Annotated in this window: 53 protein-coding genes (1 of these 53 running past the window's edge); 21 read left to right on the top strand and 32 right to left on the bottom strand. The window is 36.2% G+C overall.

Annotated features, from left to right (window positions below; all coding sequences use genetic code 11):
* The 4 genes in view from rlmKL to ACE1OF_RS07260 are tightly spaced (at most 58 nt apart) and all read left to right on the top strand, a layout consistent with a single transcriptional unit that may run on beyond the window.
* A protein-coding gene (gene rlmKL, locus ACE1OF_RS07275; RefSeq protein WP_448893611.1) for a bifunctional 23S rRNA (guanine(2069)-N(7))-methyltransferase RlmK/23S rRNA (guanine(2445)-N(2))-methyltransferase RlmL crosses the window boundary here: on the top strand, positions 1-846 show its final stretch. It extends 1,323 nt beyond the left edge of the window; 846 of the gene's 2,169 nt are visible here — the last part of the coding sequence; its start codon lies off the left edge, out of view; the stop codon is at positions 844-846.
* An 8-nt stretch (positions 847-854) separates the two neighbouring features.
* On the top strand, positions 855-1,151 hold the full coding sequence (locus ACE1OF_RS07270; protein ID WP_448893609.1) for a glutaredoxin family protein: 297 nt from the start codon (positions 855-857) through the stop codon (positions 1,149-1,151).
* A 58-nt stretch (positions 1,152-1,209) separates the two neighbouring features.
* The gene (gene uup / locus ACE1OF_RS07265; RefSeq protein ID WP_448893608.1) at positions 1,210-3,126 is read left to right on the top strand and encodes an ATP-binding cassette ATPase Uup; all 1,917 of its coding nucleotides are present in this window, start codon (positions 1,210-1,212) and stop codon (positions 3,124-3,126) included.
* Between the two features lie 50 nt (positions 3,127-3,176).
* A complete protein-coding gene (locus ACE1OF_RS07260) occupies positions 3,177-5,015 on the top strand; it encodes a DUF3466 family protein (protein WP_448893606.1) in 1,839 nt (612 codons plus the stop codon).
* A 110-nt stretch (positions 5,016-5,125) separates the two neighbouring features.
* On the opposite strand, the gene ACE1OF_RS07255 is transcribed toward ACE1OF_RS07260, so the two are convergent.
* The 3 genes from ACE1OF_RS07255 to ACE1OF_RS07245 all read right to left on the bottom strand — a co-directional run bounded on the left by ACE1OF_RS07255 (position 5,126) and on the right by ACE1OF_RS07245 (position 6,882).
* Entirely contained in the window at positions 5,126-5,485 is a 360-nt protein-coding gene (locus tag ACE1OF_RS07255; protein WP_448893605.1) for an RnfH family protein, read from the bottom strand.
* The gene (locus tag ACE1OF_RS07250; protein WP_448893603.1) at positions 5,486-5,926 is read right to left on the bottom strand and encodes an SRPBCC family protein; all 441 of its coding nucleotides are present in this window, start codon (positions 5,924-5,926) and stop codon (positions 5,486-5,488) included.
* Positions 5,927-6,072: 146 nt separating this feature from the next.
* Positions 6,073-6,882, bottom strand: a complete 810-nt coding sequence (locus ACE1OF_RS07245; RefSeq protein ID WP_448893602.1) for a crotonase/enoyl-CoA hydratase family protein — start codon at positions 6,880-6,882, stop codon at positions 6,073-6,075.
* 344 nt (positions 6,883-7,226) lie between these two features.
* Between ACE1OF_RS07245 and nagB the strand changes: the two genes are divergently transcribed.
* Positions 7,227-8,033, top strand: coding sequence for a glucosamine-6-phosphate deaminase (nagB, locus tag ACE1OF_RS07240; protein ID WP_448893601.1), 807 nt, complete (start codon positions 7,227-7,229; stop codon positions 8,031-8,033).
* Positions 8,034-8,206: 173 nt separating this feature from the next.
* Here the strand turns inward: nagB and ACE1OF_RS07235 are convergent, their stop codons facing one another.
* Positions 8,207-8,482 carry a YfcL family protein gene (locus tag ACE1OF_RS07235; RefSeq protein WP_448893600.1) on the bottom strand — a complete coding sequence of 92 codons (276 nt, stop codon included), beginning with the start codon at positions 8,480-8,482 and terminating at the stop codon, positions 8,207-8,209.
* Positions 8,483-8,623: 141 nt separating this feature from the next.
* Here ACE1OF_RS07235 and ACE1OF_RS07230 point away from each other — a divergent pair, with 141 nt between their 5' ends.
* Entirely contained in the window at positions 8,624-9,163 is a 540-nt protein-coding gene (locus ACE1OF_RS07230; RefSeq protein WP_448893599.1) for an isochorismatase family protein, read from the top strand.
* A gap of 45 nt (positions 9,164-9,208) precedes the next feature.
* Here ACE1OF_RS07230 and ACE1OF_RS07225 read toward each other — a convergent pair whose 3' ends face one another.
* On the bottom strand, positions 9,209-9,898 hold the full coding sequence (locus tag ACE1OF_RS07225) for a 2OG-Fe(II) oxygenase (protein ID WP_448893598.1): 690 nt from the start codon (positions 9,896-9,898) through the stop codon (positions 9,209-9,211).
* A 351-nt stretch (positions 9,899-10,249) separates the two neighbouring features.
* On the opposite strand from ACE1OF_RS07225, the gene ACE1OF_RS07220 reads away from it, so the two are divergent.
* A complete protein-coding gene (locus tag ACE1OF_RS07220; protein WP_448893596.1) occupies positions 10,250-10,912 on the top strand; it encodes a hypothetical protein in 663 nt (220 codons plus the stop codon).
* Between the two features lie 2 nt (positions 10,913-10,914).
* Here ACE1OF_RS07220 and ACE1OF_RS07215 read toward each other — a convergent pair whose 3' ends face one another.
* Genes ACE1OF_RS07215 through ACE1OF_RS07205 form a run of 3 tightly spaced genes read right to left on the bottom strand, consistent with a single transcriptional unit; the run spans position 10,915 to position 14,459 of the window.
* Entirely contained in the window at positions 10,915-12,279 is a 1,365-nt protein-coding gene (locus ACE1OF_RS07215) for a sigma 54-interacting transcriptional regulator (RefSeq protein WP_448893653.1), read from the bottom strand.
* Positions 12,280-12,324: 45 nt separating this feature from the next.
* The gene (locus tag ACE1OF_RS07210; RefSeq protein ID WP_448893595.1) at positions 12,325-12,942 is read right to left on the bottom strand and encodes a hypothetical protein; all 618 of its coding nucleotides are present in this window, start codon (positions 12,940-12,942) and stop codon (positions 12,325-12,327) included.
* Positions 12,942-14,459, bottom strand: a complete 1,518-nt coding sequence (locus tag ACE1OF_RS07205) for a sensor histidine kinase (protein WP_448893594.1) — start codon at positions 14,457-14,459, stop codon at positions 12,942-12,944. Before ACE1OF_RS07205 ends, ACE1OF_RS07210 begins: the two co-directional genes overlap by 1 nt.
* A gap of 434 nt (positions 14,460-14,893) precedes the next feature.
* On the opposite strand from ACE1OF_RS07205, the gene ACE1OF_RS07200 reads away from it, so the two are divergent.
* The 4 genes from ACE1OF_RS07200 (at position 14,894) to ACE1OF_RS07185 (ending at position 17,907) form a co-directional block, all read left to right on the top strand.
* Positions 14,894-15,244, top strand: coding sequence for a hypothetical protein (locus tag ACE1OF_RS07200; RefSeq protein WP_448893593.1), 351 nt, complete (start codon positions 14,894-14,896; stop codon positions 15,242-15,244).
* 165 nt (positions 15,245-15,409) lie between these two features.
* Positions 15,410-15,721, top strand: a complete 312-nt coding sequence (locus ACE1OF_RS07195) for a hypothetical protein (protein ID WP_448893592.1) — start codon at positions 15,410-15,412, stop codon at positions 15,719-15,721.
* Between the two features lie 223 nt (positions 15,722-15,944).
* On the top strand, positions 15,945-16,913 hold the full coding sequence (locus ACE1OF_RS07190) for a DUF438 domain-containing protein (RefSeq protein WP_448893591.1): 969 nt from the start codon (positions 15,945-15,947) through the stop codon (positions 16,911-16,913).
* 91 nt (positions 16,914-17,004) lie between these two features.
* The gene (locus ACE1OF_RS07185; RefSeq protein WP_448893590.1) at positions 17,005-17,907 is read left to right on the top strand and encodes a radical SAM protein; all 903 of its coding nucleotides are present in this window, start codon (positions 17,005-17,007) and stop codon (positions 17,905-17,907) included.
* 68 nt (positions 17,908-17,975) lie between these two features.
* On the opposite strand, the gene ACE1OF_RS07180 is transcribed toward ACE1OF_RS07185, so the two are convergent.
* Positions 17,976-18,446: an FKBP-type peptidyl-prolyl cis-trans isomerase gene (locus tag ACE1OF_RS07180; RefSeq protein ID WP_448893589.1), complete on the bottom strand. Its 471-nt coding sequence runs from the start codon at positions 18,444-18,446 to the stop codon at positions 17,976-17,978.
* A 242-nt stretch (positions 18,447-18,688) separates the two neighbouring features.
* On the opposite strand from ACE1OF_RS07180, the gene ACE1OF_RS07175 reads away from it, so the two are divergent.
* Positions 18,689-19,201, top strand: coding sequence for a MarR family winged helix-turn-helix transcriptional regulator (locus ACE1OF_RS07175; protein WP_448893588.1), 513 nt, complete (start codon positions 18,689-18,691; stop codon positions 19,199-19,201).
* A gap of 16 nt (positions 19,202-19,217) precedes the next feature.
* Here the strand turns inward: ACE1OF_RS07175 and ACE1OF_RS07170 are convergent, their stop codons facing one another.
* A complete protein-coding gene (locus tag ACE1OF_RS07170) occupies positions 19,218-21,176 on the bottom strand; it encodes a BCCT family transporter (RefSeq protein WP_448893587.1) in 1,959 nt (652 codons plus the stop codon).
* A gap of 235 nt (positions 21,177-21,411) precedes the next feature.
* On the opposite strand from ACE1OF_RS07170, the gene ACE1OF_RS07165 reads away from it, so the two are divergent.
* Together ACE1OF_RS07165 and ACE1OF_RS07160 are read left to right on the top strand one after the other, a co-directional pair.
* Positions 21,412-24,063, top strand: coding sequence for a TonB-dependent receptor (locus ACE1OF_RS07165; RefSeq protein ID WP_448893586.1), 2,652 nt, complete (start codon positions 21,412-21,414; stop codon positions 24,061-24,063).
* 139 nt (positions 24,064-24,202) lie between these two features.
* The gene (locus tag ACE1OF_RS07160) at positions 24,203-26,236 is read left to right on the top strand and encodes a sulfotransferase (protein ID WP_448893585.1); all 2,034 of its coding nucleotides are present in this window, start codon (positions 24,203-24,205) and stop codon (positions 26,234-26,236) included.
* A 175-nt stretch (positions 26,237-26,411) separates the two neighbouring features.
* On the opposite strand, the gene ACE1OF_RS07155 is transcribed toward ACE1OF_RS07160, so the two are convergent.
* The 7 genes from ACE1OF_RS07155 to ACE1OF_RS07125 form a co-directional block, all read right to left on the bottom strand.
* The gene (locus ACE1OF_RS07155; RefSeq protein ID WP_448893584.1) at positions 26,412-27,269 is read right to left on the bottom strand and encodes a PA4780 family RIO1-like protein kinase; all 858 of its coding nucleotides are present in this window, start codon (positions 27,267-27,269) and stop codon (positions 26,412-26,414) included.
* Positions 27,270-27,364: 95 nt separating this feature from the next.
* On the bottom strand, positions 27,365-28,969 hold the full coding sequence (locus ACE1OF_RS07150; RefSeq protein WP_448893582.1) for an ABC-F family ATPase: 1,605 nt from the start codon (positions 28,967-28,969) through the stop codon (positions 27,365-27,367).
* Between the two features lie 303 nt (positions 28,970-29,272).
* On the bottom strand, positions 29,273-29,722 hold the full coding sequence (locus ACE1OF_RS07145) for a GyrI-like domain-containing protein (RefSeq protein ID WP_448893581.1): 450 nt from the start codon (positions 29,720-29,722) through the stop codon (positions 29,273-29,275).
* Between the two features lie 43 nt (positions 29,723-29,765).
* Positions 29,766-30,386, bottom strand: a complete 621-nt coding sequence (locus ACE1OF_RS07140) for a DsbA family protein (protein ID WP_448893580.1) — start codon at positions 30,384-30,386, stop codon at positions 29,766-29,768.
* A 15-nt stretch (positions 30,387-30,401) separates the two neighbouring features.
* On the bottom strand, positions 30,402-32,357 hold the full coding sequence (locus ACE1OF_RS07135) for an AsmA family protein (RefSeq protein WP_448893579.1): 1,956 nt from the start codon (positions 32,355-32,357) through the stop codon (positions 30,402-30,404).
* Positions 32,358-32,582: 225 nt separating this feature from the next.
* Positions 32,583-33,407, bottom strand: coding sequence for a M90 family metallopeptidase (locus ACE1OF_RS07130; RefSeq protein ID WP_448893578.1), 825 nt, complete (start codon positions 33,405-33,407; stop codon positions 32,583-32,585).
* A gap of 204 nt (positions 33,408-33,611) precedes the next feature.
* The gene (locus ACE1OF_RS07125) at positions 33,612-34,376 is read right to left on the bottom strand and encodes a Crp/Fnr family transcriptional regulator (RefSeq protein WP_448893577.1); all 765 of its coding nucleotides are present in this window, start codon (positions 34,374-34,376) and stop codon (positions 33,612-33,614) included.
* Between the two features lie 277 nt (positions 34,377-34,653).
* Here ACE1OF_RS07125 and dnaK point away from each other — a divergent pair, with 277 nt between their 5' ends.
* Complete coding sequence (gene dnaK / locus ACE1OF_RS07120) at positions 34,654-36,564, top strand: molecular chaperone DnaK (protein ID WP_448893576.1); 1,911 nt, start codon at positions 34,654-34,656, stop codon at positions 36,562-36,564.
* A gap of 262 nt (positions 36,565-36,826) precedes the next feature.
* Entirely contained in the window at positions 36,827-37,207 is a 381-nt protein-coding gene (locus ACE1OF_RS07115; protein ID WP_448893575.1) for a VOC family protein, read from the top strand.
* Between the two features lie 156 nt (positions 37,208-37,363).
* On the opposite strand, the gene ACE1OF_RS07110 is transcribed toward ACE1OF_RS07115, so the two are convergent.
* Together ACE1OF_RS07110 and upp are read right to left on the bottom strand one after the other, a co-directional pair.
* Positions 37,364-38,578 (bottom strand): uracil-xanthine permease family protein, encoded by a 1,215-nt coding sequence (locus ACE1OF_RS07110; RefSeq protein WP_448893574.1) that lies wholly within the window; start codon positions 38,576-38,578, stop codon positions 37,364-37,366.
* A gap of 3 nt (positions 38,579-38,581) precedes the next feature.
* The gene (upp, locus tag ACE1OF_RS07105) at positions 38,582-39,211 is read right to left on the bottom strand and encodes a uracil phosphoribosyltransferase (protein WP_448893573.1); all 630 of its coding nucleotides are present in this window, start codon (positions 39,209-39,211) and stop codon (positions 38,582-38,584) included.
* Between the two features lie 329 nt (positions 39,212-39,540).
* On the opposite strand from upp, the gene argJ reads away from it, so the two are divergent.
* The 4 genes from argJ (at position 39,541) to ACE1OF_RS07085 (ending at position 43,389) form a co-directional block, all read left to right on the top strand.
* Complete coding sequence (gene argJ, locus ACE1OF_RS07100) at positions 39,541-40,800, top strand: bifunctional glutamate N-acetyltransferase/amino-acid acetyltransferase ArgJ (RefSeq protein WP_448893572.1); 1,260 nt, start codon at positions 39,541-39,543, stop codon at positions 40,798-40,800.
* A 559-nt stretch (positions 40,801-41,359) separates the two neighbouring features.
* The gene (hisF, locus tag ACE1OF_RS07095; protein ID WP_448893571.1) at positions 41,360-42,136 is read left to right on the top strand and encodes an imidazole glycerol phosphate synthase subunit HisF; all 777 of its coding nucleotides are present in this window, start codon (positions 41,360-41,362) and stop codon (positions 42,134-42,136) included.
* On the top strand, positions 42,130-42,750 hold the full coding sequence (hisIE, locus tag ACE1OF_RS07090) for a bifunctional phosphoribosyl-AMP cyclohydrolase/phosphoribosyl-ATP diphosphatase HisIE (protein WP_448893570.1): 621 nt from the start codon (positions 42,130-42,132) through the stop codon (positions 42,748-42,750). Before hisF ends, hisIE begins: the two co-directional genes overlap by 7 nt.
* Before the next feature lie 129 nt (positions 42,751-42,879).
* The gene (locus ACE1OF_RS07085; RefSeq protein ID WP_448893569.1) at positions 42,880-43,389 is read left to right on the top strand and encodes a GNAT family N-acetyltransferase; all 510 of its coding nucleotides are present in this window, start codon (positions 42,880-42,882) and stop codon (positions 43,387-43,389) included.
* A gap of 14 nt (positions 43,390-43,403) precedes the next feature.
* Here ACE1OF_RS07085 and ACE1OF_RS07080 read toward each other — a convergent pair whose 3' ends face one another.
* The 9 genes from ACE1OF_RS07080 to nhaA all read right to left on the bottom strand — a co-directional run bounded on the left by ACE1OF_RS07080 (position 43,404) and on the right by nhaA (position 52,911).
* Positions 43,404-43,799, bottom strand: a complete 396-nt coding sequence (locus ACE1OF_RS07080) for an MAPEG family protein (RefSeq protein WP_448893568.1) — start codon at positions 43,797-43,799, stop codon at positions 43,404-43,406.
* 114 nt (positions 43,800-43,913) lie between these two features.
* Positions 43,914-44,558 carry an adenylate kinase gene (gene adk, locus ACE1OF_RS07075; RefSeq protein WP_448893567.1) on the bottom strand — a complete coding sequence of 215 codons (645 nt, stop codon included), beginning with the start codon at positions 44,556-44,558 and terminating at the stop codon, positions 43,914-43,916.
* A 248-nt stretch (positions 44,559-44,806) separates the two neighbouring features.
* Positions 44,807-46,768, bottom strand: a complete 1,962-nt coding sequence (gene htpG, locus ACE1OF_RS07070) for a molecular chaperone HtpG (protein ID WP_448893566.1) — start codon at positions 46,766-46,768, stop codon at positions 44,807-44,809.
* Between the two features lie 758 nt (positions 46,769-47,526).
* On the bottom strand, positions 47,527-48,111 hold the full coding sequence (locus tag ACE1OF_RS07065) for a hypothetical protein (protein WP_448893565.1): 585 nt from the start codon (positions 48,109-48,111) through the stop codon (positions 47,527-47,529).
* On the bottom strand, positions 48,108-48,941 hold the full coding sequence (locus ACE1OF_RS07060) for a hypothetical protein (RefSeq protein ID WP_448893564.1): 834 nt from the start codon (positions 48,939-48,941) through the stop codon (positions 48,108-48,110). The genes ACE1OF_RS07065 and ACE1OF_RS07060 overlap by 4 nt, the downstream gene beginning before the upstream one ends.
* 292 nt (positions 48,942-49,233) lie before the next feature.
* On the bottom strand, positions 49,234-49,836 hold the full coding sequence (gene recR, locus ACE1OF_RS07055; protein ID WP_448893563.1) for a recombination mediator RecR: 603 nt from the start codon (positions 49,834-49,836) through the stop codon (positions 49,234-49,236).
* Between the two features lie 42 nt (positions 49,837-49,878).
* Positions 49,879-51,069 carry an ATP-NAD kinase family protein gene (locus ACE1OF_RS07050; RefSeq protein WP_448893652.1) on the bottom strand — a complete coding sequence of 397 codons (1,191 nt, stop codon included), beginning with the start codon at positions 51,067-51,069 and terminating at the stop codon, positions 49,879-49,881.
* Positions 51,054-51,608 carry an elongation factor P hydroxylase gene (locus ACE1OF_RS07045; RefSeq protein WP_448893562.1) on the bottom strand — a complete coding sequence of 185 codons (555 nt, stop codon included), beginning with the start codon at positions 51,606-51,608 and terminating at the stop codon, positions 51,054-51,056. The genes ACE1OF_RS07050 and ACE1OF_RS07045 overlap by 16 nt, the downstream gene beginning before the upstream one ends.
* Positions 51,609-51,744: 136 nt before the next feature.
* Positions 51,745-52,911: a Na+/H+ antiporter NhaA gene (gene nhaA / locus ACE1OF_RS07040; protein WP_448893561.1), complete on the bottom strand. Its 1,167-nt coding sequence runs from the start codon at positions 52,909-52,911 to the stop codon at positions 51,745-51,747.
* A 274-nt stretch (positions 52,912-53,185) separates the two neighbouring features.
* Between nhaA and ACE1OF_RS07035 the strand changes: the two genes are divergently transcribed.
* On the top strand, positions 53,186-53,656 hold the full coding sequence (locus ACE1OF_RS07035; protein WP_448893559.1) for an Lrp/AsnC family transcriptional regulator: 471 nt from the start codon (positions 53,186-53,188) through the stop codon (positions 53,654-53,656).
* Positions 53,657-53,678: 22 nt separating this feature from the next.
* Here the strand turns inward: ACE1OF_RS07035 and ACE1OF_RS07030 are convergent, their stop codons facing one another.
* The 4 genes from ACE1OF_RS07030 to ACE1OF_RS07015 all read right to left on the bottom strand — a co-directional run bounded on the left by ACE1OF_RS07030 (position 53,679) and on the right by ACE1OF_RS07015 (position 57,528).
* On the bottom strand, positions 53,679-54,887 hold the full coding sequence (locus ACE1OF_RS07030; RefSeq protein ID WP_448893557.1) for a DUF3300 domain-containing protein: 1,209 nt from the start codon (positions 54,885-54,887) through the stop codon (positions 53,679-53,681).
* Positions 54,888-55,145: 258 nt separating this feature from the next.
* Positions 55,146-56,459 carry an ATP-binding protein gene (locus ACE1OF_RS07025; protein ID WP_448893556.1) on the bottom strand — a complete coding sequence of 438 codons (1,314 nt, stop codon included), beginning with the start codon at positions 56,457-56,459 and terminating at the stop codon, positions 55,146-55,148.
* A gap of 41 nt (positions 56,460-56,500) precedes the next feature.
* Complete coding sequence (locus tag ACE1OF_RS07020; protein ID WP_448893555.1) at positions 56,501-57,178, bottom strand: response regulator transcription factor; 678 nt, start codon at positions 57,176-57,178, stop codon at positions 56,501-56,503.
* A 2-nt stretch (positions 57,179-57,180) separates the two neighbouring features.
* Complete coding sequence (locus ACE1OF_RS07015; protein WP_448893554.1) at positions 57,181-57,528, bottom strand: PepSY domain-containing protein; 348 nt, start codon at positions 57,526-57,528, stop codon at positions 57,181-57,183.
* Between the last annotated feature and the right edge of the window lie 143 nt (positions 57,529-57,671).

The raw sequence follows: 57,671 nt of genomic DNA, 5'->3' as shown, positions 1-57,671 counted from the left end.
GCCGATATACCAGAATTTAATGTAGCTATTGATGTCTATGGTGACTACTTAGTTATTCAAGAGTATGCACCACCTAAAACCATTGATAGTGATAAAGCGGCAAAACGTTTACAAGAAGTGATTTATTGGGCTCCCAAAGTCCTCAGTGTGCCAACTGATAAAGTCGTATTAAAAACCCGAGCAAAACAAAAAGGCAGCAATCAATATCAACGTGTTGATAAATCAAAGCAATCAATAACCATAAACGAACATGGCGCTTTATTTAAAATTAACTTGTGGGATTACCTTGATACTGGTTTATTTTTAGATCACCGTAAAACACGTCAAATAGTGGCAAAAAAAGCAAAAGACAAAACCTTATTAAACCTTTTCGCTTATACTGGTTCAGTGTCATTACAAGCAGCATTACATGGTGCTAGGTCTATTACCACGGTGGATATGTCAAACACTTACCTAAATTGGGCACAAGACAACTTTGCATTAAACAAATTGAGCAGCCATAAATTTCAGTTTGTACAAGCAGACTGCTTAGATTGGCTAAAAAAGAATACCGAGAAGTATGACCTTATTTTTATTGATCCCCCCACGTTTTCAAACTCAAAACGCATGGAAGACAGCTTTGATGTACAGCGGGATCATATTGCGTTGCTCGCTGATGCGTTAAAATCACTTAACCGTGGTGGCGAAATATTTTTTACCAACAATAAACGTAATTTCAAAATGGATTTTGAAGGACTAGACGCTTTAGGCTTACAAGCAAAAAACATGTCTGATGTCACTCGTGATCAAGACTTTTCTAGGAACAAACATATCCATAATAGTTGGTCAGTCTCTAGAAAGGGATAAAAGAAAAAATGATAACAGCACAAAAAGAAGAATTAACGATGACAATGTATAATTTATATGGCAGTGAAGGTTGTCATTTATGTGAACAAGCATTAGCTATATGCTTGCGAGTATTACCTGAAAATCAACTAAATCAGATAGATATTGTTGATCAGGAAAGGGTCAGCCATGAAAGCAAAACATTAGTTGAACTTTATGGCGTACATATTCCAGTAATAGAAAAATTAAACCCTGAGAATCCAGCATTAAACCAAAAATTATTTTGGCCGTTTACCCAAGAACAACTTACCCAGTTAACACTGTGATAATTAACATATACCTAGTTAACTTACTCATAGTTAACACATAAGAGTTTAAAAACTAATGGAATTATTAAGAATAGCTAACGGCGAACTCGCTTTTGGTGAAGAGAAAATTTTAGATAAAGCAAATTTAAGCGTGCAAACTGGCGAACGTATTTGTTTAGTCGGTCGCAATGGTGCTGGAAAATCAACATTAATGAAAGTATTAATGGGATTACAAAACTTAGATGACGGCCAAATATTAAAATCTAACACCATGCAATTAGCAATGTTAGAGCAAGATCCACCCGAATCATCTGATTTAAGTGTATTTGATTATGTTGCCCAAGGTGTAAGCGAAAATGCTGATTTACTCAGCAGATACCATAGTTTAATTCATTTAATTGGTGAAGATCCAAGCGAAAAAAACCTAAACAAATTAGCTAAAGTTCAAGATGAGCTTGAACAAGCAGGTGCATGGCAAGACGAACAACGCATTGAACAGGCAATGAGTACATTATCACTGAATCCTGACGCTAAAATTTGTGATTTGTCTGGGGGCTGGTTGCGCAAATTAGCACTCGCAAAAGCACTCGTTACAAACCCTGATATCCTATTACTTGATGAGCCAACCAACCATTTAGATATTGAGAGCGTGTTATGGCTTGAAAAGTTCTTAAAGGACTTTGCTGGCACCATCATTTTCATCAGCCATGATAGAGCCTTCATTCGCGGCTTGTCTACACGTATTTTAGATCTTGACCGTGGCCAACTAAAAAGTTACCCCGGCGATTATGATTTATATATCGAACAAAAACAGCATGACCTTCAAGTAGAAGAACAACAAAATGCACTATTTGATAAAAAACTAGCTGAAGAAGAGGTATGGATTCGCCAAGGGATCAAAGCACGCCGCACACGTAATGAAGGTAGAGTTCGCTCATTAGAAAAACTTCGTTTAGAACGTAAAGCACGCCGTGAAGTACGTAACCAAAGCACCATGAACATAAGCCAAGGCGATCGTTCAGGTAAGCTTGTATTTGAAGCGGAAGATGTTACTGTAGCCTTTGGTGATAAAGTAGTCATTAATAAACTAAATTTACTCATTAACCGCAACGACAGGCTCGCTTTAATTGGTGCTAACGGTACAGGTAAATCAACGTTAATTAAGCTTATTATGGAGAAATTAAAAGCGACTAGCGGTAAAATGCGTTCAGGTGTGAACTTAGAAATTGCCTACTTTGACCAACATCGAGAGGCACTCGACATAAACAAAACCGTACAAGAAATTGTTGGTGAAGGAAAACAGGAAGTCGTAGTTAACGGTAAACCTCGTCATGTGCTGGGTTATTTACAAGATTTCCTCTTCAGCCCAAAACGTGCACGTACCCCTGTTCGAGCATTATCAGGTGGTGAAAAAAATCGATTATTGCTAGCCAGACTATTTTTACGTCCAAGTAATTTACTAATTCTCGATGAACCAACCAATGATTTGGACATTGAAACCTTAGAGTTATTAGAAGAAGTTGTTGCAAATTATTCAGGAACCGTTATTTTAGTCAGCCATGATCGTGATTTTGTTAATAACTGTGTAAATACCTGTCTTTATTTTGATGGCACAGGCCACATTAATCAAATTGTGGGTGGTTATGATGACGTTGATGATTATTTAGCTTTAAAAGAAGAGCAACGCCTGCTTCATTTATCCGCAGTAAATCAAAAAGAAAAACAGCAAAAGTCAGTTTCTGCAACTAATAAAGAAGCGCCACAAGCAACAAAGAAAAAACTGTCATTTAAAGAAAGTAAAGAACTAGAAGAGCTACCAAAAATAATAGAGCACTTAGAAACTGAAATTTCTGAACTACAAGAACAAGTAAATCAAAGTGACTTTTTTAGTCAAGATGAAAAGCACACGAAAAAAATATTGAACCAGCTGAGTGAAAATGAGTCAAAACTCGACATTGCCTACACAAGATGGCAAGAGTTAGACGAAATTTAATTACAACAGCCTAACGTTTTCCCAACAATCAAAAAGAGTTAAGTAGTAGAATGAGCAAAACAGTCAAGAATATTATTGCCTTAAGCATTAGTAGCGCCCTAACCATTAGCGGCGTTTTAAGTGTCAGTAGCGCTAATGCCGCTACTTACCAATTAATAGATAATGGTGAAGTAGCGAATCAAAAATACACCTACTCTCAGCATCAAAATGACAATGGTGACATCGCTATATCTGCTACCGATAGTTATAATTTTCCAATTCAATTTGAATATCTTGATGATGATGACTTTGTTTCTATTCGAGTATTTGCTGCTAATAACTACCTAAAACTTCATGAATTAAATAACATTGAAGATGTTGATGCATTAATCGCAGGAAACCCAACACCGAATGATTTGAGTTGGGTTATCAAATGGTTAGAAAACACTAATACTAGACCCAGTATAGGCAAAGGACTGACTGTAGAATACCAAAAAGTTGGCGATACAATTGCCATGACAAACATTAGCGGTATTACCCAAACGCTAAATTTGTGGGATACACCGTTCGAAGGTACAGAAACACTAACCCGCTCTACGGTTGATATCATCAGTGGAATGACCAATAGTGGTATTGTTTATGGTACTGCTACAGCCCCTTATTTACCCACTGAAACATTTACAGATTCAAATGAAAACGATCATGTTTTTTGGCTTAGAGAACATGGCATAAGAGGTTTTTATTCTTATAATCAAGGTACTCAGGTTCATCAACTAGTTCCGTTAGAAACACAATATGGCGGTGGTACATCAGCTATAACAGATGTTAATGACGCAGGTATCGCTGTAGGGTTTAGCAGTTATAAACTCAACCAAACATTCCGTGATTATATTGAAAATGAATCAGACGGTTGTGCCGATTCTGATATAGTGCCTGCCACAATGTCATTAGAAGCTTGTATTGGCGAACAACAATTAAAATACAATAATTCTACTAGCGATCCTTACCATACCATGGCGATTAAGGCGACATTAAACCCTAACGGTAACCCTATCATTGAAGAGCTAGGTTTATTGGTAACCCCTCATGCAGATGATGAACGCACTTTTTCAAGCTACGCCCTCGCAATCAATTCTAACGGTACGGCTGTAGGTTATGCCGATGGTTTTTTTGATGAAACCGTCACTGAGCCAAGCGAAGACCAAAGCCGCGGCTATCAATATGCTGTTGTTTATAAAAGTGGCGATGTTATCGACCTTAGTGGTGACCATGACAATAATGGTACCTCAAGAGCTTATGATATCAACGATGCAGGTATTGCTGTTGGTTATATTACTAAAGCAATTGGGGGCAAGGCTGTTAAAAAGTTTTTCTATGTTAATACCAATGTGCCACAAGAAGAAATCAACATGATAACCCCTGATGATTTCTTTTCTGGCTCAGAAAGTACTGCCCATGCCATTAATAATAGTAATTTTATAGTGGGTAATGGAGAAATAGAAACCCACAATGAAGGTAATAATACCCCCCGTAGAACTGCGGCATTTGTTTACGATATGAATAACGATATTTTTACCAACCTCAACGAAACAATTCCGTGTGCAATACGTTTAACCTACAATATTATTGAAGCTAATAGTATAAACGATGCAGGTATAATCTCAGCAACAGCAATTTTAAAGGCAAGTCGCCGCGATGCAGAAGGTAATATTATGCTTGATAGGAATGGCAATCCATTAACTGAAGATGTTGTTAGGGCAATTAGCCTTGAGCCAACACCTGATGATAGTGAGGTTTGTAGTACTGAAGAAGAGGAAGACAAAGTTACTCGTCAAGGAGCAAGTATCAGCTTTAATGGACTTTTATTTATCATGGGGTTATTGGCTTTACGACGTAAGTTTTTTAGCTAAACTTGTTTTACCATTAACACATTCAATACGACTAAAAGCATCTAAATAATGCTTTTTTAATTTAGTTTTAAGAACTCTAAATTAACCAATAGGCCCAGTATTTGCTGGGCCTATTCTTTTTTGGCTAATGGATTAACTCTACCGCCAGTTGTTTTATCCGCACGACCTTCAAGCTTCGCTTTTTCTGCACGACGTTTTCTTACTTCTTTAGGGTCTGCAATTAAAGGACGATATATTTCAACTCGATCAAGATCATCCAAAACTGTTGATAACTTAACCGCTTTGTTCCAAACCCCTACTTTATTTTTAGTTAGATCAATTTCTGGAAACAGCGCTAATATGCCCGATTCTTTAATAGCCTGTTCAGCGGTTGTTCCTTCTGCAACAGGTAAAGACAATAGTTTTTGCTTATGGGCAAGCCCATAAACCACCTCAATTTGAATCATTTTATTAGTAGGTTGGGTTTCCATTTAAATTTTCACTCCGTAAACGTCTTTAGCTCTTTGTGTAAACGCTTGCACCATATTGTTAGTTAAATGATTAAATACTCGCCCAAAGGCAAGATCAAACATTTTGTTCGAAAACTCATACTCAAGTTCTAAACTAACCTTGCACGCTTCTTCTGACAAAGGGGTCAATAGCCAGCGTCCTTGCAGCTTATTAAAAGGGCCATCAACTAGCTCTAACTCTACTTGTTCATTAGAAACTAATGTGTTTTTTGTAGTGAACCATTTTTTTAATCCTGCTTTAGAAACCAGCAGTGCTGCTGTCATTGAACTATTATCTTCAGCAATAATTTTACTGTTGCTACAATCAGGCAAAAAAAGAGGATAAGCAAGTACGTCATTTATTAATTGAAACATTTGATCGACACTGTACATAACCAGTGCACTACGACTTATAGATGGCATTCTTATTATTAACCCTTATTTTACAATGACCGCATTATATCAAACCACACAAATAATGGCATTTTAATCTGCCATTATGGCAAATTAGAAAAGCATTAAATCACTTATTCTAAATAAAGCTTGCTTTGCATTACCGCAATTTTTCATTAAAAACTGCTTCGGTCAATAAAAGATTTTGGCTGTTTATTCTTTGCTAAACCATTTTTCATTGCAATACGTTGATTTTTTCTCCCCAACAACCGAAGTTGTGTCATTCGTTCCCAAAACAATGCCGCACGCGTATCTTTTTTCCAAGTTTTCTTGAATATGTATTTAGTTGCTGCAATAGCATCGGGGCTTTGCTGACATATTTTCGTTGCCAGAGCCTGTGCTTCAACTAAAGGCGTTTCACTCACCTTCGACACTAAGCCATATTCTTTCGCTTCAATACCATTAAAGAATCGTCCTGTCATCGTAAGCTCTTGAGCTATGTCAACACGCGTCAATCTAGAAAGGGTTGCCATACCACTCATATCAGGGATTAATCCCCACTTCATTTCAAGTATTGATAAGTTTGTATCTGGTTTGGCAATACGGTAATCACACGCTAAAATTATCTGCATTCCCGCGCCAAAACAATTACCATGCACCACAGCAATTACTGGCATAGGTAAATCTCGCCAAACATGTGCTACACGCTGAAACATATTGTCTTTACGCCAAGGCAGTTTTATGAAAAATTGCGCAATGATACTAGGGTTTTTAGACACATAACTAAAATCTAAGCCAGCACAAAATGACGAGCCTGCTCCTTGTAAAATAACACAACGAATTGATCGATCTCTTTTTATTTTTTTTGCTGCCTGTACCAAGTCAACAATCATTTGCTTGTCTAGTCCGTTATGCTTATCAGCTCGATTTAACGTGACATATGCAATACTTTGTTCAACCTTATAATTTACTCTAGAACTGCCCATAATATTTACCATATTTACTGAAATAGGATGATTAAGTGTGCCACAGTTAAACTGGTAGTACCACTTAACTTATTCACTGATTACAGAAATTTAGTGAGTTTAGTAATTTTTAGATCAAAAGTTGCGTTTATAATGCTATTTTTTATTATTTTAACGTAATTATGTGGTAAACTTTCCAAACGCACCTTGAATAATATCATTGCCATAATAAGCCGCCTTAAGCTGCTCTGTTAACATAAACAACAAGCAATGATTACTGAAACTATCGGTTGTCTAATACGTAAAAAGACTCCGTTGTATAAATCCCTTTTTGGGATGATAGTTTAATTTTTCTAAGGAATACCATGCAAATTATTATTTTTGAAGACGCACAACAAGTTGCTGAAAATGCTGCCGAGTGGGTAGCTGAGTTAATCAATAAAAAAAACAATCCAGTACTAGGTTTAGCAACAGGTAGTACGCCTATAAATCTATACCAACAACTTGTTAAGAAGCATCAAGCAGGTCAGTTAAGTTTTAAAAATACTACCAGTTTTAATTTAGATGAATACTTAGGTATTGATGCCAACAATGCACAAAGTTATCGACATTTTATGAATGAAAACTTATTTGATCATGTTGATATAGACAAAACTAAAACCTATTTACCTATCTGTAATCAAGGTGAAAATCCACGAGAACAAGGTTTGGCATATGAAGAAAAAATCAAACAAGCTAACGGTATTGATTTACAAATATTAGGTATTGGCGCTAATGGTCATATTGGTTTTAATGAACCCACATCAAGCTTAGCATCACGCACCCGTATAAAAACGTTAACACAACAAACACTCAAAGATAACTCACGTTTGTTTAACGATAATGAATTTCAGCCAACGCTAGCCATGACCATGGGAATAGCTACTATTTTAGATGCAAGATACGTTTTATTAATGGCAACAGGGAAAAATAAAGCGCACGCAGTAAAAAACATGATTACAGGTCCTCTTTCAGCTATGTGCCCTGCCTCAGCATTACAAATGCATGAAAATGCCATCATACTATTAGATAAGGCCGCGGCAAGTGAATTAGCAGAACAAGAATATTACCAATGGGCCAATAATCAAAATATTAAAATAAAGCAAGAATTTGGCTTATATCATAATTATTAGCCCTACTTAAATCATATCAGCAAGTAATACTTAGCCATAACGATACTTCTCTCTCAAAGGGAGTTTATTGCCCTTTTATCAGCTATGCTACACGGATGTAGCTTGTCAATAAGTACAGAAAAATTAGCCTTATTGTGCTAATGCAACGGGTATTAATCACTATCCGCTACTGGCTATTGTATTTTTTGCTGTAAACTTAACCAAAAATTTTGCACAATCACATTATCTTGTGGGCTAAGTTCTGTTTTTGCGCCAGCCAGTTTATTTGAAACACATTCAATTAAAGGAGCCGATATAACTTGTTGCTCATCATCGCCATCATTTGCCGCCAACGAAATAAAACCTCGAAGATAACCGCTTGCAAATAAGGTATCACTGTCAACATTCTGTTCAAACAAACTGTCTAAATAATGATAAACCTCATTTAAGGTACTTAATTTTTTTAGCATAGTAACCGTTTAGTTCTTTATTAGAAGGATTGTATTATACCAAAAGATTAATCATTTTTAATTACCCATTTATCTGCTAAATTACTCAATAGTCTGCCACTTAAAATTACAGAGCCCAACGCCTCTATTTAAGGAACATTTATGCTAAAGCAAGAAAATACAGGTCTTATTGTTGTTGATATACAAGGAAAGCTTGCACGTTTGGTACATGATAGTGACACATTAATATCAAATTGTGAAAAACTAATTCGCGGTATGAATGCACTTGGTTTACCCATTATATTTCTAGAGCAAAACCCTGAAAAACTCGGTGAAACTGTTACTGAACTAAGTACTGTATTGCCCACCCATAATCCAATCACTAAATATACATTTAATGCGGGTGCCACACCAGAGTTTATGAATGAAATTAGTGCGTCGAACGTAGATACATGGCTTATTTGTGGTATAGAAGCTCATATCTGTGTTTACCAAACGGCATTACATTTGTTTCAATCTGGCTTAAATATTCAAATCGTTTGTGACTGTATATCTTCACGCACATTCGCTAATAAAAATTTAGCCATGACTAAATTAACCAGTAGAGGTCTCGACACCACTAGCCTAGAAATGTGCCTTTATGAACTTGTTAAAGACTGTAGAGTGCCAGAGTTTAAGGAAATTTTAAGCTTGATTAAGTAACCATGAGTTGATGAAGTCAAGCCACTTATCCTCAGCTATATGCCATTAACTGGGTGGATCAATATTATTAGCCACGCTGTTGTTTAAGCGAAACCAGCCAGCAATAGAGTAACGATCTCTTTTGGCAGGCAAGACTTCATGAACAAATTCTTCACTTAAGAAAACAACTATTGTGCCAAAACCAGGTATAACAGTCACTTTTCTATTATCAACAACCAAAGAAGATGGTAAATTTTTATCATAAATCACCAACTCACCACCATCATCAACAGACCAGTTTTGATTAAGGTACACCACAATAGTCAGCACTCGGTTACCTTCTCCTACAAAAGCATCTTTGTGTTTTTTATAAAAATCACCTTTGGCATAATGAGCAAAATGACTCTCAAAAGAAAACAATCCAAGAAACAAACGCCTATTTAAAAAAGCTTGCAATGATTTTGTCCACGCTAACCAAGCACGACCTGCATCACTATTTCCTGTTATCCAACAAATCTCATCTGTACGAATAAAGTTATTAATATTATGATCTTGTGCTCTACCAATACCTGCGCGTTTAAAATTAGTTTCTGGCATGGTCGTAATATGTTGCAATAACAATAAGGTTAAACTTTCAGGTAATGCATAAGGTCGAATACTATAGCCTTTTTCAATAATATCCGTTGAAATTAATTCAAACAGCGGCTCAAATAGTAATGAATCATTATCTAAATAACATTCTTTATATAAGGTCATGTATAGTCACATCTATTAGGTACTTGAACAACAAGCAACTTAATGCAAGTAAAGAAAAAATTTTATTCATTGAGTTTCTCATAATTACTTGTTAAAAAACAAATAATTAAAATAGATTAATTAGGGTGTAATCTGCGCTTGGACGTGGTTCTTATAAATAGCGATAGTTGGTAAAGTAGATATGTATAAAATATGCCGCGGATATTAACAGCTATTTATATTAATGTCTTTCTACTTTCTTAGTTCAATATTAATACAACACTAGTACATCATTAATACAATAGAACAAATATAAACAGTAAAATGTCACTAAGTTAAACTAACAATACAGGTTTAAATCACAAACATATTATGTCAAAACAGCAAATTATAAAATTAACTAAATCATTACTAAGTCCCCATGTTTATTACCATGATAAAGAATTAGGTTTATACGTTGGTATTGGCAGTAGTTCTGACATTATAGAAACCTCACTACCTTGTGCTTACGATGAGTTTATCTCAATCATTGATGGTGGTATTAAAATTCAAAATGACCAAACACATAAAATGAAAACCGTTACTAAAGGGAATAGCTTTATAATTCCGCACAGTTACCCATATCAATGTCTGCCACAACACGACTTTAAAAAGTATTTTGTTATTTACAAACCTAGATTAACAACAGATAGTTCAGTACCACTTATGAAAAAACACGTTGTAGCAATTGATAAAGATAGCACCCCACCCTGGCAAGAAACATCAGATGGTTTTGCTAAAAAAATGCAATACCAAAGTCACAATCAAAAATTTACTGCAGGTGTATGGCAAGGAAATGACTTTAAAACAGGTATTATTAACTTCCCCTACAATGAATTTATTTTAATAAAGCAAGGTTGCCTTGTTTGTATAGATGAACAAGGAGAAAAAAACAAAATTAATGTAGGCGAGGCACTTTTTGTACCTCAAGGCGTTAGCTGTGCTTGGCAAGTGCAAGGAAAGGTCAGCTTACATTTTGTGCAAATAAAACCGTAATTTTAATCTTCTTCTCGAAATGATTCTGCTGTTAAATGATGACGGTTCAGTAATTTATAAAACTCTGTACGGTTGCGTTGGGCAATTCTTGCCGCTTGTGAAACGTTGCCTGCGGTAAGCTTTAGTAGCTTGGCTAAATAATCACGTTCAAATTCATCTTTTGCTTGTTGAAATGACGGTAACGCACTACTTTCATCTCGCAGAGCATGTTTAACTAAACTCGCAACAATAATATTTTCTCTAGACAAAGCAACACTTTGTTCTACAACATTTTGTAGTTGTCGAATATTTCCAGGCCAAGGGGCAGCAATAAGAATTTCCATTGCTTCTTGTGAAAAGCCATTGATTTCAAGGCTGGTTTGATGATTGCTATGATTTAAAAAATGTTGTGCAAGTAATGGAATATCTTCGCGGCGCTGAGCAAGAGGCGGTAATTCTAACTCTACAACATTTAATCGATAATAAAGATCTTCTCTGAACGTTTTTTCTTTTATCGCTTCTTGTAAGTTTTTATGTGTGGCAGAAATTATTCTTACATCAACTTTAATCGCTTGCGTACTACCAACTGGACGCACTTCTTTTTCTTGCAGTGACCGTAACAGCTTAACTTGAAAACTCATTGGCATATCACCAACTTCATCCAAAAATAGCGTGCCACCGTCACTTGCTTGAAATAACCCTTGATGATTTTTTTCAGCGCCAGTAAAAGCACCTTTTACATGACCAAATAACTCTGATTCTAATAATTGTTCAGGAATAGCGGCACAGTTAATAGCCGTAAAGGGTTTTTCTGCCCTGTGGCTTGCTTGATGAATGGCTTTAGCAAGCAACTCCTTGCCAGTACCACTTTCGCTATGAATTAATAAACTAAAATCACTCACAGCAACTTGTTTGGTTTGTTGTAAAAGCGATTCCATAATAGCACTGCGACTAATAATTTTAGTACGCCATAAATCTTGTTTACTCTCATTTTTAGTACTTAATGGCTGTAATTGAATAGCTTTCTCTACAGTTTCAAGTAATTGCTGACTTTCAAAAGGTTTAGTTAAAAAGCTAAATACCCCTTGTTTAGTCGCATTAATTGCATCAGGAATAGTGCCGTGAGCAGTCATAATGATCACGGGTAAATTAGGAGATTGTTGACGAATTTGTTCAAATAAAGCCATACCATCCATGCCTTCCATGCGCAAATCACTAATGACCAACTGTGGATGAAAGCTTTTTAACATACCAAGGGCTATTTTTGCATTGGCGGCAGACTCAACTAAATAACCTGCCGCAGATAAACGAATACCCAATAACCGTAATAAATTCGGGTCATCATCTACAATAAGAATTTTTTCTTGTGTTAGTGTTTTTTCACTCATACTGTCTTGCGCTTTGCTGTTAGCTAATTGTGCTGCTTTCATAATTTACTGCCCATGTTCACTAATGGTTTGTTCAATATTTTTTAGCTGAATTATTTTGTCGTCTAACTGTGCAACCGTTAACTCCAATGCGGCAATTGTATTAAGCAACTTTTTCTCTTTAATTCTGTTTTTTGACATTTGTTTATCATGTTCAAGCTGTTGATTAATCACTTGTTGAAATAAATATAATTGCTGATTCAGTTGATCTTTAAGCAAATAAATAAACGCTTTATCGTCTGAGCTTAAATAGTAATTTTGGTGTAGTTTCAGCTGTTCATTAAGTTTCGATTTAGCCGAATAAACATTATGGGTTGGTGAGTTAGGTAAGCTGTGTAACAGTATTAAATTAATTTCAGCCTCAATGCTGCCCTCTAGCTTTTTTAATTCTTGTTGCTGTATTTCATTTTCTAATTCGTTGTATGATAAGTTTTTTAGCGCTAAATAGTATTGCCCAAAATTCACGGTATTTAACGCGACAACTTTGCTGGGAGATTGTTGGGTTGTCTGACATGCCAATAGACAAAAACTCACAAGTATAACGAAAATACGCTGGAGTAAACCGACACAACATCTATCAACTAAACCAATCAACCTATTAAGTCTTGTTAACATTAAATTCATTATTTATCTCCACTGATAATGCGTTTTAAACAAATTTTCATTGTTGTACCACTTGGCTGTCCTGTTTTACTCTCAAGTGTAATACTACCATTTAGCCGCATTAGTAACTCTTTAACAATCGTTAAACCAAGACCACTGCTTTTTATATTATAATCTTTCGCTGGTGTACCTTGATAAAACGCATCAAACACCTTATCTTGCTGCTCAGGTTTTATGCCGTCACCTTGATCAGAAATTGAAAACACTAATTCGTGTTCATTCATTGAGGCAAACAAAGAAATCACACCAAATTCAGGAGAATATTTAATCGCATTAGATAATAAATTATCAATAATAACATTAAGTTGCTTGGCATTACTTTCTATGGTGATATGGGGGTAATGCTTCTCAATTGTTATATATTTACGCTTAATATCCAACGTTCTTTCATTTAATACTTGTTCAATAAGATCATAAAAATTAATAGTTTCTTTATCTTGCAAACTCGTTGAGTCTAAAACAATATTAAAGTTAAGTAATTCTTCTATTAACCGTTGTAAACGTGTTGTACTACTACGAATAATTTTAGTCACTTCTTGCTGATCACTGTTAAGTGCTCCAACACTGTTGTCATACATCAGCTCAGTGCCTTCTCTGATTGCTGCTAATGGTGTTTTTAATTCATGGGAAATATGCCTAATGAAACTAGACTTTTGTAACTCTAGGGCATGCAGTCTACTTTCCATACGATTTAACGCGTCATTAATTTCTAAAATTTCAACAAAACCAGCAACAGGTTCTTCTTTTAAATCAGAACCTTGTTGAAAGTTCCCTTGTTGTAATTGTTGAATTTTCAACGTGAGTTGTTTAAGCGGTTTGGTAATCAAAATAATAAAAAAACCTGCAATGAATAAAGAAATAGGAATGATAAATAAACTTTTTAACAGAGTATGACTCACTTGCGCTGTTGAATTTTTAATTTCTTCTGCTTGTTGATTAATTAACTCACTACTACGCGTATTAATTTCTTCATTAATATTTATCAATTGTTTAAACTGTTTTTGTAAACTTTCTAATGTTGTACTTCCCCCTTGGTTATCACCCTTGTCTAAAGGTTCTATTATTCCTTGATGTACGTGAAGAATAGCCTGAGAGAATTGCGCGGTCAGTTGCTTTATTTTTTCGTCGTTGTATTGAGATAATTCATCATTGGTGGTCAATAATACTTGCTGCTCAATGCTGTATTTATCAATTAATTCATAATCTTGTAAAACTAAAAATTGACTGGCATACCTTTCCATTTTTTTTAAGGTATTACTTATTTTTTGATTTGTATTAATTAACTCGGCTACAGCAAAAATAGCACCAGCCCCTTGTTTAGACAGCTGATTCACTTGGTTGGCACTATACAATAAACCAAAGACTAAAGGCAGTGCTACAAGCGTAAACCCTAAAAAAGTAAGTTTTTTAATAGATAGTGGTTTTACTTGGTTTATTGTATTTCCAAACTTTATCAACAATTGATTTAGCCAAAGCACGTCGAGCAACCCCTTAAAATTAATTAACGCCTTTTTAAGACATTTTAATAGTAAACACAATAATGTCTCTAATTAGAGACAAGAACATTTTTGGAATAATTATTTATTAGTTACTGATTTATAATGTTTTTATTTAAAAAAATAGCATTTTATGCTTTAAAAATTTATCTAATACATTTAACTGTTGCCAAATGGAGACAATAATAACGATTCACAAGTAAATAAAATAAAATAAAAACAACAAATACAATGAGTTATAATCTTGGCACAATGTGTGCTTTATACTGATTGGGCGCATAACAAAGCTAAATGGTTTAACGTTGAATCAATATTAAATACACGTAGGCCAAATTTATCCGCTTTGTTATGTATTAATAATACCAAGTTTATTAAGTTATTTCCCGCACAGCGAGAGTAACAAAAAAGGATCTCAAATGAAAAATGTTAGTTTATTTAAAGTCTCTGCAATGGTTTTCTCTGTTGCCCTTGCATCTAGTTTCGTTAACGCTGATGATAAAGTAAGCAAAACAATGGAAAATGCTCAAGCTAATGCTGCTGAAGTTGACAAACAGCAAACCTTTCCCGCCTTATTAGAATCACTTGATACTAACAATGATGCTATGTTAAGCGAAGCTGAAGTGTCAGTTGAACATAGCCAATTCCTTCAAGAAGAATTTGCTAAAATAGACACGAATCAAGATAAAAACATTGATGAAGAAGAATTCAATGCTTATTTTGTCGCTGTGAATGACAAAGCATTCAATGTAGCAAAAAGAAAAATTTAATTGTAAAAATTAAAAAATGGTTCTCCTATTTTTTGCCGGCTGCCTCCCAACTTTGCAGTCGGTTTTTTACTTCGACTTGTATTCGTTTTATTAAACAATACAAATAAATTAATAGGCAAAAAAGCCATAGTAAGCCTATATTTTTATAACAGTAAAGAGATGCCAATGAACAATATAGTTAATCAACATATTCAAATAGATAATTGGGTTTTTGAAGTAAAAATGGTTAGAGCTTTGCGTGTACAAAATTATGGAGAGCCGTATAGCGCAATCGCTAATATAAAATTAAATGGAAATAATGCGTACATTGATGGCATGATGCAAAAAGATCTACAGCAATTCAGTAATGAAGATCTGCAGATAATTAAAAAGTATTGTCGACGAATGTCTATCCACGACATAGTTATTGAGCCAACTAGTCAAGGTGTAATTCATCAACCAATTGTACAACAAAGTACACTATTTAGAAGTGCATAAAGGAGTTTCAGTCTAAATAAATTGCTTATAACTCTCAGCAAACCAGTTAAACATTAGAAACTAAGCACTACCTTTAGTAGTGCTCTACCACTTAACGCATTTTTCGATAAAAATAGTTAAAATATCCTTCCTTCATTTCCAAATTAATGATCTAACTCAATAGCAGTTAAGACCATTTAATTGATAATTTATTTCTTGTGTACTTAACGCCAATTTACAAAATATGAATGAAATTCCACAATATGCAAACAAACTTAGTGATGGTCACCCTGTAAAAGTTTATTTTGAAGAAAATGTTCTTATTCGTGCCTTACTGCAACAATTAGTCAACACAGATATCAACACTGACTTTGAAACTTTCTTTAATATTTTTAACCAATTGTCTGAAATTGAAAAACGTTTTGCCCGCAAAGAAAATCAACTTTTCCCTTATTTAGAAAAGCATGGTTGGACGGGACCAAGCCAAGGCATGTGGGCTTTTCATGATAAAATTCGCGATCATTTTAGAGCAATTAGAGCTGACATTGAAACAAAAGAATTTTCTACAATAGGGGATATTGTTTACGAAATTATTGATGATTTACAGGGACTAATGCATATTGAAGAAATACGGCTATTTCCTAATGCGCTTGAATTACTGTCAGAAGATGAATGGAAAGAAATGCGAGAAGGTGATATTGAAATTGGTTGGATGTTACCTGAAGAACCTACGCCTTATCCCCCTGTAGAATATATTCACCCTGGCGAAGATCGTAAAAAGAAACGCTTACCATTTTCTACTGAAGATCGTATTCGTTTAAATGAAGGTTACATGACTGGTGAGCAGCTTAATTTAATGTTGCAATTTATGCCTGTTGATCTTACCTATGTAGATGAAAATGATATTGTTATTTTTTACAATCGTGGCGAGAATCGTGTATTTCCACGCTCAGCTGGTGTGATTGGTAGAGAAGTTAAGTTTTGTCATCCTCCTAAATCTGTCGATACCGTATTACAAATACTCGAAGCGTTTAAAAAAGGTACACAGGACAAAGCTGAATTTTGGATTAATTTCAAAGATCGCAAAATTCATATTCGTTACTTTGCCATTAGAGATGAAGAAAATAATTACAAAGGGGTTATTGAAATGTCGCAAGACATTACTGATATACTTAAAATTGAAGGACAAAATCGTTTACTTGATTGGGGATAGTTGCCCTCAAAAAATATCGGTATGCTTAAATAAATCTTTATACGCAGTTATTCAAACCTAACTACTTATACTACTTTGATTCAGGAAAACCATGTACCCAATAAGTTATATAGAACCCGTATTTCGTCCACCAAGTGAATGGAAAAGCTTAATATTGCAAGTAACTAACGGTTGCTCATGGAATAAGTGTACTTTTTGCGATATGTATACGGCTGAAAATAAAAAATTTAGACCTAAAAAAATTGATCAAATTGAACAAGAAATCATTGCCGTAGCCAATTCTGGCATTACCACGAGGCGTGTGTTCCTTGCTGATGGTGATGCCATGATGTTGCCTTTTAACCGTTTAAAAGAAATTTTACTTTTAATAAAGCAATATTTACCGCAAGTTGGCAGAGTATCAAGTTATTGTTTACCTAGAAACCTCAGTAACAAAACAGTAGAACAATTAGCTGAATTAAAAACCTTAGGGCTAAAGTTGATGTATGTGGGCTGTGAAAGTGGTGATGACCAAATACTAACACTCATTGAAAAAGGCGAAACCTATCAAAGTTCACTCATTGCTTTAAATAAAATAAAGCAGGCAGGAATGAAAAGCTCTGTAATGATTTTAAACGGCCTTGGCGGCCCTGAATTATCTCGTCAGCATGCAATCAACTCAGCTAAATTAATGAACGAAGCTCAACCGAACTTTTTATCAACACTTGTAGTAAGTTTTCCGTTAGGTGAAGAGCGCTTTGCTAGTAAATTTACTCAAGCTTCACTGCAGCCTTTCAGGCAATTAAACCAGCATGAACTATTTACCGAAATGGAAATACTATTAACACAATTAACGTTAAAACAAACCATTTTCCGCTCAGATCATGCGTCAAATTACTTAGTGCTAAAAGGCGTATTGGGCGACGATAAAGCGGCGCTACTAAGTCAAGTAAGACTTGCCTTAAAACAACCCAATGAGGTTAATTTAAGACAAGAGTGGCAACGTGGTTTGTAATACGTTAGCGTAAGTAAATGCGTAATACTGCGTTAGTCAATTACACCTCATAGTAAAGTAAGATAAAGCTATTGAATTTCTAATAATTCTACTTCAAAAATAAGCACTGATCCTGGTGCTATTTTCCCTGCGGCTCTATTACCATAAGCTAAATCTGAAGGAATAAAGAACTTAAATTTATCCCCAACAACCATTAACTGAACCCCTTCAGTCCAGCCAGATATCACTTGATTTAAACCAAAACTAATGGGTTCACCTCGTTCTACAGAGCTATCAAATACAGTACCGTCTAATAATGAACCATGATAATGCACTTTCACTTTCGAGCTAGCGTTTGGGTGTTCAGTGCCGTCACCATGGTTTAAAATTTGGTATTGCAAACCAGAAGCCGTTTCAACAACATTTGCTATCTTTTTATTCTCTTCTAAAAACCGTTTACCTGCGGCAATATTTTCTATTGCAGCTTTCTTATTACCTGAGTTTCTCATAAAAAAGAAGACGACCAAGGCAATCACTATAATGATTAATATAGCTCTCATGTTAACTATTTCTCTCTAATTTTGGTTGTTCTAAGCTCATTAATATCTATCACACGCAAAGTGCTATTTTTTTGTCATGTACTTAGCTTTATGTTTGGCTTGAGTGTATCATGATATTCATTGCGATATAAACCTAGATAAAGCAGGTCACAAAGTTTGTCATACGGCTTTCAACATTTAGCTAGGCAGTGCTTTTAATTTTGATTACACTTAATGTTAGCCAAACATAACAGCATACCATTATGGAAAAACATCAAGAATTACTAATTGCGCTAAGAAAAGTCATTAGAGCAATAGACTTACATTCAAAACATCTCAGTAAAACATCAGGTTTAACAAGCCCACAATTATTAATTATGCTTGAAATAGATAAAGCTTCTGGTGTTAATTCTAGTCAAGTAGCAAAAAGTGTTAACTTGAGTGCTGCAACGGTGACCAATATTCTAGATAGATTAGAAAATAAAAACCTTGTTTCCAGAATACGAAATACCCAAGACAAACGAAAAGTAGGATTATTTTTAACTGAAAAGGGTCAGGCGCTTTTACTTAACGCACCACACCCCCTACAAGAGCATTTTATAGATAAATTTTCTAATCTAGCTCAATGGGAGCAATCACAGCTTCTATCATCAATGGAACGCCTTGCTGGCATGATGGATGCTAATGAGTTAGATGCAGCCCCTTTATTGGAGTTAGATGCCATGATTTCCAGTAGTATCACCTCCCCAAACAAAGAGAACCTTACAAAAAACTGATTTATACATACCCCTCTTAGCGCAATAAATGTAAAAAGTGCAGATGTTTATGGTATTGATCAATAATATTATTAATCACTGCCACTTTTGACCACCCCATAATGTCGTAATCTTGGCCACCTTCGACTAAATGAACTTCTGCTCGATAGTAACTTTGTTCATCTTCATCAATTTCTGTACTTTCATTATTAAAATCAGGTTGTGAATATTTTCTCGCAAGTACTCTATATACAAATTTCTGCGACTCACCATGGTCAACAACTAAGCTCAGTCCGTTTTTATCTGAAATATTCACCCTTACCTGGTTAGCCTGCAGTTCTTTTGCTACTGAATCAAAAGCTGGTACCACCGTTTGATTAATAAATTTATTAACATTCGCCTTATTTGGAAAATCTATAACATTCTTTAAACGCATTTGCCAACTATCATTATGGTCACTGCTTGAATGGGGTATAGCAGTGATCAGCTGACTTTCCTGTTTACACGCTTCAATTCGTAACGCTTTTATCAAACCAATAATGGCAAGTAATAGTACAATAGTAAAAGGTAACGCACTGGCAATCGTCATGGTTTGTAACGCATTAAGACCACCAACCAGCAAGAGTATTCCTGCCACGACACCAATACCAACAGCCCAATAAACACGCTGCCAAAGAGGAGTATCATTCCTACCGTGTGAGCAAAGCATATCAACCACCATTGCGCCAGAATCACAAGAGGTGACAAAAAATATGATAATCATCAAAACACTAAAAAATGACAATACCGAAGTAAAAGGAAAATTTTCAAGAAAAATAAATAACGCGACTGAACTATTTTTAGTGACCATTTCGCCTAAGCCTACAACGCCTTGGTTATACACCAAGTCAATTGCGCTATTACCAAAAATAGTCATCCAAAATAAAGTAAATAATGTAGGAATTAACATGACCCCTACAATAAATTCTCTTATTGTACGACCGCGAGAAATTCTGGCAATAAATAACCCCACAAAAGGTGCCCACGCAAGCCACCAGCCCCAATAAAATATAGTCCAACCGCCTATCCAATCTGTCTTCTTGTAAGCAAATAAATTAAACGTGTTATGCACTATATCTGCTAAGTAATCTCCTATATTTTGTAAATAAGCTTGTAATAAAAATACCGTTGGGCCAAGCACAAAAATAAGCATTAATAAAACAACCGCAAGAAGCATATTTGTTTCAGAAAGTATTTTTATGCCTTTATCTAGCCCCGTTGCAACAGAAATAACAGCAAGCCCCGTGATACAACACATAATAATTATTTGGTTAGTGCTTGATATATCTATATTAAATAAATAACCAAAACCAGCATTTACTTGAGAAGCGCCTAAACCAAGCGAAGTAGCAACACCAAAAACAGTACTGACCACTGCAAATATATCAACTAAATGCCCAGGCCATTGATAAATCCGTTCTCCAATTAAGGGGTACAAAGCAGAACGTAAAGTCAAAGGTAAATTGTGACGATAACTAAAGTACGCTAACACTAACGCAACAATGGCGTAAATAGCCCACGCATGAAGTCCCCAATGAAAGAAAGTCATTTTCATGGCTTCTTTAACAGCTGTTACCGTACCGGTTTCCGCTGTAGGGGGTGACAAAAAGTGCATTAATGGCTCTGCCACACCAAAAAACATGAGTCCAATTCCCATACCAGCAGCAAAGAGCATAGAAAGCCATGAAGTTAGAGAATAATCAGGTGTTGCATGGTCAGGACCTAAACGAATATCACCATAGCGTGACAAGCCAAGAAAAATCACAAAAAATAAAATGAAGGCTACGCTAAGCACATAAAACCAACTACCATTCTCAATAATGTTCGATTGAATCAGTGTGAATAGACTTTGCGCTTGCTTAGGTAACATAGCGGTATAAAGTAAAAGCGTTATGACAATCGATGAAGCACCAAAAAATACTTTCTTATTTATTTGACTTTTAACAGTTACAGACAATTTACTTCCTAAAATTTAATTTGAATTGATATTATTTGAATTGATATTATATATGCTAAGCTTTGTTATACACAAAAAATACCCCAGTATCATACCAAATAAACCCTAAACTACCATAATATTTGATCACTATTAACACACATTAATATTTGTTAAACTACCTAAAAAATAAAATATAGTTAGAACTCTAATCATCTTTATTTAAAACATGATAAAAAAACTAAGGGAAATAAATATGAAATTCACTAAGCTGCATATTGCTATGTTAACTGCCATAACCACATCAGGCTCTCTCTATGCTCAAGAAGCTGAAAAGCAAGAAACAGGAAAAGTAGAAGTCATTGAAGTCACAGCAACTAAACGCACTGAATCAATTCAAGATGTGCCCGTTACAGTAACTGCATTAACTGGTGACGACTTGGAGAAACTTGGTGTTGCTAATTTTGATCAATACGTAGAGTTTTTACCCAACGTTGTTTTTCAAGGCACAGGGCCAGGCCAGAATGAAATCTATATTCGTGGCGCAGCAACGACACAAACCAATATATCAGTTTCATCTGTTCAAGCATTACAACCCTCTGTTGCTTTTTATTTAGATGAACAACCGGTTTCCATGCAGGGGCGTAATTTAGATATTTACGCTACTGATGTTCAACGAATAGAAGTATTACCAGGGCCACAAGGTACGTTATTTGGCGCTAGCTCTCAATCTGGCACAGTACGCTTAATTACCAACAAGCCAACACATGACGGTTTTTCCGCGGGTTTTGATACCAGTACAAGTTCTACTCAAGGTGGCGATTTAAGTAACTCAGTTGAAGCGTATTTTAATATGTCATTAACTGACTCACTTGCTGTGCGCGTTGCTAGCTACAATGATCATCAAGGTGGATGGATAGATAATATTCTAAACACACCAGGTGAAGGCGGTTACATTGGTAGCGCCGAAGTTATTAGCCGAATTTCGGGTGATGCGCTCACCAACCCTGAAAATGTACCCGTTACCATTCCAAAAAACGATGCCTTAGTTGAAGATAATTTCAATACAGCAAATTATGCGGGTGCACGTTTTGGCTTATCGTATTTATTTAATGATGATTGGGAACTTTTAGTTCAACATACCCAGCAATCTTTAGATACCGAAGGTGTTTTTGCTTATGATCCTAACCTTGAGGGCGAAACATCAACTAATCGCTTCATTCCAGAGAATAACAATGACGACTTTGGTTTAACTACATGGACATTAGAAGGACGACTTGAGCATCTTGATTTAGTTTATACGGGGGGATATCTCGACAGAGATATCAATTCAACTATTGATTACACTGGTTATACAAATGGTGGCTCCTTTGCCGCCTATTATGTTTGTAACTATGCTGGTATACCTGAAACAGAGCAAGAGTGTCTTGATCCTACTAAGTTTTATAAAGAACAAACCAGTACATCACGTATCACCCATGAGTTTCGCGTAAATACCTCTTCACAAAACGCCTGGCGTGTTACCGCAGGCGTTTTTTATGACTCACAAGAACTATCAACAGTCGGTCAATTCAATATAGCTAATACTGAAAAATTTAATAATTTATCAACAACCCTTAAAGGCACAGAAGGTATCAACAGCAATGGGGGACCTTTTCCTGCAGAAGTGAGTTTTGTTAACGATATTACCCATACAATTGACCAAATCGCACTATTTGGCCAAATTGAGTTTGATATCTCTGATACCATTACCGCAAGTTTTGGCGCACGTTGGTATGAAATAGAAGACTCTTATAAAGGTTCTACTTCAACCGTTGATGTCAGTGGTAGATTACGAGCCTTTGGTGACGGTAGCGAAACGGCATTAACTGAATTTTTCGGTGCTGAAGAAGCGGCCGCCATTCAAGCTGCTGTTGCCAGTGGTCAACTAGACACTAGCTTACTCGATAATGATGGTTCATTAACCGTTGATGATACTATTATTAAAGCGTCACTTGATTGGAAAGTATCTGATGACATTATGTTATTTGCCTCATATTCTGAAGGTTTTAGACCGCCAGTTACTAACCGCGTTGGCGGTGGTTTAGCTAAAAACCAAGAAGGCGCTTTTGACGGCTTTCGTATACCCGTTTATTCCACAACAGATAGTTTAGACAATATTGAAATTGGCTTTAAATCTACCCTATTTGACCAAAGCTTACGCGTTAATGCCACCGCGTATTATTCAAAAATTTCAGATCTACAAACGTCACGATTTGATCCAACGAATATCAGTTTCTTAGTGTTTACGGATAATGTTGGTGATGCTGAAATAAAAGGTATTGATGGCGACTTTACTTGGGCAGCCACTGATAACTTAATTATTAGTGGTGCTTTTAGCTATATCGATTCTGAATTAACGTCAATTAATAGTGAGCTGGAAGGTATAGCCCCTTCTGTTGGAAGTCAATTACCTTATTCAGCTGAATTCTCTGGTAACTTACAAGCCCAATATTTCTATTCACTCAGTAAAGATTTAACAGGGTATGTAAATGGCTCAATCAGCTATACTGGCGATAGATTAGCCAGTATGACAATGGACGCATACGTACTTGAAGATACAACTAACCTAGTTTACGGAACAGGTACAGGCTTGAGTATTGAAAAAGAAGCGGATGTTTATTCAGGTGTTAATTACAAAGACAGTAATGGTGAAACCTTTGCGGGTGGTCGTTATGTGCAAGACAGCTACATCTTAGCAAACCTCAGTTTTGGGGTGACTAATGACACATGGGAAGCTGAAATTTTTATTGATAATTTAACGAATAAAAGTGCTGTGCTATATATAGATTCACAACAATTTACCCCTAAAATTGTAACCAATAGACCACGCACTATCGGCTTTAGATTTTCATATGACTTTTATTAAATAGTCGTTATTGATTAATCAACCATAAATATCAATACTCTATTGATATTGAAGCCGTTTGATATATGTATCAAACGGCTTTTTATTGATAGAGTAACGATAGGTAGCAATTATATACAAATTTTTCTGGAGTAAATCGTTGAACCAAGCCACATTTTCCACCATCGAAAGCCAATTAAAATCTATTCAACAATTAATTCAAATAGCAAAATTTGAGGATGCTATTACACAAGGCCAACGGTTACAGCAAAAAACAACAAATACACAACACAAAATTCAATTATGGTATTTAATTGCTGTCGCCCAACGCTACGGTAAAAAATATGATAACGCACTAAACAGCATTAACAATTTACTTAAGCTTGACGAAAAACACAGTAGAGCAAATCAAGAACAAGGCTACAATTTTCTCGCTTTGAATGTGCCAGAACAAGCCAAAAGTGCCTTTGAAAAAGCAGTACAGCTGAACCCAAGTTTAGTCGCAAGCTGGCAAGAGCTTATTGAACTTTATAGAAAGTCAGGGCAACAAGATTATGTACAAAAAACAGCGAATCAATTAGAAAAACTAAAAAAGTTACCCCCTGCTCTACTTGCGGTAACAGAATACATGCACGAGGGAAAATTCTTAAAAGCAGAAAAAATTTGTCGCCATTTTTTACAAAATAATAAACATCATATTGAAGGAATGTGTTTACTTGCTGAAATAGGCATTGAGTTAAAAATATACGATGACGCCGAGTTTTTACTTGCTAGCGCACTTGAGTTAGCCCCTACACATATTTATGCCCGCTCTCAGTACCTTAATTTACTTATTCAATTAGGTAAATACAAAGCAGCAGAGCAGCAAGTTAACCAGTTATTATTAGAGCAACCAAATAACCTCAGCTTTAACATAGCTAAAGCAAACACATTAACGGGCTTAGGTAAAACAGAACAAGCCATTGCGTTATATAAACAAACGATAGCGCAAGCGAAAAAGTACATGACACCATTAAGCATGGAAAAAAATATCCAACTCGCTCACTTTCAACTGCAACTTGGCCATGCTTTGAAAGCCAAAGGTGACATCACTAAAGCAATTACTTCTTACCAAAAAGCATATCAATTAAACCCAAGTTATGGTGATGCTTTTTGGAGTTTAGCGAATACCAAAACCTATCGATTTAGTGATGAAGAAATTAGCCAAATGCAAAGTCAACAAACCAATATAGACTTACCCGCAACAGATAAAATACAGTTATTCTTCGCAACAGGGAAAGCTTTTGAAGACAGACAAAATTACAAGCAAGCTTTTCAGTCTTACCAGCAAGGAAACAAGCTACAACATGATATTAGTGGCTTTGACATTACTAAAATAGAGCAACAAGTAGAAGAACAAATAAAATATTGTACCGCCGAATTATTTGCAACACGAGGAAGTTTAGGACATAAAGCAAACGATCCTATTTTTATTGTTGGCTTACCGCGTGCAGGGTCTACTTTACTTGAACAAATACTTGCCTCACACAGCCAAGTTGATGGCACCATGGAATTGCACAATATTTTAGGTTTAGCTTCTCGATTAAAAGGGCGACAACCATCAACAAAAGAAAGCCAATATCCTAAAAATTTAAGCGAGATTAAACCAGAGTACTTTCAGCGTTTTGGCCAACAATTTATCAATGAAACTCAAACGTACCGAGAACAAGCACCATTATTTATAGATAAAATGCCTAATAATTTTCTCCATATAGGTTTGATTAAACTGATACTTCCTAACGCTAAAATTATTGATGCTAGACGCTCCCCCATGGCATGTTGCTTTAGTGGCTTTAAACAGTTATTTGCACAAGGGCAAGACTTTAGTTACAACCTTGAAGACATTGGTCGTTATTATAACGCCTATTTAAAATTAATGGCGCATTGGGACAAGGTATTACCAAACTTTGTTTTAACAGTTCATCATGAAGATATTGTGGAAAATTTAGAAACACAAGTGCGCAGAATGCTTGATTTTTGTAATATTGATTTCGAACAATCTTGCCTTGATTTTCATAAAACCAAACGAACCATAAAAACACCAAGCTCAGAACAAGTTCGCCAACCTATTTATAAAAGTGCCACAGAACAATGGCAACACTTTGAGCAATATTTAACGCCCTTAAAAAAAATATTAAATACTAACAATATTTAATTTTCTGCGTAGAAAACAGCATGGTCAGTCTAGGTAGTATATGGACTGTGACCATCATTGTATTTCATACATACATTTTGACGGCACAAATGTCGATCTACACAGAGCATGTTTAATGTAGGTTAGCATTTATTCTGACAAGCGCAATGAATTACGCCCTACATAATTTGGCTTACTATTCTATCTCATTCGCTTCAGCTATTCGTTGCAAACGATCTTGCTCTTCAATAAAAGCGGCTTTTATTTCTTCAATGACGTTATCAACGTCAGCTGAAACATTACTTTCTTTAAACAAGCCAGTGAGTTTAGTTTCAAACGTTAATTCACCACGTTCATACAACGCCCACATTTCTTGAGCATATTTACTTAATAGCAACTCAGGTGCAAATTGACCATAATATTGAGTCATATTATCAACATCACGAATTAACATGGCTTTCGCATTATTGTTAGCTGAAGCGTCTATTGCTTGCGGTAAATCAATAATAACAGGACCATATTCATCAACAAGCACATTAAACTCTGACAAATCACCGTGAACAATACCCGCACATAGCATACGTAACACATACAACATCACCAATTGATGATCTTCAATGGCTTGTTCTTTTGACATCACCACGTCATTCAGCCGAGGCGCAACATCACCCGCTTCATCCGTAATTAGCTCCATTAACAAAACACCGTCAAAACAACCAAATGGATGAGGTACTCTAACACCAGCCTCTGCTAGCGTATAAAGCGCATCTACTTCTGCATTTTGCCATGCTTGTTCTTGTTGATTACGACCATATTTAGAGCCTTTTTCCATGGCTCTAGCACGCCGACTATTTTTACTTTTTCTGCCTTCTTGATATTGAGCTGCTTTTTTAAAACTACGTTTATTGGCTTCTTTATAGACTTTAGCACAACGAATTTCATCACCACAACGAACCATAAACACAGTCGCTTCTTTACCACTCATTAATTGGCTGATGACTTCGTCAACCAGCCCATCATCAACCAATGGCTGTATACGCTTAGGAATTTTCATCGTAAGATCAAACTGTAATTTATCAAAGGGTGAAACATTTAGGCTCTCTGTTTTTCAATTTATTAAAAAGGTTACTTAACAAGTAGCCTAGCAACTTAGGCAACTTTCTTTGTATTAACTTGACTGGCAAGATATTCGTCTAATGACCCTTGAAAATCAACTAATTTTTTCTCTTTAATATCAATGATACGCGTGGCTAAGCTTGAAACAAACTCACGATCATGACTCACAAAAATTAATGTACCTTCAAACCCTTTAAGCGCATTATTTAATGCGTCTATCGCTTCAATGTCCATATGGTTTGTTGGTTCATCCATAATCAATACATTTACATCAGCCATCATTAGCATACCAAATAACAAGCGATTTTTTTCACCACCAGAGCAGTTCCGAGCTTTTTTATTCGCGTCGTCATCAGTAAATAATAAACGTCCTAACATTGCACGAACACTTAAGTCGTTGTGACAAGGTCTGCGCCATTGTGACATCCAATCCATCAGTGTTAAATCATTATCAAAAAAAGCGCCACTGTCTTGTGGGCAGTAACCTAATGATGCATTTTCAGACCATTTTACCACGCCCTTAGTTTGCACCAACTCATTCATTAAACAACGTAACAAGGTGGTTTTTCCAACACCGTTTTCACCAATAATAGCTAACTTAGCGCCAGCTTCTAATAATAAATTACCCTTTTCAAATAACACTTCGCCATCAAAACCATGGCTTAAATTTTCAAGCTCTAATGCTTGTCTGTGCATTTTTTTACCTGGTGCAAAGGCAATCTTAGGCGTAATACGGCTTGATGATTTTACCTCATCTAATTTAATTTTATCCATTTTTTTAGCGCGAGAACTGGCTTGTTTTGCTTTGGAAGCATTGGCGCCAAAACGATTGACAAAATCTTGCAATTCTTCAATTTCGGCCGCCTTTTTCGCATTACCAGATAATAACTGTTCACGTATTAACGCAGACTGAGACAAATAAAACTCATAATTACCAGGATAAATACGTAATTCCCCGTAATCAATGTCGGCCATATGAGTACAAACAGAATTAAGAAAGTGTCTATCATGAGAAATAATAATCATGGTGCACTTACGTTTATTCAACTCACCTTCTAACCAAGTAATGGTATGAATATCCAAGTTGTTTGTTGGTTCATCTAATAACAAAATATCAGGGTTAGCGAACAATGCTTGAGCAAGTAAAACACGTAATTTCCAACCAGGAGCCACTTGTTGCATTGAGCCATAATGAAAAGACTCTTCAATACCTGCTTCTAATAGTATTTCACCTGCTCGACTTTCTGCTGTGTAACCGTCCATTTCAGCAAATTGACTTTCTAAATCACCCACACGCATACCATCAGCTTCACTCATTTCAGCTTGAGCGTAAATAGCATCGCGCTCTTGCTTTACTTGCCAAAGTGCCATGTCACCCATAATAACAGTGTCAACAACGTTATGCTGTTCAAAAGCAAACTGATCTTGTCCTAGTGTGCTAACTTTGTTACCTGTACTTACCGAAACATTACCAGAACTTGGCACTAATTCACCACTGAGTATTTTCATAAAAGTGGATTTACCACAACCATTTGCACCAATCAACCCATAACGGTTGCCGTTGCCAAACTTAGCAGATATGTTTTCAAATAAAGGCTCAGCGCCAAATTGCATGGTAATGTTCGATGTAGTGATCAAAGGGGATTCCTGAATTTTTCTAACAGATAGCGAATTTTCATCGTTAATTGCCTTATTTCTCCTTAAAAGGGATAAACGGCAAAGTAACAACAAATACTCAGAATAATAAGGTCGCGCATTATACAGGAATAAATGCCAAGCCTATACCTAATATTGAAAATTAGTGGTTATTTTTTCACCTAGCTAAAAAAATGAAACTGATAAACCTGAGCTAGACTTATTAAAAATATCTATAACCGAACTCGCGGTAAGCAGATTTTATCGATCTAAAAAAACAGTTAACCGTTAGAAATTATCATGTAACTACTTAACTGCTATATGCACTTCAATTGTATTAGCATCAGGATAATACTCAAAATCAGTTGTATAGGTTCTTTGATATTGGGCGTTAATGTCTGAAAAATAGTGCCAAACCTCGGTCCAAGCATCAATAGCTATTTGAGGCATTTCTCCGTGGTAAGTAAAGACAAGGTATTTAGCTTCAGGAATCGTCACTTGCTCTAAATTAGCCTCAGGCGGAAACACTTTTCCATCAAAACCAGCAAGTACAGTAAATTTTCCTGTGTGATCAGATTCATAGTTAAAATAAACACCATAAACCCGTTCGCCATTTTCATAATCTACGGGAACGGTGTTATCAAATGTTTGCCATAAAGCAGGTATTACCCCGTTATTTGAATCCATTTCTGTGGCGTTATCGGTTCTCACAGATAGCCCATTAAGTGCCTTTTCTTCGACTAACCTTAATTCCATTCTAATACTTTCCTAATATAATGTAACAAGATAGAACCACTTACTATCCATTTTTGTGAAGCAAGTGATTAATTTTGGCTAACGTTTCTTGGTAATTTTGATAATTAATAGCAATTGAATGCCTAACGCCATTATGCTCAAGTACCAAAGACGGAAAACCTTGTTGGGTTAGCTCTCTTGCAAAATTAATTTGCTGCATTAATACTTCTTCGGTTGTTTCTGAACTAAAATCTGTAACAAAGCGCGAAAGATCCAGCGACAACTCTTCTGCCAAATCGATAAGCACTTCTTTATCTGATGGGTTCAAAGCGCGTAAATAATAAGCCTGTTGAATAGCCTCAACCATTGCTACTTGATGCCCTTGATTATCTGCGGCAATTACTGCTCTACAAGCGTTATAAGTAGAGCGTCGTGGCGTATTATTATCCCAAAATTCATAATTAAATTGTGTGCCTAACTTTTCTTCAATAGTACGCCAATGAGCTTTTATCATTGCTTGCTGCTCAGCTGCCATTGGGTTATTTGAGTCTGCCGCTAAGCCACCTGCAACGTATTCTATTTGAACTGTGCTAGGCAAACTTAGTTTTAATGTATCCCAAACAGGCCTATATCCCCAGCACCAACTACACATAGGGTCGTGTATGTAATATAAAGTTGCGTTCATAAATATAATGGCACCCTAGCCAAATAACTTTTTAAGTTTGTCTTTAACTTTTTCTTTCACTTTCTCTTTTAGTTTGTCTTTTGCTTGGTCACTAACATCAGGTCGAATTTTGATTTGATGGAATGGACCTGAAATTTTAATTGGAATTTTAATACCTGAGCTAGCCTCTTGCGCGGCTTGTCCTTCAAGCGAAGCCACCATTTCCGTAACAATATGCATTTTCATTTTGGTTTGTGGTAAGTCAATATCCCCTGCTCCTGATACGCGAATAAAAGGATTATGCAAAGATATATTATTGGTATTTGCTAACCCTTTGCTGATATTAAAAGTTCCCGTTAAGGCGGCAAAGTCTGTTTTTTCTGCATGACTAAAATCACTGTCTAAACTGACCGCGGCCAAATTACCCGTCATAATATTATTAGCACTTTTGGCAATGGCCGCTAGGTTAACCCCTCGAATAGCCCCGTCAATAAAGCTAAAGTTCAACTCACCATTAAGTTGTGCAATAAAGTCTTTTTGGCTCACTCCACTCGTTGATATATTCCATGTTAATTGGCCTTTGCCCATCAGTTTGTCAAAACCTGCTGCATCAGTAAGTAAAGGCTCAGCATTGATTTTATTCAGATCAAATTTACTGCTGATTTGATAGGGCTTCTTATTTGCCAAAACCTCAATAGTGCCTGTACCTTGCCCCTGGTATGCTTGAAAATCAAGTAAATTGATTTTGGCTTTACCTTGGTGCAAATTAATGGCTAACTTGTTTTGACCTAATTTAATTTCTCGTACAAGCAGCTTACTTGATTTAATTGCTAAGTCTGCATTAATTAACCCTAAGGCAGATAAATCTATCTCAGTATCATCCCATACTAATGGCTCACTACTAGCTTCACTCTTAGCATCAGTGCTTGGCTTAGTCGGCTCTGTTATTGTGCTTGGTGGTAAATATGGGTTCAAATTAAGCGAACCCAAATCAATATCAGCATTAATGGTTAATGGTTCAGATAACGTTATTGTTGACGAACCGGTAAAAGCTAATTTATCTAACTCAACAGAAATGTCTTTCAATGTGAGTTTGTTATTAGCAAAGTGCATATCAGAAACCAATGAGAATTGATTAAAGGCTTCGTCTTTTGCCTCTAAAGGCATATTTTGCCATGCTAATATTTGTTTGACAGAATCACCTGAAATAGCAAGTTTTCCTTTGATATCCTGACCTTTATTTTTTATTTCACCTGCATAGTTAACGTTTGTTAAATCAGATAACATTGATAGTTTGACAGTAAATGGTTGACTATTTATTACATGAGCAGGTGTAGTAATGCTTGATTCAAGCTCAAACACTTTTGCCATATATCTAACGCTGCCTGACACCGTCAGCGTTTCTTTAAGCGAAGGTAATAAAACAGCTAAACTTAACTGGTCAACAACTTTAGTTGTTTGATTTTTATGATCTAAAATTGTCAACTTTCCACCCTGTATCTCAACTTGCCCAAGACGCACATCAAATCCATCGGGTAGCACAGCTGCAGTGTCTGTGTTTTTGCTACTAAGCTCCTCAGAAGGTTCTTCACCTGTATTAGTCACAACTGGAAACTGCCAATTCACCTGTCCATCAGCTGTGGTTTCCAATAAAATATCAGGATTAACAATAACAAACTTATCAATGGTCAACTCACCAGAAAAAATGGATAGCCAAGGAATGTGAATATTCAACGCTTCAACTGTTGCCATATTGGGTTTTGAGCCGAATGGAGCATTAGCGAAACGCACTTTATTTAGCTCGATTGACAAAGAAGGAAAAAAGCTCAATTGTTTATCGCCGTCAACCGATAAGGTTCGGCCAGTGGCTTGCTCGACTTTAGTACTTACTTGATTAACAATATCATCTGTTGAGATTAGTTGTGTTGCGGCCACAATAGCGATAATTATTAAGGCTAGAATGATCGCGGAAACTTTTAGGAATATTCGCATAATGGTCTTTTATTTCGCTTAACTTGGATTAAATTTCAAAAAATGATTACTACCTACGAGTAATACTATAGTAAACAACCCTGTTCAAGTCAGTTTTTATTACTAAAATGACCAAGTTAACGGCCAATCACAAATATAAACAACGTGGCAGTATTATCCTTCTACAATAAAGAAGTTACTTTATACTTAATTACGGTATTTAAGCATTAAAATTTATGTTTCAATTTATGACCAATGAACAGGGTCAACTTGATAATATTGTTTTAATTGATGATAGAGTTTTGGGTGTTCATGAAAAAAGGCATGTGATTTCTCAAAAAACACTTCGCTAGCAACAGCAAAAAATTCCGCTGGGTTTGTTGCACCATAATAATCAAACAAAGACGGAGAGCCTGTTTTGGCTTGCTTCTTCAGTAATTCAAATTGTGCTGAAAAAACATCAGACCAACATTGATAGCTTTGCCCTTTTTCAAGCAACGGAGCACCGTTTGCTCGACCGTTTTCTTGATCTAACTGATGAGCAAACTCATGTATTACCACATTATGCCCATCATCTGGAATTTGAGCGCCATCTAACGTATCTTGCCAAGACAAAACGACTTTACCAAAGTCCCATGACTCTCCTGCCAACACCATTTTTGTCGTAAAGTGTAGGCCATTAGCATCTTTATTTTGCTGTGATTTAACAAAAGCTCGAGGATAAACCAGTATTGTTTGTAACTTGGGATAATAATCTGTTTCACGGTTTAACAGTAATAGACAAGCTTGGGCTGCAACCGTCACTTTTATTTCATCCGTAACATTAACGCCATTACAACCAACGAAATTTTTCTCCGCTAAAAAAACTTGAATATGTTGTTTAAGCTGTAACTGTAAGTCAGCAGGCATCTGCCTAAAATAAGGCACTCTTTGTTGAAGAATTTTACGCCATTCTTTTTTAAAAGGCTGCTTTATAATTTTACCCCGTTGATATCTTCGCCAGTAAGGTTTACTTACAGAGTAGCCGATAAGAATAACAGCAATCAGTATAGGTAATAGATAAGACAACATAATAAACTTAAGTAGTTAGGGTTTATTATGAAGTAGGTACGATATCTTAAAATAACAACCTATAAGTGATATTAAACTTAACCCTTAGGAAATTTTTAGCCAACATAATCATTTATTCTGTAGCAACTGGCTGATATGCTAATTACGACAAAGTCGCTCGGTAATTAGACCGACAGTCTCCCTTGGTAATCACACTAATACAAATTACGATTTTGCTAAAGGCTCGTTAGATAAAGCCTGTGTAAATTTCGCTTCTTTTTCTAACGCCTCTAAATCTTTAATAATCAATTGATTACGTTTTTTATCAAGGGTGTTTTCTTTTTTCCAAAGCTGTAATTGTTTATTAATCACTTGTCTAACAGACCCTGTCATTCGCGCTAGAACCTCATCGGTTAATCCATTCACTAAATGATAGTGATGTTCTTGCTCTTTTACACCATTATAAAATTTAATTTTATTAATATGTTCTAAAATAATACGACTTAACCGTGTTGGTACATCATGTAAAATAAGGTTACTTGCTTGTTGCTCTTTTTCACGCATCTTTTTTGCTAAGTAAGGCATGAATTGTTGGTTGAATTCAGGGTACGTCCACAACCAATTCCGCATGGTAGACAGCTTAACAGAAAGTAATTTGACTGTTGTTAGTGGCGAAATAATAACGTCATGGGGTTGATCATCAAATAACACCATTAAATCAAAACAATCACCAGCGTAAAGCATATCTAAAGTTGCTTCTCTACCTGTTTCAGGGTTACTTTGCTTGATCTCTAATTGACCATCAATCACCACAAAAAAGCGTTTGGTTAATACATCAGAATTTATGTAATCACCTTTGTGCCATTCATTAAGTTGAAACTCTTGCTGAAAATCTTCAATAAGCTTTGTTGGTAAATCAGCAAACAAATTAGCTTGCTTCACTAATACTGGGTTTGCTTTTTGAGGTAAATTTGTTGATTTTTGTGGCATAAATATCAAGGTAATAAGTCGTGAATACTGGTCTTTTTATTCTACCTAGTTGTCGCTATATAGCAAAACTAATACAACAAATACAAACCACCATGAATGAAAAACTAAATCATCAGAACTGTCATATTTGTGACAGAGCGTTTATCTGATCTCCCTTATTATAGCGTCACTAACAAACAGCCAAGGTTGTTTATCTGGTCAAACTACTTAATTGGTAATAACAATGAAGCAGCAGACCTTTTTATTAAGCAAATTATTCAATTAACAGGTGATTATTATGACTAAGATTATTGGTATTGATTTAGGTACAACAAATTCATGTGTAGCGGTTATGGAAGGTGGTAAAGCCAAAATTATCGACAATGCAGAAGGTAGTCGCACTACCCCGTCTGTTGTTGCTTACGCTAACAACGAAACATTAGCGGGCCAGCCAGCTAAAAGACAAGCCGTTACTAACGCTAAAAATACATTATTTGCAATTAAACGCTTAATAGGCCGTAAATTTGACGACGAAGAAGTGCAAAAAGATATAAAACTAGCGCCATATAAAATTGTGAAAGCAAAAAATGGCGACGCTTGGGTTGAAGTCAATGGAAAAGCCTTGTCTCCACAAGAAGTGTCTGCGCAAGTATTACGTAAATTGAAAAAAGATGCTGAAGCTTATTTGGGTGAAGCGGTAACAGAGGCGGTGATTACTGTGCCAGCATACTTTAATGATTCGCAACGACAAGCAACAAAAGACGCAGGTAAAATTGCAGGCCTTGATGTAAAACGTATCATTAATGAACCTACTGCAGCCGCATTAGCGTATGGCGTTGATAAAAACAACAAAGCTGACCAGAAAGTTGTGGTATATGATTTAGGTGGCGGAACTTTTGATGTTTCTATTATTGAAATTTCAAATGTAGACGGTGAAAAACAGTTTGAAGTGTTGGCAACCAATGGTGATACCTTTTTAGGCGGTGAAGATTTTGATTTACGCCTAATTAATTACCTTGCTGACGAATTCAAGAAAGACAGCGGTATTGATATTCATAACGATACATTAGCTTTGCAGCGTATAAAAGAGGCGGCTGAAAAGGCGAAAATAGAGTTATCATCAGCATTGCAAACCGATGTGAATTTACCGTACGTTACTGCTGATGCAAATGGGCCAAAACACCTAAACGTGCAAATTACTCGTGCCAAATTAGAATCTTTGGTAGAAGATCTAGTTAAAAGCACTATAGCGCCCTGTGAACTCGCATTAAAAGATGCAGGTTTAAGTAAAGGTGAAATTAGTGAGGTAATTTTGGTGGGGGGTCAAACACGTATGCCAAAAGTTCAAGAAGCGGTTAAAGCATTCTTTGGTAAAGAACCACGAAAAGATGTTAACCCTGATGAAGCTGTTGCTTTAGGTGCGGCCATACAGTCGGGTGTATTATCAGGAGCGGTTAATGACGTATTACTACTTGATGTAACTCCGTTATCGCTAGGTATTGAAACATTAGGCGGCATTATGACCAAGCTAATAGATAAAAATACTACGATACCAACAAGGGCTTCAGAAACATTTTCAACCGCTGAAGATAATCAAGCCGCAGTAACGGTACATGTGTTACAAGGACAACGAGAAATGGCGACTGACAATAAGTCATTAGGCCAATTTAATTTAACTGATATTAACCCTGGCCCACGTGGCTCAGTGCAAATAGAAGTAACTTTTGATATTGATGCCAATGGTATTTTAAATGTGTCAGCTAAAGATAAAGCGACAGGCAAAGAGCAAAGCATTAAAATTACCGCATCAAGTGGCTTAACGGAAGATGAAATAAATAGCATGGTGCAAGATGCTGAGAAACATGCAACTGAAGATAAACAAAAGCGTGAATTAGTTGAGCAACGTAACCAAGCAGACCAATTAATTCATACCGTGCAAACGTCTATGACGAGTTTAAGTGATGATCAGCAAACAACACTAAAAACTCTCATTGAGCAGTTAAAAATGGCAGTTAATGGCGATGATAAAGCAGCAATTGAAATGCGACAAAAAGCACTACAAGAAGCCTACAGCAAAGTAATGGAAGCTACACAAGCAGAGCAGCATCAAGCACAGAGCAATCAAGGAAATACCAGCAATGCTGCAAATGATGCCAGAAGTGATGATGACATCATTGATGCTGACTTTGAAGAAGTAAGCAACGGCTAATGTGTCGTAACTAATACGGCTAATATGAACATAGTTAGCACGTAAAAATCTTCAGACTAAAACCCCCTACTATTATTTATTAGGGGGTTTTCCATTTTATAACCTAAATTACAGTTAAATTACCGCTTGTTACGCAACACTATGCACCTTATGATAGACCAAATTGAGATATGCTTGATTGACGCATTCAAAGAGCCAATAAAACTAATCAACCAACTCTCAATTAAACATTTACATTCATAAATAAGAAAGGAAAAATCTAATGTTTAGTCATATCATGATCGGGGCAAACGATATTAACGCGTCAAAAGTTTTTTATGATGCCATTTTAGGCGAATTAGGACATAAACCAGGAGTATTCGACGAAAAAGGCCGTTGTTTTTACTTCACCGACACGGGAATTTTTGCCCTTACAACCCCGATTAATGGTGAGCCTGCAAGTCATGGCAATGGTACAACCATAGGCTTCTCAGCAATTTCAGGTGAACAAGCTGACGCTTGGCATGCCGCAGGTATTGCAAATGGTGGCGTAAGTTGTGAAGACGCCCCCGGTCTTCGTGGCCTTGGTGACAAACAGCTTTACCTTGCCTATTTACGTGACCCTTCTGGTAATAAAGTATGTGCGTTATATCGCAAAAGCTAATAACAATACTATTGTCATATACATTGTATTGAGTTTATTCAATTCAGCTACCCCAGCTAGGTAATAATACCTTAACTGGGGTAAGCAGGGGATAAAATGTAATAAACGCATTAACCCCTCAACAACAGTATTCAGTTGCCTTATTCATTTTATCAATTAATGCTTTTCGTGTGGTAAAAACATATTCAGTAAAATAGCAGAAACCGCCGCTAAAGCGATTCCTTTTAACTGAAAACTACCAAAACTAAAGTTCATACCCCCCAAGCCAAACACTAATACCACAGCGACTATTGCTAAGTTTTTACTTTTTGACAAATCAACTTGTGCTGTTACTAACGTTTTTAAACCAATGACGGCAATTGTGCCAAACAACAACACCATAATTCCCCCCATAACGGGCACAGGAATTGTCGATAATGCTGCGCCTGTTTTTCCCATAAAAGATAAAGCAATGGCAAAAAAAGCAGCCCACGTCATAATAACGGGATTGAAAGATTTAGTTAACGCAACAGCGCCAGTAACTTCTGAGTAAGTAGTATTAGGTGGCCCGCCTAGCATTGCTGCAGCCGATGTTGCTAAGCCATCTCCCAACAAGGTTCGCTTTAAGCCAGGTTTTGATAAGAAGTCTTTACCCGTTATATTTGAAATAGCCGTAATATCACCAATATGTTCAACTGCTGGCGCAATAGCAATAGGCAAAATAAATAATACCGCTTCCCAATGAAAAACAGGGGTAACAAAGTTTGGAATAGCAAACCAAGGACTTTTACTAATAACAGAAAAATCAACAATACCAAAAGCTAAAGCTAACCCATAACCAACCACTAACCCTGCTAATATAGGTATTAACTTAAAGATACCTTTACCTAATAAAGAAACTAAAACAGTTGTTGTTAAAGCAGCCATAGAAATAATTAAAGCAATAGCTGGGTCAACAAGTTGCAAAGCCCCGTCACCTGATTTTCCTAAAGCCATATTAACGCCAACGGGGGCTAAGTTTAACCCAATAACCATAATAACTGGCGCGACTACCACAGGTGGCAGTAACCGGTTAATAACACCGTCACCACGCCATGCAACAACAAAACTTAATAAAACATAAAACAAACCCGCAGCAACCAAACCTGACATGGTAGCAGCTATTCCCCAACTTGCTACACCATATGAAATAGGCGCAATAAAAGCAAAGGAGGAAGCAAGAAATATAGGCACTTGTCTTTTTGTAACGAGTTGAAATAAAAGCGTTCCTATTCCTGCTGTAAATAAAGCCACATTAGGATCTAACCCTGTTAAAATTGGTACTAATACTAGGGCACCAAAAGCTACAAATAACATTTGTGCGCCTAGTAAAGGTGTTTTCATGTCTATCATCTTTTATTTAGTTCCAAATATTTTATCGCCAGCATCACCCAATCCAGGCACTATATACCCTTTATCGTTAAGGTGATCATCTACAGATGCTACATAAATATCAACATCATCATGTGCTTCCTTAAGTTTTTCTATTCCTTCTGGTGAAGCCACCAAAAACAAGCCCATAATATCCTTACACCCCTTTGATTTTAGTAAATCAATCGTTGCAATCAATGTTCCGCCTGTTGCCAACATAGGGTCAACAATTAATGCAGTTCTTTGCTCTATATCACTAACTACTTTGTCAAAATAAGGAACAGCTTCTAGCGTTTCTTCATCACGATATAACCCAACCACACTAATTTTTGCACTAGGAATCAAAGGAATTACTCCATCTAACATACCTAAACCTGCACGTAAAATAGGCACAATAGTAATTTTTTTACCTTTGATATTTTCAACTTCTATATCATTACCTTCCCAACCTTCAATCGTAATTTGTTCAGTGGCTAAGTTTCGGGTAGCTTCATAGGTTAGTAATGCACCGACTTCACCGCAAAGCTCTCTAAAATTTTTGGTACTAATACCATTAGCACGCATTAATCCAAGTTTGTGTTGTACTAAAGGGTGTTTTATTTCATGAACTTTCATAACTGATCTCATTTTTTATTAAACATTAGCTAAAATTGCCGTTAATATAACATTTCTCAAAAAAGAATGATGCTTTCAACAGCATAACAAAAATAATTTTAAATCAAGAAACCCTCAAAAAGTTTGACGGTTATCAACATAGAACACGCTAAGAAGAAAATAAGGCCTTTTATTGGCATCATTCACATGTAAGCATTCGCTGAGTAATTGCTAAGTTATTAAGGTAATTAATAACGTTATTTAATCGTACGTTACTCTTAATATTATTTTGCATAAAAAATCATAAAAGCGTAATATTTACCTAATTTTCTACATTCTAAATAACTCATATGCCCGTTAATTTACCTGAACTTATTCCCGCTTCACTTACGCCAATTCAAGGTATTCGCCTTGGTTGGGCTGAAGCAAATATTAAAAAACAAAACCGTAAAGACCTACTTGTTATTGAAATTGCCGAAGGCAGCACTGTGTCAGGGGTGTTTACTCAAAATCGTTTTTGCGCTGCCCCTGTTACTTTGTGTAAAAAGCACTTAGATGCAGTAAAAAGCAATAATGTAAATGGTATAAAAGCATTAGTAATCAATACAGGTAATGCCAATGCAGGTACTGGTGAGCAAGGTATGTTAGATGCACTAACCACCTGTGAACATTTAGCTGAAATTATGACCATCCCTGTAGAGTCTATATTGCCCTTTTCAACGGGGGTCATTTTAGAACTCCTACCAATGAGTAAAATTTTAGCTGGACTGCCAAGTGCCGTTGCTAACTTAGCTAGTGACAACTGGGCTGACGCAGCTTCAACGATTATGACGACAGACATAGTGCCTAAAGCTTACGCCACTCAAGTAAAAGTAGGTCAAGAAAACATCAATATCACAGGTATATCCAAAGGTTCAGGCATGATACATCCCAACATGGCGACCATGTTAGGATATGTAGCAACCGATGCCGCTATATCGCAACCATTATTAGATAGTATCACCAAAGAAATTGCAGACCTCTCGTTTAACTGTATTTCAGTTGATGGTGACACCTCAACAAATGACTCGTTTATTGTTATAGCCACAGGAAAAAGTAACGCTTCAGCTATTACGAGCCGTGACGATAAAGGTTTTAAGGCAATATTTAATGCATTACTTGAAACCGCACAGTATTTAGCAAAAGCGATTGTTCGTGACGGAGAAGGAGCAACCAAATTTATCACTGTCACTGTAAAAGGCGCATTAACCACAGATGAGGCTAAAACTATTGGTTATTCCATTGCTAAGAGCCCTCTTGTGAAAACAGCCATGTTTGCTTCTGACCCTAATTTAGGTCGAGTACTTGCGGCTATTGGCTATGCCTCTAGAGAATGTCACTCGTTGAATGATTTAGACACCACACAATTATCACTTTATTTTGGCAATTTATTAGTTGCTGAAAAAGGCGGACTTGCGGCAAGTTATATTGAAAAAAAAGCTCAAGCTATCATGAACGAAGCTGAAATTGACATCACAGTGCAACTGAACAGAGGCAATGAAAAAGCAACCATTTGGACCTGTGATTTTAGTTATGATTACGTCAAAATTAATGCTGAATATAGAACCTAAGCCCCTTCTAATATTTGTTTCATAAACTATTTAACTCCAACACTTGCAAATGAATAAGTATCTTACCTTTCATCATTTGTGAGTGTTCTATTTTATACGTAGACAAATTGCCAAAAACAAGGAATTCACTTCAATAACTAATTGTTATAATTATTAAATAATGATGTCGTTGAAGATTTTAATAAGTAGAAATGATCACATTGTTAGTGAGATTGTTACAATAGCATAATCACCACCACCTGTTATTAACTGAATTTCGTTACTCTATAAACCACAAATAAACGCAATATTTCTTCCTAATTTATCAATTAACAATAGAATTCTAGTTAATCAGCTAATAATCTAACACCGAGATTAACAACGCTTTAAAATTAATGTATATTTACACCCAAGAATTAAGTGCATAACAATGCATCAGTATTCACTCATTAAATAACTATTCTTTTATTAGAACAACAATATACCAAGTGTATCTTATGCGTCTCCTACGAAATAAAAAATACGAAGAAAAAAAACTTTTAAATATTAAAAATCAAACAATTAACCCTGTGGTGGCACCATGTTAGCAAAGCGCATAATTCCTTGTTTAGACGTACGTGATGGTAAAGTTGTCAAAGGTGTACAATTTAGAAATCATGAAATTATTGGTGACATAGTGCCATTGGCTCAAAAATATGCCGAAGCAGGCGCAGATGAACTGGTTTTTTATGATATTACCGCCAGCTCTGATGGTCGTGTTGTTGATAAAAGCTGGGTTAGCCGTATTGCCCAAGTCATTGATATTCCTTTTTGTGTCGCTGGTGGCATTAAAAGTGAAAATGACGCAAAAGAAATTCTCATGATGGGTGCAGACAAAATTAGTATTAACTCGCCTGCCCTGCGTGACCCTACACTTATTTCACGCCTTGCTGATCATTTTGGCCAACAGTGTGTTGTAGTTGGTATTGATAGTTTTTATGACAAAGAAACACAGCAATACCAAGTTTACCAATTTACAGGTGATGAAAACCGTACTCAAAAAACAAGCTGGACTACTTTTGACTGGATAAAAAAAGTCGTTAGTTTAGGCGCTGGCGAAATAGTGCTTAACTGTATGAACCAAGATGGTGTACGTCAAGGGTACGATATTGAACAATTAAAACAAGCAAGAGCTGTATGTAATGTGCCATTAATTGCTTCAGGTGGTGCGGGCACTATTGAACATTTTGCTCAAGTTTATCAACAAGCCGATGTTGATGGCGCACTTGCTGCTTCGGTATTTCATAAAGGCATCATTCCAATAGACGAACTAAAAACCTATTTAAGATCACAAAGCATTGAGGTAAGACCATGTTAGTAAACAAAGATAATATCAATGAATTAGCATGGGGAAAAATGGATAACCTTATTCCTGCTATTATTCAACATGCCGCTACTGGTGCAGTTTTAATGCAAGGTTATATGAACCAAGCATCATTAACAGAAACGTTAGCATCAGAAAAAGCAACCTTTTATAGCCGCTCAAAACAAGCGTTATGGGTAAAAGGCGAAACTTCTGGCAATTATTTACATGTAAAACAAGTCCTTACTGATTGCGACCAAGATAGTTTATTAATTGCTTGCATGCCTACAGGCCCTACATGCCATTTAGGCACTGAGTCTTGTTTCCCTGAACAAAAGCTAACCAATCAGAATTTTTTAAGCCAACTAGAGCAAGTGATTGCTAGCAGAAAAGACGATGATCCTAACGAAAGCTACACGGCTCATTTATTCTCACGTGGCACAACTAAAATGGCTCAAAAAGTAGGAGAAGAAGGCGTTGAAGTTGCCTTAGCTGCCGTTGCTGAAACGAAAGAAGACTTATTAGGGGAATGTGCAGATTTGTTCTATCACACGCTTGTTTTACTTGCAGATCAAAAAATTGACTTAAGTGAAGTGATGACAGTTCTTCAAGATCGCCATAAAAAATAACACCTGAAACACAATCACAATTGATTTGAATCTTTTTGATAACTGAATGCATCCTTGTTATAACTAACATCGATGCATTTTTGTCATTAATGCTTATATAAAACTAAACCTTACGCTTGAACTAGATACATGAACTTACATAACTTGAACAACTTAGAAAACATAAAAACAACTTGGCAAGTTAAACACTTTGATGAGTTATCACTTGATCAATTGTATGATTTATTAAAATTACGTATTGATGTATTTGTTGTTGAGCAAACGTGCTATTACCCTGATTTAGATAGTGAGCCAAATCAGTTAGACAGACACCCAGATACCCTGCACGTTTTAGGGTATCAAAACAATAAACTTATTGCCTATTTACGGATATTACCTAAAGGGCAAAGTTATGATAATTATATAAGCATAGGCCGTGTCGCTATTGCAAAACAGGCAAGAAGATCAGGCCTAGGCCATCAATTAATGTGTGAAGCACTAAATTTATGCCAGCAATATTTTTCTAATCAAAGCATTAAAATTTCAGCACAAGAGCATTTGATTAATTACTATCAACAACATGGTTTTGAGCAAGTATCTGATATGTATCTTGAAGATAATATTCCCCATGTTGCTATGATCAAAAATATCGCTATTTAAATGGCATACACAGTTTAAAAAATAAAGGCATAAATATTTGCTACAGCTAACAAAATTAAAACCAAAAACATAGAAAGCATACCGAAGGCTCTTGACTTTGAAGTACCAACAGATTGAGTTAAACCTATTGCATGCAGCACCCTACCAACAAATAAAACCGCACCAAATAAATGTACCCAAAAACTATCTGCGCCGCTGAGTTCAAAACCAACTAATAATATTAGCGCTAGCGGCATGTACTCAGAAAAATTTCCGTGTATTCTAATCGCTTTAATTAAAGGCTCTTTCCCACCATCTCCCAAACCTACTTTAAGCTTAAATCTTAGTCGAATAATGTTAATAGACAAGCCAATATAAAGCAGCGTAAGTAAACTGGCATAAAACGCCGTAATAGTAATATTAATATCCATAATTCGCCTTCCCCCAACAATAGCAGGGGTAATAAAATGAAGTGTGTTTTCCTTTATATAACAAAAAACTCGCCGCAGCGAGTTTTTATTCGTTATTTTGCTTAACGTAAAAAATTAAGCGAGTTGTGCAGATAATAAGGCATTAACCGCTTCAACCGCTTGAGTACCATCAATGGTTAAATATTGGCAGTTGCCTGATTCAGCTTCAGCTTGATAAAAATCTACTAGCGGCTTAGTTTGCTCATGATAAATAGCTAAACGTTTACGTACTGTTGATTCTTCATCATCTGGACGAATAGACAAATCATCGCCTGTCACATCATCTTTGCCTTCCACTTTTGGTGGATTATAAACAAGGTGATAAACACGACCAGAACCTGAATGTACGCGTCGACCAGCCATACGCTCAACAATAACTTCATCAGGCACATCAAATTCAAGCACATGATCAACATTGATACCATTTTCTTTCATCGCATTAGCTTGTGGGATAGTACGTGGAAAACCGTCAAGTAAGAAACCAGCTTTACAATCATCTTGGGTAATACGTTCTTTTACTAAACCAATAATAAGTTCATCAGAGACTAGTTGACCAGCATCCATCACAGCTTTTGCTTGTTTACCTAATTCAGTGCCCGCTGAAATGGCAGCGCGAAGCATGTCACCAGTTGAAATTTGAGGGATACCAAATTTGGCCATTAAAAACTGAGCTTGTGTGCCTTTGCCCGCACCAGGAGCACCAAGAAGTACAATACGCATATAAACTAACCCTTAAGTGATAATTGTGTTTAAATAAAAATAATTACATTAATACAACTACCTATCCTTCGCTAAAAAGGGTAAATTGATCACACTAATGTAATAATTCTTAGCTATTCTATTTGTTGGGGCAAACACTATACAAGTTAGCCCAGAATCAAACAAGCTTAGCATACAAAAAAGGAGCATTCATTGACAGAGAATTGCCCCTTTTTCAGACTAAAGTATACTGTTTTACCAGTACAAACTTACTTAGTTAAACTTAGCATTAATTTATTCAAACGAGACACAAAGCTAGCAGGGTCTTTCAAACTACCGCGCTCAGCTAACATGGCTTGTTCAAACAATACTTCAACCCACTGATTAAATTTATCATCGTCTTGTTCATCAGCCACATGCTTAACTAACTCATGCTCACCGTTTATTTCGAATATAGGCAGTGTTTCTGGCACTTCTTGACCAACAGATGCCATTAGTTTCGCCATTTGGCTACTCATGTCATGTTCGTCAGCTACAATACATGCAGGTGAATCGGTTAAACGTTGAGAAAGTTTAACATCTTTCACTTTACCTTTAAGCGCATCTTTAATTCGTACAACAACACTGTCGAACTCTTTCTCAAGTTTTTCTTGTGCTTCTTTTGTTTCCGCATCGTCCATATCACCTAGGTCTAAACCACCACGTGTAACAGATTGCAATTGCTTGCCATCAAATTCATTTAAGTGGCTAACTAACCATTCATCAATACGGTCAGACATGAGTAATACTTCAATACCTTTTTTACGGAAAACTTCTAAATGAGGGCTATTTTTAGCGGCTTCAAAGCTATCAGCAACCACATAATAAATCTTGTCTTGGCCTTCTTTCATACGTTCAACATAAGAAGCTAAAGAAACATTTTGCACAGCATTATCTTCATTGGTTGAAGCAAAACGTAGTAAACCTGCAATTTGTTCTTTATTTGAAATATCTTCAGCTGGGCCTTCTTTTAGCACTTGTCCAAACTCATCCCAAAAACCTTGATATTTTTCAGCATCATTTTTGCCTAACTTTTCAAGCATTTTCAACACACGTTTAGTACAACCTTTACGAATAGCTTGGGTAATTTTGTTATCTTGTAAAATCTCACGCGAAACGTTTAACGGTAAGTCATTTGAATCAAGTAAACCTTTCACAAAACGTAAATACGTTGGCATAAATTGCTCAGCGTCATCCATAATAAAAACGCGTTGTACATACAGTTTTAAGCCATGTTGTTTTTCACGGTTGTACATGTCAAATGGCGCTTTAGCTGGCACATAAAGAAGTGAAGTATATTCAGTTTTTCCTTCTACTTTATTGTGTTCCCATAATAAAGGGTCGCCAAAGTCATGTGATACATGCTTGTAAAATTCGTTGTATTCCTCATCAGAAATATCAGCTTTTTCACGAGTCCATAATGCAGTAGCTTTATTAATAGCCTCCCATTTTGCAGGAATAGCATCTCGTGCTTCTACTGCAGGCGTAGTAACATTACCTTCATCATCTTTCACTTCAGCAACCGCTTCAACGGCAGGCACTTCAGGTGTTAGCATTTCTACAGAAACAGAAATGTGATCAGAGTATTTAGTCACAATTGACTTTAATCGCCATTCATCAGCAAACTCACTCTCATCTTCTTTTAAATGAAGAATAATATCAGTACCACGATTTGACTTATTGATTTTTGCCGTAGTAAATTCACCTTCACCACCACTTACCCATTCAACACCTTCAGAGGCATCATCACCTGCACGACGAGTACGAACAGTGACTTTATCTGCAACGATAAAGGCAGAGTAAAATCCAACACCAAATTGGCCAATTAATTGTGAATCAGCCGCTTGGTCACCTGATAATTGTGAGAAAAATTCAGCCGTACCTGATTTTGCAATAGTACCTAAATGTTCAATAACTTCATCAAGGTTCATACCAATGCCGTTATCAGAAATCGTGACTGTGTTGTTTTCTTTATCACAACTTACACGAACTCGTAATTCACCATCGCCTTCAAATAAATCAGCATTAGATAAACCTTTAAAACGTAGTTTGTCTGAAGCGTCGGCTGCATTTGATACTAATTCACGTAAGAAAATTTCTTTATTAGAATAAAGACTGTGGATCATTAGTTGAAGTATCTTAGCGTTATCTGACGCAAACTTATGATTTACTGGTTCTTTTTCAATTGTCATGTGATTAATTCCTACTTGTTTTTACAATGTGATAACTGATTTGATAATTATTCCCTAACTTGACTTGAAGCAAAGTGATTCAAACAGAGAACATTAGTTGCTACATATCTGAGGCTGGTTTAACTTTTTTCAAGGGGAAGGATGAACTTTAGATAAAAAAATTCAAATAATCTGAGTTTTTTATAATCAATAAATCATATATATTTAAACATTTCAATTAATCACTTAATACTTACTAACAACACAGGAAGGCGTATTAAAAGTAGTTTTTTCTGAAAATGCATTAACAGGCGAAAAACCAAACTATTTTACACCTTAGCTTTGTGCACCTTGCGATCAAGCAATTGATCGTAACTCCTTCCCCCTATTTACTATATTATATAAAGCAGACTCAGGACTTGTCCAACACCCGAATAGGTGTCACGACCGAATAAATAAGGTAGACGCTGTTAGCTAACAGCTTAATAATCCACGTATATCAGCATGATAACCGACAAATTTACTTACTCCATCTAATGCGTTAACTCACATAATTGAGAAGTGAACAATATGGCTCTGATTTATTGAGCATAGATCAGAGCATTTAACTTGACGTGAGGCGTCATACCAACGCTTTAGTCGCAGAATTAACCTCATGTTTAAGCACGAGTTTAATTCTTCTATCATAATAATTTAAAGTCTTATTTAAAATGACATAAAGCTAGCTCACACTCGAAGGAAGAACGAAAAAGGAATGAAAGTTAATGAATATTGATACTTTACAACAAATCAAACCGGGCTTTATGTTTAGCTAATAGTTCAGACTGTTTATTTCGAGCCTGTTTCACTGTGGTTTTCTGCCCTGATTGGTGCTGTGCTTCAAACCAGTCGAGTAAGTCAATACGAACTTGATAGCCTTCTTTAATACAAAATTCACGCTTACTCACCATCACTTTCGCAGCCCCCATTGATGCACCTGAGTACCAAGTGCATTGAGAATAGCCTTGTGATTCTAGCCAGCCCATCACTTGGGTATTATAAATGAGCCATACCAAAAGAAAGATAGGAAAGCTGCTCCCAATGAAAACCAAGCCTTTTTTTTGCTTTTCAACGGTCATAGTTTGTTTCACTTGATGCACAATCCCCCACGCTAATACCAAAAATGCCGGAATCATACTTAATAAAGGAAGCACAACATTGCGCACTTTCACTAACGCTACCCCCTCTTTAATACGTTCCAGCATGGCAAACTCATTCAAAGCCGTCATCACTAATGCAAACACGCCCCCTAATAATAACGTAATAAATACCCCCCCTTGTAAGGGGGATATAGGCTTAGAACAAACCTCTATTGCGTCTTTCATCGAAACTGAGTTCCAAAATACGGAATACCGAATAAACGATGTATAAAACCGATGGGGTCGGCATCAAACATACGCTCTACCCGATTAATTTCATACTGTACGTTTAATAAGCCTTGTTTAAACTGTTGCTCAGCTTCACGTAAACTATCCGAAAGATTTTTAGACAATGCATCCGAATCAACAAATGCGGTCGTGAGCATCATCAATGCAGCGCCCACTACAACTACCGCTAACATCGGCCCCACCGCAGCCATTGCCACAGTACCACCAATATAAGTGGCTACAGCACCCCAAGCAATGCCTGAAGCCGCTGCGGCGATACCAACATCAACCGCCATACCACCAACAAAATCATGCCAAGTGGCTTGGTCGTTTAGCATTTGTTCAAAAGCATGAAAGGTCGCAGAAATAATCACTGTTACTACAAAACCGGTTTTAATGGATTTAGCAACACCGAGTTTACCTATTCCGAATGACACCACTTTTGGGTTACTTGCTAGGTATTTGGTACCAGTTAAATGTTTACGAAATCCTGAATAACCTTTAAACACCACGTTGGGCTTACCATTATAAGTTTTAACGTAATATTTGGAGAAGGTGTTTCCGTCGCGTTTCATTTCTAACGCAATAGCGCCAAGTCCCACCACATCGACTCCCCATGGAATAAAGCCTGTACCTGTTTTAATACTTGCTTTGTATTGTTCCCAGCTTTGTGGGTTCACACCTGCTTTTTGAAACGCATTCTCGAACCATTCGACGATTTGTTGTTGTTCTTTACCTTGTAAGCGCAGTGTGTGAAGCACATAATCGATAAATTCTTGGCTGTTCATTTGAACAAGGGTGTGCTGGTTATTTTTGATTGCCTTGTGGATCTGATGATGACGCTGTTTTTCGGCAATGGTGGATCTTGCATATGTAAACATGCTGATTTCCTTATCATATTGTTAGTATTATTACATTGGTTTTAAAATTACAAAAAGGCTCTTTCTTTTAATAACTTGAAAATTAAATTACCATTAATTCTACTCGCCAAGATATCACCTATATAAAAAAAAGAAAATAAAAGTTTACTCAGCGCGACTAAATTCGCCTACAATTTGTTCTTATGATTATAATCGCGGTCTAAAAATAATTCTTTCTTCCTGAAAATGCATGAGACAAGGTATTTCCATCAACATATTCCAGTTCTCCACCAACAGGAACACCATGAGCAATACGAGAAATATTTACTTGATATTTTTGCGCCAGTTCAGCAATAAAATGCGCCGTGGCTTCCCCTTCTACCGTTGGATTAGTGGCAAGTATCACTTCTTCAAATTGCCCTGAAGCAAATTGATGTTCTAAAATATCTAAACCTAAATCATCTGGGCCTATGCCGTCAATAGGAGATAAGTGTCCCATCAGTACAAAATATTTTCCGCTGAACTCCCCTGTTTGTTCTATAGCAATCACATCGCCAGGGCTTTCAACAACACATAACGTTGTGGCAATTTTTCGTTTTGGGCTTTGACAAATTTCACATAAGTCCTGTTCGGTAAAATTTCGACACGATTGGCAGTGTCCAATATCAGTCATTGCTTTCGCTAACGTTGAAGCAAGCTTACTACCTCCGCGGCGATTGCGCTCTAACAACTGAAATGCCATGCGCTGAGCCGATTTAGCCCCAACGCCAGGTAAACATTTTAACGAATCAATCAGTTCTTGCACCAAAGGGCTAAATTTCATAGAAATGGTCTTTTGTTTTTTAAAAGTTAAACATAACGATAGTTATAAAGGGCTAGATACGGGATAAAGTACTTGGTCTTTATAACCTGTGGTAATTGGCATAAAACCAGACAATAACTGATCTAGTTCATTATCACCAGTATCACATATGAGTGGCTTATTATTTAACGCGTTTAATTTTGTTTTAGTGGCAATAATAACAATATTTTCTTTGCCGCCGCTTTGTTCAATAATAAAGCGAATAATTCTCGGACTTAATTGCTGATTACCTCGGCCAAAAATATGTCCTTGTCCACCAATTAACGTAATGACTAAATTAACATTATATTTGGCTTCTTTAGCCATATTAAGTTGCTGCCACAATGCTTGTTCAGTTACATCATTAGCCACTAAACTTTGATTTTGTACTAAATCAATCCCTAGCAATGTACTTTCTAAACCCAATTCACCCATCAAAAAATGGGTGGTTGAGCCCGAACCAATAATAAACAAAGTATTTTCATTCTCTGTCATATTAACGATAACATCTTCACTAATGTCTTGAAGCACTAATTCATCAGATTCCTTACCACCTGACTTAACTGCTTGTACATAACGAAGCTCACTGGGAATTTGCATTTCACCAAAGCGCTTGGCTTTAACAATACCCTGACGAAATAATGACTCATCAATGTCCATAACATCGCCTTCCGTTAACGTAACCAATTGTTTAGTCACCATTAACTCAACTACACGGCCAGCTGCGGTAGGCGTAATAGCGTAAACGCCAGAATGAATTTTGCAACCTGCGGGAATACCTAAAACAGGCACGTTAGAAAACGTACGCTGTTGAACATTATCGACCGTATTTTGCGAGATAACGCTGGCAATATTACGCGCGGTGCCATCTCCCCCTGCAAATAATATTACATCTACCTGTTCAGCTAACAATGCTAACAATGTTTTTTCAGTATCACTTGCTTGGGTATGTTCACTGTCAGTGTGATAAATCACTTCAACGCAAAAACCTAACTCTTTTGCTGCTTGTTCACCCATTTGGTTATTGGCAGTATAAATTGTAATTTCATCTTGGTACGGTAATAAAACACGTAAAGCTGTTTGCGTGCGTTCATTCGCTTTTAGCTCAGCGCCTAACGCCAACGCGTGCTTTACCATGTCATCACTACCCTTTAGCGCAACACTACCACCAACACCAGCTACAGGGTTAATAACCAAACCTAATTTGAACATAATTTGTCTTCTTTATTTTTTATAAAATTGTCGAGCGTTAAAGGTAAAGGAGTATTATAAAAAGTCGCTAAAGCTTCAATAAACTGATTCGCTCTTTTTGGAAAACCTTGTTGTAAAAATAATTTTACTTGTTCAAAAACTTTCAGTTTAAAACCATGAGTATCCGCTTGAAAGCCCTCAATATTATCAGAAGATATATTAAACTCTTTTTGCACCGCCACATTAAAAGCCCACTCTATCGCTTGCGGAATAACCTCAACCTGCTCAAATTTTTTCTGTTGTTCCTCATTTCTTCCATCTGGTATATACCAATAACCAAAATCTTCTAATAAACGTCTTGCTTCACCTGCATGACACCAATGAGAAATTTCATGCAAAGCACTAGCATAAAAACCATGAGCAAAAATAATTTGGTGGTAAGAACGCTCTGCGCTGGCTGGTAGGTATATTGGTTCATCTTTTCCCTTTATCAATTTAGTATTGTATTCATTGAAAAAAGTGTCGTGGAAAAGCAAAATAAGATCTTGATACTGATGACGCATAACCAATGGTATTAACAAAGTAAAAATTTGCGCTATTGTAACGAAAAAAGGTGCCTATTTCATCCCGCAACCATGAGAAAATAGTACACCTTTTTATGCTAAAATAATGAGAAATTACATTTCAATAATCCTAAATTTATTTTTTCAGTGCACGGTTAATCACCAAATATCCTAATATGCCAGAAATTAAAGACCCAATAACTATGCCTAGTCTATCTTGGTATAACACACTGTTACTCGTTTGCTCAAAGGCCAGTGAACCAATAAATAAACTCATTGTAAAACCAACACCACACAACAATGCTACACCATAGAGTAGTGTCCAGTTAACATTGGCTGGTAACTTAGCAAAACCTAACTTTATCGCAATAAAACAAAAACCAAAAACCCCCAATTGCTTACCGATCACTAAGCCTAGAATAATACCAATAGGCACAGGAGCCATGATCTGTGTAATACCTACATCAACAAAACTTATACCTGCGTTAGCAAAAGCAAAAATAGGTAATACAATAAACGCAACCGTTGAATGTAAATTATGCTCTAACGACTTCAAGGGGGATGGATCATCACCTTCCCCTTTAATCGGAATAAACAAGGCAAGAATTACGCCTGCTAATGTTGCATGTACCCCTGACTTTAATACTGCAATCCATAAAACAACACCAATAAAAATATAGGGCGAAGTACTTGTTACGTTCTTTTTATTTAACACGAATAAAATGGTTAGCATACAGCCTGAAATAATAAGCGCTAATGTCGATAATTGATCTGTATAAAATAACGCAATAATAATAATGGCGCCTAAATCATCAAAAATAGCTAAAGAGGTTAAAAACACTTTTAATTGTAAAGGTACTTTCGAGCCAATAATAGCAAGTATTCCAAGCGCAAAGGCAATATCTGTTGCGGTGGGTATTGCCCAACCATTGAGTGCTTCTGGGGTATTGTAATTAAATCCCGCATAAATCAATGCAGGCATTAACATACCGCCTAATGCGCCAATTGCTGGTAATGTTACTTGCCCTGGTTGTGATAAATCACCTTCTAAAAATTCTCGTTTTAATTCAAGACCAACCAAAAAGAAAAATAATGCCATGAGGCCATCGTTAATCCATAAAAGAAGTGGTTTAGCTATTTCTAAGTTGCCTACTGCAACAACAACGGGAACATCAAGTAATAAATTGTACCAACTAGCCCAAGGGGAATTTGCGAGTATCATGGCGAATACTGCTGCAAACATTAAAATAATACCACTAGCAGATTCTTTTTTTAAAAACGTTTCGATAGTTGATATAGTCATTCTTTTCCTTTTATAACGTTACTGAGACGAGTTGCCTTACCGTGCGACATAATATGTCAAACCGTGAGAGCTAGGCAACTTTTTTATTAAAGTCAATTATAACTTAACTTAATGAATCACCATATATATATGATAAAAATTCGGAAAAACAAGATAAAACAAAATTAATACGTGATTTATTGATTTAAACTAGCGTAGTTTTGCGGTTTAAGTATAATATTAATGGCACAATTAATATTAGTAGCAATAATCATAACTTAATTATAGGTTAATAATGAAAAAACTAGATAATACAGATCTCCACATTTTAACTATTTTGTACAATGATGCCGACATAAATAATAAAGAGTTAGCAGAAAAAATTGGTATTGCCCCTTCAACCTGTTTAGAACGAGTAAAACGCTTAAAACAAAATAGAGTAATCAAGGGAGCATTTATTGACGTTAATTTAAATACTATTGGCGGAAATATTGAAGCGATTGCGGCCATTCGTTTACAGCCTTATTCAGAAGAAATAGTAAATCAATTTCGCGATGATTTATTACAGTTTCCTGAAATATTAAATCTTTATCATATGGGTGGCAGTTATGATTACTACGTACACATGTCGGTACAAGATAGTGAACACTTACGTCAGTTTGTTTTCAAACAAATCACTTCTCGTGATGAAGTAACAACCGTAGAAACATCACTTGTATTTGAACATAGCCGTAGTGGTGTGCTACCTAATTTTCAAAAAGAATAAAATACTTCAGTTTCCCCCCTATTTAATAGTTTTGTTTTTTTCTAAATTCATGGTTTCTGTTCACAACAACTTGGTTACGTTGTTTAGTTGAGATCCCTCTCGGTGATTTAGACACTGCACTGTTAAGGCGTTTGTTGCTAGTATTATGCTTAATATTTCGCTTTTTCATTGACGAATGTGGATTCAATTTACCTGTCGCAATGTTTAAAGCGGGTTGTGCTACTTTTTTTGATACATCTCGCGATACAGGGTGCACTGCTCGTGTAGTTTTAAACTCTTTTACATGCTTTCTATTTACATGGTTGCTATTTATTACGGCTCCGTGCTTTTTTACAGCCCGATGTTTTATCGAAGATTTATTGTGAAATTTTTCTCGAATAATCTTGTTTTTATATGATACACCTCTTCTGTGTACAGGTTTATGTAACCAAACCTTAGCATAACCACCGTGAGTAATTAACTTACGAGCACGGTAATGATGTGTTTTGCGTGGATTAACCACCATAATGTGACGCTTATGCCAATGAAATGTACTAAAAAAATAGTTAAATGAAATATAAATACCTGAATGCCAATGAAAGGGGTTATGGTGGTTCACATAAACACGATGGGATGGTGTCCAGTAAACAGGAGGATACGACGACCAACGCCAAATACCATATACCATGCGTGTATCATAGTATGGTACATAAACAACTTCTCGTTCTTTCGACTCAATCACAATATTATTATCATCATAACTCACATCCATGTTAGCCATTTTACTTAAGTTTCCCGCATGTTTTGCTTCATACCTTAACGATTGTATACTCGCTAACACTCTACTTTCATCTTCCAAAAAAGTATCACCGAGTTGCTGCATCCAACTTAAATCATCACTTAACCGAGATAAAATTTGTTCAAATGGCACCAAGGCTTTAACACTGGCATCCCAGTCAAAATCTTCAATTGCTTTTGCAATCTGCTTGGTATTAAGAGAAGCATTATTTTTCAGCCATCGGTGCGCTTCTATTATTTCAATAGGGTACGTTGAAGCAATCAAAATATGCGTTAATAAGCTATCTGGGTATAAAGCAATAGGGGCCAGCATTTGCGCAAGCTCTGCATCACTCAGCTGTTCTGCTTGTTGCTTGCTTGATTCTGTATTAAGGTAGGCTTGTTGTGCCATGACAGAAAAACTCGTCTGCAGCGTGAGTAAAACACTACATAATAGAATTAACTTTTTCATCATTATTATCCTTTTCTTAATACTGGTTCTTATGATATGTAATAAGGATAACAAGGCTAAACTGAACATAAGCTGAATGACATAATAAGAAAGAAGTTTGGTTCCCTTTTTATCAGACTGAAGTCTAACCTACGTTGAAATCTGTATTTGAATTCGCATTGGAGAATGACTAATTTACTGATAATTATATAGATAGAGGGTAATTTATTGCCCTTTTTGTCGTTCTAAGACGCTCGATATTCTAAATAATAAACAAAGCAGTTAACTAGAGAAGTCAAAAATGAGGGTAAAAGTAGCCCCTGAAAGTATGTGTGAATTACTAATACAAAGTAGGCCTTGATAACTCTTCACTAAATCATTAACAATCGCCAAACCAATACCATGACCAACTTGATAGGTATCAGCCCTACCGCCCCTAGATAAAATAACGGCCTGTTGAGATTCATCAATGCCCTTACCATCATCAGAAATCTCAATGGTTAATTTTTGATTTGTATAAACAGCTTTTATGGCAATATTGTGTTTAGCTGCTTTACAGGCATTGTCTAAAATATTCCCTAAAATCTCCATCAAATCAGCTTCATCACCTTTAAAAACGGCCTTTTTGTCTATCTCAACAGCAAAAGACAAGTTATTTTCTTGGTATATTTTGGCTAATGTTTTAATTAGCTTCTCTACAACAGGTAATATTTGAACTCCTAAATGCCATGAAAACTGGCCTGCCGTTTGCGCTCTTTTTAATTGATGTTCAATAATTTGATCTATACGTTGTAATTGTTGACTTGCACTTGATGAGACATCAGTTTGACTGTGCATCACCGCAAGTGGCGTTTTTAAACTGTGGGCTAAATCAGCTAAGGCATTACGATAACGTTTTCGTTGGTTTTCTTCGGTTACTAACAAGATATTTACTTGCTGAGTGACTTGATGTAATTCAAGAGGATAGTTAGCATCTAATGCTTTTTTTTGGCCTTTTTCTATTTGCTCTAACTCATGGGTTAACTTGTTTAGTGGTTTTAAAGTCCAGAGCAAGCCTATAATTTGTATAAAAACAAACACCATCATAAGCACAAATAGCCATGTCCAAAGGGTATTTCTAAACTCGTTTAAGGCAATTAATAACTGCTTCTGATCTTTAATTAAATGCAGTGTTACAGCAAAAGCTTGACCATTATCAGAAAAACTAGCACTAAAACTGTAAAGTAAATGACTATTTCCCGCGAGTTCTATTTTTGAAAAATGAGTGTCTCCTATTTTAGGCGTAGGAAATGACTCAGGTAAAGATAAAGTAAGCAAAGATTGAGACTGCCACAATGGGCTAAGCGGTTCTGTATTATCCGTTAAACTCGAAGGCTTAATTAACGGCATAATCACCGCATACAAACCAGACTGACTAACATTAAACTGATTTTCTAGTAAAACATCAGGCATAACCAATTGATTATTTTCAACTTCAGCCACTGTAAAAATTGAGTAACTGTATGCGTTAAGTTCATTTTGAATAGATAAATACAATTGCCGTTCAAAGGCGTTACTTAACGTATAACCAATAACAGGTAACATTACTAACGTCATTACCAAAGCGCTTAATAGTAAGCGAACTTTTAACGAGTTCATTAGGAGTTCAGTCGCTTTAATTTATAACCATGACCTCGAAGTGTTTCAATAAAACCATATTCGTTATTAGGATCTAGCTTTTTTCTTAAACGCCGAATAAATACTTCAATTACATTAGAATCAAGATCAAAATCTTGATCATAAATGTGCTCAGTTAAAGTCGCTTTAGAGGTTACCTCATCAAGATGCAATATCATGTATTCTAATAGTTTATATTCTGAACTACTTAATTTTATATTTTGATTATTTACTTCAACTTGTAAACTTTTAGTATTTATTGAAAGGGGGCCATTTTTTATAACTGGGCTCGCCTGCCCTACTGAGCGTCGAATTAGTGCATTTAAACGTGCAAGCAGCTCTTCAGCTTGAAAAGGCTTGGTTAAGTAATCATCAGCACCTGCATCTAAACCAGCCACCTTGTCTTGCCAGCTATTTCGCGCTGTCAACACTAAAATAGGAAAACTGATATTCTTCTCTCGCAATAATCGAATAACGCTAATGCCATCAATGAGCGGTAAGCCTACATCAATAATTGCAGCGTCATACGGATATTCTTGCCCTTGAAATAAAGCTATTTCGCCATCACTGGCTACATCAACTACATAGTTTGCCGAAATTAAATGCTCATTTAGGTTTTGCTGTAAATCTATATCATCTTCGACAAGTAATAAGCGCATAATTATTTACCACCACTAACGCGGCCACTTCTAGCATCAACAAAAACAGAAACTATATAACCATTATCCTTAATTAATTTAACTCGATAACCCGTGTTCTGCTTTTGTACTTTAAGGACTTTTCCACCTAAGCGAGCCTTAGCCATTTGCGCCGCTTGTTGGCTACTTTGTACCTTCAACTGTTGTTTTGCTGGAGGGCGGGCTTGTTGTGCAACTTGCATTGTACTGGTATTAAGTGAAAAACTATTATGAGCTAACGCACTCGTAGAATTTGTGGCACTAATAAGTAAAAAGCCAAACAAAATGCTAGGTAAATGCTTATGTAAAAGCTTATATAGAACAAAATTCATGATGGTTCCAAGTACTCACAAGTAATACCAAGTTGATTAAGTTCTTTCCCACTCAGCGAGAATTAAAAGGCTTAGAGGCACAGGTTATACGTTCCAAACATAACCTAAGTACCTACATCCATGTAGGCAAGGCATTGATTGAA

It is taken from the genome of Colwellia sp. E150_009 (assembly GCF_053543955.1).
The sequence above is the reverse complement of the archived record's forward strand: the minus strand, read 5'-3'. Positions and strand labels throughout refer to the sequence as shown.

Bases quoted from the DNA above. Each gene is read 5' to 3' on its own strand.
- ACE1OF_RS07255 (WP_448893605.1), bottom strand. From the start codon at position 5,485: ATGGAAACCCAACCTACTAATAAAATGATTCAAATTGAGGTGGTTTAT.
- ACE1OF_RS07130 (WP_448893578.1), bottom strand. From the start codon at position 33,407: ATGTTGTCTTATCTATTACCTATACTGATTGCTGTTATTCTTATCGGC.
- adk (WP_448893567.1), bottom strand. From the start codon at position 44,558: ATGCGTATTGTACTTCTTGGTGCTCCTGGTGCGGGCAAAGGCACACAA.
- ACE1OF_RS07215 (WP_448893653.1), bottom strand. From the start codon at position 12,279: ATGAGTGAAAAAACACTAACACAAGAAAAAATTCTTATTGTAGATGAT.
- ACE1OF_RS07125 (WP_448893577.1), bottom strand. From the start codon at position 34,376: ATGCCACAAAAATCAACAAATTTACCTCAAAAAGCAAACCCAGTATTA.
- ACE1OF_RS07195 (WP_448893592.1), top strand. From the start codon at position 15,410: ATGAACAATATAGTTAATCAACATATTCAAATAGATAATTGGGTTTTT.
- ACE1OF_RS07220 (WP_448893596.1), top strand. From the start codon at position 10,250: ATGTCAAAACAGCAAATTATAAAATTAACTAAATCATTACTAAGTCCC.
- ACE1OF_RS07020 (WP_448893555.1), bottom strand. From the start codon at position 57,178: ATGCGCTTATTACTTGTCGAAGATGATATAGATTTACAGCAAAACCTA.
- htpG (WP_448893566.1), bottom strand. From the start codon at position 46,768: ATGACAATTGAAAAAGAACCAGTAAATCATAAGTTTGCGTCAGATAAC.
- ACE1OF_RS07155 (WP_448893584.1), bottom strand. From the start codon at position 27,269: ATGAAAATTCCTAAGCGTATACAGCCATTGGTTGATGATGGGCTGGTT.
- nagB (WP_448893601.1), top strand. From the start codon at position 7,227: ATGCAAATTATTATTTTTGAAGACGCACAACAAGTTGCTGAAAATGCT.
- ACE1OF_RS07175 (WP_448893588.1), top strand. From the start codon at position 18,689: ATGGAAAAACATCAAGAATTACTAATTGCGCTAAGAAAAGTCATTAGA.
- ACE1OF_RS07225 (WP_448893598.1), bottom strand. From the start codon at position 9,898: ATGACCTTATATAAAGAATGTTATTTAGATAATGATTCATTACTATTT.
- ACE1OF_RS07135 (WP_448893579.1), bottom strand. From the start codon at position 32,357: ATGCGAATATTCCTAAAAGTTTCCGCGATCATTCTAGCCTTAATAATT.
- nhaA (WP_448893561.1), bottom strand. From the start codon at position 52,911: ATGACTATATCAACTATCGAAACGTTTTTAAAAAAAGAATCTGCTAGT.
- ACE1OF_RS07260 (WP_448893606.1), top strand. From the start codon at position 3,177: ATGAGCAAAACAGTCAAGAATATTATTGCCTTAAGCATTAGTAGCGCC.
- ACE1OF_RS07165 (WP_448893586.1), top strand. From the start codon at position 21,412: ATGAAATTCACTAAGCTGCATATTGCTATGTTAACTGCCATAACCACA.
- ACE1OF_RS07145 (WP_448893581.1), bottom strand. From the start codon at position 29,722: ATGGAATTAAGGTTAGTCGAAGAAAAGGCACTTAATGGGCTATCTGTG.
- ACE1OF_RS07180 (WP_448893589.1), bottom strand. From the start codon at position 18,446: ATGAGAGCTATATTAATCATTATAGTGATTGCCTTGGTCGTCTTCTTT.
- ACE1OF_RS07185 (WP_448893590.1), top strand. From the start codon at position 17,005: ATGTACCCAATAAGTTATATAGAACCCGTATTTCGTCCACCAAGTGAA.
- hisIE (WP_448893570.1), top strand. From the start codon at position 42,130: ATGTTAGTAAACAAAGATAATATCAATGAATTAGCATGGGGAAAAATG.
- ACE1OF_RS07250 (WP_448893603.1), bottom strand. From the start codon at position 5,926: ATGCCATCTATAAGTCGTAGTGCACTGGTTATGTACAGTGTCGATCAA.
- uup (WP_448893608.1), top strand. From the start codon at position 1,210: ATGGAATTATTAAGAATAGCTAACGGCGAACTCGCTTTTGGTGAAGAG.
- ACE1OF_RS07085 (WP_448893569.1), top strand. From the start codon at position 42,880: ATGAACTTACATAACTTGAACAACTTAGAAAACATAAAAACAACTTGG.
- ACE1OF_RS07030 (WP_448893557.1), bottom strand. From the start codon at position 54,887: ATGATGAAAAAGTTAATTCTATTATGTAGTGTTTTACTCACGCTGCAG.
- ACE1OF_RS07140 (WP_448893580.1), bottom strand. From the start codon at position 30,386: ATGAACGCAACTTTATATTACATACACGACCCTATGTGTAGTTGGTGC.
- ACE1OF_RS07230 (WP_448893599.1), top strand. From the start codon at position 8,624: ATGCTAAAGCAAGAAAATACAGGTCTTATTGTTGTTGATATACAAGGA.
- argJ (WP_448893572.1), top strand. From the start codon at position 39,541: ATGCCCGTTAATTTACCTGAACTTATTCCCGCTTCACTTACGCCAATT.
- dnaK (WP_448893576.1), top strand. From the start codon at position 34,654: ATGACTAAGATTATTGGTATTGATTTAGGTACAACAAATTCATGTGTA.
- recR (WP_448893563.1), bottom strand. From the start codon at position 49,836: ATGAAATTTAGCCCTTTGGTGCAAGAACTGATTGATTCGTTAAAATGT.
- ACE1OF_RS07245 (WP_448893602.1), bottom strand. From the start codon at position 6,882: ATGGGCAGTTCTAGAGTAAATTATAAGGTTGAACAAAGTATTGCATAT.
- ACE1OF_RS07045 (WP_448893562.1), bottom strand. From the start codon at position 51,608: ATGCGTCATCAGTATCAAGATCTTATTTTGCTTTTCCACGACACTTTT.
- ACE1OF_RS07200 (WP_448893593.1), top strand. From the start codon at position 14,894: ATGAAAAATGTTAGTTTATTTAAAGTCTCTGCAATGGTTTTCTCTGTT.
- ACE1OF_RS07115 (WP_448893575.1), top strand. From the start codon at position 36,827: ATGTTTAGTCATATCATGATCGGGGCAAACGATATTAACGCGTCAAAA.
- ACE1OF_RS07035 (WP_448893559.1), top strand. From the start codon at position 53,186: ATGAAAAAACTAGATAATACAGATCTCCACATTTTAACTATTTTGTAC.
- ACE1OF_RS07015 (WP_448893554.1), bottom strand. From the start codon at position 57,528: ATGAATTTTGTTCTATATAAGCTTTTACATAAGCATTTACCTAGCATT.
- ACE1OF_RS07190 (WP_448893591.1), top strand. From the start codon at position 15,945: ATGAATGAAATTCCACAATATGCAAACAAACTTAGTGATGGTCACCCT.
- ACE1OF_RS07080 (WP_448893568.1), bottom strand. From the start codon at position 43,799: ATGGATATTAATATTACTATTACGGCGTTTTATGCCAGTTTACTTACG.
- upp (WP_448893573.1), bottom strand. From the start codon at position 39,211: ATGAAAGTTCATGAAATAAAACACCCTTTAGTACAACACAAACTTGGA.
- ACE1OF_RS07065 (WP_448893565.1), bottom strand. From the start codon at position 48,111: ATGAAAGACGCAATAGAGGTTTGTTCTAAGCCTATATCCCCCTTACAA.
- hisF (WP_448893571.1), top strand. From the start codon at position 41,360: ATGTTAGCAAAGCGCATAATTCCTTGTTTAGACGTACGTGATGGTAAA.
- ACE1OF_RS07110 (WP_448893574.1), bottom strand. From the start codon at position 38,578: ATGATAGACATGAAAACACCTTTACTAGGCGCACAAATGTTATTTGTA.
- ACE1OF_RS07210 (WP_448893595.1), bottom strand. From the start codon at position 12,942: ATGAATTTAATGTTAACAAGACTTAATAGGTTGATTGGTTTAGTTGAT.
- ACE1OF_RS07060 (WP_448893564.1), bottom strand. From the start codon at position 48,941: ATGAACAGCCAAGAATTTATCGATTATGTGCTTCACACACTGCGCTTA.
- ACE1OF_RS07235 (WP_448893600.1), bottom strand. From the start codon at position 8,482: ATGCTAAAAAAATTAAGTACCTTAAATGAGGTTTATCATTATTTAGAC.
- ACE1OF_RS07270 (WP_448893609.1), top strand. From the start codon at position 855: ATGATAACAGCACAAAAAGAAGAATTAACGATGACAATGTATAATTTA.
- ACE1OF_RS07025 (WP_448893556.1), bottom strand. From the start codon at position 56,459: ATGACGTTAGTAATGTTACCTGTTATTGGTTATACGTTAAGTAACGCC.